This is a genomic window from Parendozoicomonas callyspongiae, from assembly GCF_023502345.1.
In the GTDB taxonomy this organism is placed as follows: domain Bacteria; phylum Pseudomonadota; class Gammaproteobacteria; order Pseudomonadales; family Endozoicomonadaceae; genus Sansalvadorimonas; species Sansalvadorimonas callyspongiae.
The window spans coordinates 1-57,671 of sequence record NZ_JAMFLX010000016.1; the positions used below are offsets into that span (position 1 = coordinate 1).

Consider the following 57,671-nt stretch of genomic DNA (forward strand, 5'->3'; position numbering starts at 1 on the left):
AGCGCCAACAGATAGCCGCAAAGCTGTAGATTACGCCTCTGCACGAACTATGCGTGAAGCGTACAAAGCCAAGATGGCCAAGCTGGATTATGAGGAAAGGGAAAAGCAGCTGGTTGATGCACGAAAAGTCAGAGAGGAAGCTTTTCAGGCAGGTCGCCTGGTGCGAGATGCTCTTCTCGGCATCCCTGATCGTATGGCCGATATTCTGGCTGCAGAATGCGATCCTGGTAAGGTAAGAACTCAGCTTTACAATGAAATCGAATCAGCTTTGCAATCTTTAAGTGAGTCTGAAAGCACTTGACTATCGTGACCGGCTTTCCAAACTGAAAGAAGGCAGGGATGGCCGGGAGAATGTGTATGGATAGCGATAGAGAAGAAGAAGCCAAAAAGCAGCGCAAATATGATGAGACTATCTGCTGCGAAATTAACTTCAATGTGCTCAGTATTCATGGATCGATCAATCCCAAGGTCGACTCTCTGCCTTCACGCCTCACCGTTAAGTTGGTTCCCGCTTCTTTTAAGCGGCTGCTAAAAGCCAGAAGAGCTATTGATTCAGGTGTCAGCATTGCAGGTTGCCATCTGCGTAATAATGATTTCATAACAGATATTCCTGATATGAAACTGCACTGGGGCAAGCTGCTGGTTTCAGAAGGAAGCTCTGGCCGCTACCAGCTTGATGCGGAATGTTTCTGCCGAATGACTCACTGTTTCCTTCAGGCTGATAGAGAAGTCGATGAAAGCTGGTTTGATGAGATCCTGATATAACCGGTATTTATGTAACACCATCTCTCCGTGACAGATCTGGCACGGGTTAACCATGAAGCAACATTACCTCGAGGGGCTGCTATCTGGGCTCCGGCCTGATACGCGTTTGACTGTGTCGGAATGGGCCGATCAGCATCGCATCCTGCCCATGAAAGCTGCCAAAGAAGCAGGGCGCTGGCGTACAGCACGAACGCCTTACCTCAAAGAGATTATGGATTGTTTGTCTCCCTCATCTCCGGTGGAACGTGTCGTGTTTATGAAGGGTGCACAGGTCGGTGGCACAGAGTGCGGTAATAACTGGCTGGGCTATGTGATTCATCATACTCCGGGGCCAATGATGTATGTGCTGCCCACTCTGGATATGGCCAAGCGAACCTCCAAGCAGCGCATTGCTCCCATGATTGAGGAGATGTCCATTCTGCAGGAGCGGGTAAAAGATGCCCGATCAAGAGATTCCGGCAATACCCAGCTGGTGAAGGAGTTTCCCAACGGTGTTTTGATTATTGCCGGAGCCAACTCAGCCACTGGACTTCGCTCCATGCCTGCCCGGTTTCTGTTTCTGGATGAAGTCGATGCCTATGACGATGATGTGGATGGGGAAGGCAGCCCGATAAACCTTGCAATCAAACGGACGGCAACCTTCTCCCGCAATCGCAAAATCCTGATGGTCTCAACACCCAATATTGCCGGGGCCAGCAAGATCGAAACCGGTTATGAAAGCTCAGACCAGCGTCAGTACCAGGTGCCCTGCATCAGCTGTGGTCACTACCAGCCTATTGAATGGCAGCAGATTCGCTTTAAAGACAACGATCCGGATACAACCTGTTTTGAATGTATCGCCTGCCAATTCCAAATGAAGGAACACGACAAACCCAAACTTCTGGAAAGTGGCAAATGGGTTTCAATGAATCCCGAAGCTGACGGCAAAGTAGCAGGCTTTCATTTGAGCTCACTCTACAGCCCGAATGGCTGGTACAGCTGGCGGGATGCGGTGGCTGATTTTCTGGCCGCCAAAAATGATTCGGTTCTGCTGAAAGACTGGACCAACACAGTCCTTGGCCAGACCTGGCAGGAACAGGGGGAAACGGTTGACCATGAACTCTTGTATCAGCGTCGTGAACATTATCCTGCTGAAGTACCCTGGTCGGCAGAGGTCTTAACCTGCGGTGTTGATGTTCAGGATGACCGGATTGAGTTTGAAGTTGTGGGCTGGGGCGCAGGCGAAGAGAGCTGGTCGATTGAGTATTACCGGCTCTATGGTGACCTCTCCCGGCCAGAAATCTGGAATGTGATTGCTGAGAAGCTTCGTCAGTCCTACAGACGCGAAGATGGTGTGATGATGAATATCGCCCAGGTCTGTATGGACTCAGGCGGTCATTACACCGATGAGGTTTATGCCTTCAGCCGCCGGATGGGCATTGACTGGTTGATTCCGATCAAGGGGGCCAGCCAGGCAGGAAAACCCATCGCTAATTTCCCCAAAACCCGCAATAAGAAAGGTGTCTATCTCACTCTGGTGGGCACCGATACTGCCAAGGAGCTGATCTACCAGCGTTATCGGATTCTTGAGCCGGGGTTTGGTTATTGCCACTGGCCTATCAAAGACTGTTTTGATGAAGATTATTTCAAACAGGCCACGGCTGAGGAGAAAGTGCGCAAGTATCGCAAAGGTGTCGCTTACTTTGAATGGGATGCCCGCAAGAAACGCAATGAGGCTCTGGACTGTCGGGTTTATGCCCTGACGGCTGTCAGGATTCTGCAGCAGCATCGAGGACTGAATCTGGAGCGACTGGCAGAGCAGCGCCCTGAACCTGATGTGATGGCCGAAACAACCGCACTTGTTGAACAAAAGCCCCGCCCGAGGCGCTCGTCCCGTAGTTCCTATCTCGGATAGCAAGGAACAGCATGATTACAGAACAGGAATATATCGCCCTAAAGCGAGCAATACTGCTGCGTGACACTCGCACCGTAGAGTTTGACGGCCAGAAAGTGGAGTACAACAGCTTTTCAGAGATGGAGAAACGTCTGGCAGCTATTGAGCAGGAGCTGGTTAAGCAAAACAGGCGTCCACGGCAGTATGGCATCGTCAGTAGTAAGGGTATTTGATGGGGGTTCGGCAAAAGGTCACCGGCTTTCTATTAAGAAAGCTGATCAACTATGCCTATACCTCGGCAGGTCATGGTCGGCGGGCGGTTAGCTGGATGGCACCATCGACTGGACCAACCAGTGGCCTGACTGGTGACCTGGGCACACTGATCAACCGCAGTCGGGCCGCCCTTCGCAATGATCCCTGGGCACAGGCCGGGATTACCAAGCTGGTAGCCAATATTGTAGGCACGGGCATCAAACCCAAAAGCGAAGCGGTCGATGATCAGTTCCGCAAAGAGCTGCAGCAGTTGTTTCTGGACTGGACCGATGAATCCGATGCTGATGGCATGCTGGATTTCTATGGCCAACAGTCGCTGGCAGCAAGAGCCATGCTGGAAGCCGGTGAATGTTTTGTCAGGCTTCGTCCAAGAAAGCCGGAAGATCATCTTTCTGTTCCTCTGCAACTTCAAGTTTTAGAAGCGGAATTTGTTCCCTGGGGTTACAACGACCAGCTGGCCAATGGTCATACCATTCGGGCCGGGATTGAGTTTAACAAGATTGGTCAGCGGGTTGCCTACTGGATGCACCGCTCTCATCCAGTGGAGCAGTTTTCAATAGAAACGGCTGACCTGCATCGGGTTCCAGCCTCAGAAGTTCTTCATCTTTATGAACCTCTGCGTCCAGGGCAGCTCCGGGGGCAGCCACTTTTAGCCAGTGTACTGCTGCGGATGTTCCATCTGGACAAGTTTGATGACGCCACCCTACTGCGGCAGGAGATTGCTAATCTCTTTACCGGCTTTATTACCAAGCCCCACCCAGAACAGGAAAGAGTTGATCCCCTCACTGGGAAAACCATTCAAACTAACTTTGAAAATATCCCCATGGTTACCATGGAGCCCGGCACCATTCAGGAGCTGGCTCCAGGTGAAGAAGTGGACTTCAACACACCACCAGGTTCTGCCACGGGTTACCCGGATTTTATGCGCCAGCAGCTCATGGCCTCAGCAGCCGGAATGGGACTGCCTTTTGAACTATTGTCCGGGGATATGAAAGGCGTCAGTGATCGGGCACTTCGCGTAGTACTGAATGAATTTCGCCGCCGTATTCAACAGATCCAGCATAACCAGATTGTGTTCCAGCTCTGCCGTCCGGTTTGGAACCGTTGGCTGGATCTGGCCGTACTATCTGGCGCAATCTCTGCGCCTGATTACGCTAACCAAAAGAACAAATACCACCGGGTGAAATGGATTCCCCATGGCTGGGCTTACATTCATCCGGTGCAGGATATGCAGGCCCAGAAACTGGCCGTACGAAATGGTTTTAAATCCCGCTCAGAGGTGGTGTCTGAGCAGGGTTATGACAGCGAACAGATTGATGACGAGATCGCTGCCGATAACCGGCGCGCTGATGAGCTGCACCTGCAATACGATAGTGATCCCCGCCAGATTACAAAAGAACCCAAGCAAGGAAAGCAAACCCATGAGCGCAAAGCGTAATAAGCCCTGGTTCACTCTCAAAAATATGGCTGATAAACCAGCGGAGCTTCTGATTTATGATGTGATCGGTGACTGGCAGGGGCTTTCTGCCAAAGAGCTGGTCAATGAGTTGAAAGCCATTGATGCTGATGAACTGGTGGTTCGGATTAACAGCCCTGGCGGATCAGTGTTTGACGGTATCGCCATCTATAACGCCTTGCGCTATCACCCGGCAGATGTTCATGTCCGCATTGAAGGGCTGGCTGCAAGCATTGCCAGCGTGATTGCCATGGCCGGGGATATCATCACTATGGCTGACAACTCCCTGATGATGATTCATAACCCTTTAGGCTGGGTTGGCGGTGAAGCAGAAGATATGCGGCGTACGGCGGATATGCTGGACAAGGCCACGGAAGCCATTGCCCTGGCTTACTCTGGAAAATCTGGTCGTCCCCTTGAAGACATTACTCCATTAATGGCTGACGAAACTTGGTTTACCGCTAAAGAAGCCCATGAGCATGGTCTGGTCGATTTTGTTGACCAACCGGTTCAGTTGGCAGCCAGTCTGGATCTTTCCATTTTTCAGAATGTGCCGGATGAGTTAAAGGCGGCACCCCAAGCCAGTCAATCGCTGTCGCTCAACAGATCACAGGTGACAACTTCAGCTCCGGACGCTCTGGCTATCGTGCAGCTTTGCAATCAGGCTGGGTATCCGGAACTGGCTGAATCCTTTTTGAGAACTCAGGCATCTGTTGAGAATGTCCGCCAGCGGCTGACCGACTGCGAAACCATCAAAACCCTCTGTGCAGCGGCCCATTCTGACCAGGCCGCCACTTTTATTCAGGCCGGGAAATCTGTCGAGCAGGTAAGAACGGATCTGTTTGAGACGCTGGTTGCCAACCAAACCACTATTGATAACAGCCTGACACCCCAGCAACAGCACAATGAGCAGGAACCCAATAACAGTCCGAGTCTGAATATCGACAGTGAAGCGCTCTACCAAAAACGCAATAAAAACTGTTACGCCTGATCGCTCATCTCATCAGCAGTCCCCTTCATAGATAAAGGACCAAACCATGCCAACCCTGACGGAATCCGTGCACACCGGAGAATTTCTGGTGTCCGAAGGAAATAACACAATCAGCCGGGAGCAGATCGAACTGGCTCCCAGTTTAACCCTGTACTCCGGCACCGTATTGGGCAAAAACACAGCCACCGATGTGTATCGCCCTCTGGATGTTGATGCCTCGGATGGCAGCCAGATGGCGGCAGGCATTCTCTATAACAACACGACCACGGATGCGACTGGCGGTGAGGCTGTGTTGATTGCACGCCAGGCAGAAGTGGATCAAAGCCTTCTGATCTGGCCTGAAGCTATCACCGATGAGCAGAAGGCCACCGCCATCGGGGAGCTGGCGACCATGGATATCATTCTCCGCTAACGTCAGCAAACACGCCAATTTCTTCGAACAACCGGGAGATTTCACGGATGAACTTGATTGATATCTTTAGCAATGATGCGTTCAGCATGACCAGCCTGACCGCCACCATTAATGATGCACCCCATAAACCGGGCCGAATTGGGCAGATGGGACTGTTTGTTGACAGCGGTATCAATACCACCACAGCGACAGTGGAATCCAAGCAGGGAACACTGCAGCTGCTGCCCACCAAGGAACGTGGTGCACCAGCCACCCAGGGTAAAGCAGATAAACGTAAAGTGCGTGCCTTTGCTGTCCCCCATATTCCCCACGACAGCACCATTCTCGCGGATGAAGTCCAGAATGTGCGGGCCTTCGGCTCCAACAGTGCCCTGCAAGGTATCCGCACTGTGGTGAATCAACGACTGGGAAACCTGCGGGCCAACCACGAAGTGACTCTCGAACATCTGCGCTTAGGGGCGATCAAAGGCCAGATTCTGGATGCCGATGGCAGTTCGGTGATTTACGACCTGTTTCATGAGTTTGGCGTGGAACAGCAAACCCACGAGTTTGAGTTTTCCGATGAAGCGCTGGATGTGCGGGTCAACTGTATGCAGATGCGTCGTAAAGTGGATGAAGCTCTGGGGGTCACTATGTACGACCATCTCCATGCATTCTGTGGGGCCAATTTCTACGATGAGCTGGTCGGCCACGACTATGTGAAGGAGTCCTACAAGCGTTATCAGGCTGGAGCCATGCTGCGCAATGATATGCGTGATGGCTTCCACTACTGCAACACCATGTGGGAAGAGTATCTGGGGCAGATCGAGGGCGTTCCTTTTATCGATCCGGATGAGGCCTATGTATTCCCGGTTGGCTCCGATATTTTCCAGACTTGGTTTGCTCCGGCAGATTTCTTTGAAGTGGCTAACCAGATCGGTCTGCCGCTCTACGCCAAACAGAAGCCACTGGACTTTAACAAAGGCGTTCAGCTCCATACCCAGTCTAACCCGCTGCCTATCTGCCTGAAGCCCAGGGCGGTGATCAAATGCACAATGAGTTAAGCCAGACAGTGCTGGCCACTTTCGGCCAGCCGCTCATTTTGAATCGAAGCAACGGCAGCTCACAACCCATCACCGGAATCATAAAAAGGGATGTGCAGCCTACTGGCAGTTTTGATGCTGTGATGCAGAGGATCACAACCCTCACCATTGATCGCAACCTTTCCCTGCAAAGGGATGATCAGGTTGTTTCAGAAACCGGCAGTTGGGTTATCGACCGCCGGATTTATGATAACGGTTATCTGGCGACCTGGAGCCTGCATGCAGATTGATCTGGATCTCGATAGTACTCTGCAAAAACTGGTTCGGGAATTTCAGGAAGCACCAGCCAAAACAGACAAAGCTATCCAGCGGGCTCTCAGAAAACTATCAAGCTTTGCAGAGCGACAGGTGCTCAGAGCCTTAAGCCGTGCCACTCAGGTTTCCCAGAAACAGATCAAAGAGCTGGGACGAGTGCGACTGACACTTCATAAACCCGGTGAACGATCAGAAGATTATGAGTTGGTCATCTGGATCGGGCTGAATGATATTCCGGCTCATTACCTGGGAAGGCCAGTTCAAAACAGCCGTGGCGTCAGAACCGGCAGACACTTCTGGGAAAGTGCTTTTACCGTTCAACCTGCCAGCAGTTCCCGGGATATGGTGTTCCAGCGAGCACCTGACTGGAAGCACAAAAAGCAGCTCTCCCTGAAAAGTGGTCGAACAATCTGGATGGGGCTTCCCATTGAGAAAGTCAGCCTACCGATTGCGGAAGCGTCCCGCAAAGCTATTGATTCCCTTCAGCCCCAGCTGGTTGAGCGTTTCAGCACGCTGGTACAACAGGAGCTGAACTATGCCTTCCGAATCGAATGAACAGGCGATTGTGGATGCCATCGTTGAAAGGTTGAAGACAGTAGCAGACACGAGGCTCGGGTACTCTGCCATAGGACTGGAAGATTCCCTTTCAACACCGGCCATTCTGGTTCAACTGGAAAATTTGGTAGAAACAGCACGACAGGGTTCCCGGGAAAAGCTTCAGCTGCAGTTCAATATCAGCGCAGTAGTAAAAACATCCAAAGAAACCACCAGCGAATTGTTATCTCTGACCCGGCAGGTTCGTGAAGCTTTAAACCCTGTTGATCGTCTGAATCCTGCTTCCCGCAGCCACACATTAAGCGATACCCGTTTCGATATCGCGCCTTCTCGCGGACAGCTGTCGTTTGCTGACAGCACCCTGACCGTAGAAGCCATTTTGTAACAGCAACAACTCAAGGACGAACGCTATGTCATTCGTTGACCACAGTTTTATTGGAGCCGGTTCAGTTCATATTCAGCCTTATGATAAATCTGCCCCACTTCTGCCCATGGGCAATATCAGTGAGTTTGCCTTCAGCTTTGAAGAAGAGAAGAAGGAGCAGAAAAACTATCTGGGCGGTGGAGGTGTGCGCAATGTAGTATCCCGTATCTCCAGTATTACCGGTTCGATTAAGGCCCATGACTTTACTCCGGACAATATTGCCCTGGCGCTCCGAGCTTCATTAACAGAGATTGGAGCGACAGCTATTACCGATGAAGCACTGACAGCCCATGGTATTGATGGCGAGCTGATTCCTTTTGCTTACCTGCCCAACCTGAATCAAACCATTACAGTCACCAACAGCAGTGCCCAAGAAATGGTGAAAGGTACTGACTATGAGCTGACCAAGTCTGGCATTCAGGTGATTGGTGGTGCAGGTATTTCCAGCGAACAGTTGACCGTGGATTACACACCACTACCGGGCAATATGATCCAGGCCCTGGTGGAATCCGGTAAAGAGTTCACTCTGTTTATGGAAGGACTGAACGATGCCCAGGAAGGCAAGCCGTTCACTATCAAAGTCCACCGGGTGAAATTCTCGCCGGTTCAGAACCTTGGTTTTATCTCCGAGGACTTTGCCGAGATCTCGCTGGCTATGGATATCCTGGCTGATGTCACCATTACAGGAGCAGGGTTAAGTACCTTTATGCGACTGGATCTTGCCGAGTAAGTCTTTCCTTCCCTATTCCCGTAATGGAGTCACTCCATGGCTCTTCGTGATTCTGCCATTCGCCTTACACTCAAAGCCCGAGACCTGCTCTCTCGTATTGTTAGTAAATCCAGCGAATCACTGGAGCAATTAGAGAGCCAGGCCAAGGGCTTAAAGACTCGCCTGAAAACTCTCGAACAGCAATCCCGCCTTCTGTCATCCTTTAAAGCTCAGGCCAGTTCGGTTCAGTCAGTTAGTCGTGCTTACCGCGAAGCTCGCTTAAAAGTAGAACGGCTGGCCAGGGAGCAGGCCCAGGCTATTTCGCCTTCCAAAAAGCTGAATAACCAGCTGGTGTCTGCCCGCAAAACTGTGACAGGGCTCTCCAGCCAATACCAGAAGCAAAAACAAAAGCTGGCAGAGCTTCGGGATGAGCTGGCTCGTAATGGCTTATCAAACAGAAACCTGGCCCGGCAACAGAACCGTTTGCAGGCAGAGTTCAAGCAAACTGCAGAGTCCCTGGATAAGGTTCAAAAGGAAGCCAGGCAATCACGAACAGCACTGAAGAAAACCGGCTTTAAACAAGCGGCCCGTGATGCAGACAAGGCTGATTTCAGCGTAAGACGACTGGGGCAGTCTTTCCGTAATCTGGTGCTGGCGGGAACCGGGTTCTACCTGTTGAAACGCTCCATCCAGGGTGTTCTGGAAACCGGCGATAAGTTCGAGCGGTTGGCTATCCAGATGGAAGCTTTGATGGGATCGGTAGAAGCTGGTCAGCAGGCCACCGAATGGATCAAGGACTTCACCCGCAGTACCCCACTGCAACTGGATCAGGTCTCCGAGGCCTTTATCCGGCTGAAGAACTTCGGCATTGATCCGATGGACGGCACCTTGCAGGCATTGGTGGATCAGAATGCCAAGCTGGGTGGTGAGTTTGACCGGCTCCAGCGTATCTCGCTGGCGGTAGGACAGGCCTTCGGTAAAACAAAACTGCAGGGCGAAGAACTCCGGCAACTGATCGAGGCCGGTGTTCCGGTTTGGCAACTGCTGGAAAAGGCTACCGGCAAGAACGTCACCGAGCTCCGCAAATTCTCTGAGGCCGGTGCTCTTGGGCAGGATGTGATCAAGAGCCTGATTGCCGAGATGGGCAACAGCAGTCTCGGGGCCGCAGCCAAGAATATGAAAACCATGTCCGGTCTTGTTTCCAATATGAAAGACCGATGGCTGCTGTTTCAGAAAGCAGTCAGCGACTCAGGCTGGACGGACTATATCAAGGCCCAGCTCACCTCTCTCGGCAACCGTCTTGATGAGTTGGCGAACGATGGCAAGTTGCAAACACTGGCGAAAAATATCTCCGGCACATTTATCGCCATAGCCGAAAGTATCAAGCAGTTTTTCTCCAACCTGACCATTGATGAAGTGGTGAACAGCACCACGGCGGGTTTCCAAAAAATCGTTGATGCAGCTGGTGGAGTGATCACTACCTTTCAGATTTTGGGAAATGGTATCGGGGCACTGTTTAACAGTCTGAAGCTGGTAGTTAAAGGTGCGGCGACTTTTATTACCGGGGCCATTGCCCAGATATCCAAAGCTGCAGCAAACATTGTCGGAGCACTGGGCTTTGAAGAGCTGCAACGAAAGATTGAATTCTTTAGCGATGGCTCTCAGGCTGTGATGTCAGCCTTTGCTGATTCAGTAGTAAAAGATGCCGAGAAAATCCGCAGTAACTACGAAACAATCGGTGAAGCTTTAACCCGAGAGACACCCAAGGTAGCCGATGCTCTAGCGCAGGCCAAAGCCAGCATTGAGGCCACAGGTGCAGGAATTGAGGAAAGTAATAAAAAGGTTGAAGCCAGCCAGAACAGTCTGAAGAAAAATACCGAACAAGCCACCGATGAGGCAAAGAAGAAATACGCTGCCCTGAAAGAAGAAGCATCGGGTGTTGCGGATGCATTGTCTGGCATAGAGGACGCTGGTGAGGCGGGAAGTGAAGGCTTGTCACGCGCTTCCGATATTTCTCAGGCCATGGCTAACCATATGGGAGCTTTGAAAAGCGAGCTGGCAGGCATGTCAGCGTCTGCCCTGGCTGCCTTTGAAAACCTCAATCAAGTTACTGAAGCCGACACCCGCACACTGGAATCCGATATTGAATCCCTGCGCCATACCCTTGAGCAAACTGTGGCCCAAATTCAGGAAATGGGACAGGGTTTCCGAGGACTGGATACGTCCGGCCTCGGTGAGTGGATGTACAACACCAAAAAGACCTCGCTTGAGGTGAAGGAATCCTTTCTCGAACAGAAGCTGGCTTTTGAAGAGCTAATGCAGGCATGGGAAAACGGTGAGCTGACTGCTGAATCCTTTTCCCGACAGGCCGCCGATGCTGCTGATATTCTCGACTTCCTCGACCAGCAGGATATGGACACTCTTAACCGCGCCCTGGCTCAGGCTGAGCGGCAGATGCGCAGCCTGCAGGACAGTAGTCGCTCGACTTTAGAAAGCCTGCAGGATGAACTGGACAGACTCGAGGGCAATACAACTGCAATTGAAAAACGTCGTTATGAAAGCCGGAAACGAGATCTCGAGCAACAGCTGGCAGAGGCACAAAGCAGCGGCAATTCAAAAGCCATGGTCAATCTGCAGCAAGCTTTGTCACTGAACAGTGAAGTGTTCCAGAAAACCAGCAAACAGAGAAAAGCAGAAGAGCGCCTGCAAAGGCAGCTGAATTTAGAAAAGCAGAAAGCCGAACTTCCACAGCAAAAACAAACGCCTGTTACACCTTCGAAAGTGATTCGGCTTGAGTATCCAGATGGCTCAGTGAATGTCGGTGTTAATCAGGGTGACGATACCAAACTGCTTCGTGCCCTGAAACAGGCCGGTATGAGGGCAACATAAATGCAACTGGATACCCTGACGCTGCCGGATAATTTTCTCTGGGTAAATGAATTTGACTGGTCACCAGTCGCGCAAAGTGTAGAGCGCAGCCTAACCGGTGCTTTTGTAGTTTCGGAAAGTCAGAAAACTTATGGGCGCAGCATTGTTCTGGGTGATGGAGAAAACAGCTGGCTCACGCTTGCCGAGCTGGAAGCCTTGTTTGCCCTGGCAGAAACACCTGCTCACAAGATGACTCTCACCTTGCCTGACTCCAGAACTTTCACCGTAATTTTTGACCGGACAGAAGGCTCCCCGTTTGAAGCCCAACAGGTTTTACCTCTAGTTACACCTGAAAGCGAACATTACTACACCGTGGTTATTCGGCTGCTGACGGTTGAGGCAGATTAACAAGGACAGTTTATGGCTATCAACAAGGAAGATATCAAGCTGTACGAGTCCCAGAGGCTCACCGATGACGAAGACGGCGGCGGCAGGGCTACCGGGACGGAGGTTGTGGACGGACAGGTGAATAACCTGTTCCGGGATATCTCCCGGATAGACCGCACAGTGGGTGATGTTTCTATGCGTAAGGTGTTTGCCGGGGTTAGTACCGATAATGTTGATCCCTACCTTGGAGCTCATGTCATTCTTACCTCTGCTCCAGAGGATGAGAAAGTCGGTGTGGTACTGTTTGATACAGGGAGCCAGACCGATGAACGCTCTGATGCCCGCAACCGTATCGAAAGCTATGTGGTGCCTTCGGTAGACACCAGCTGGGATCTATTGGGTAACCAGCTGCAGGGCCAGCGTACCCTGCTGGCGGTACAACGGGAGCAAAGCCGCCTGCCGGAGATCGGGGAGGTCTACCGGCTGCTGAATGAAACCAGCTCCGAGGAGCAGTATGTCCGCATCACCTCTGTGGACAGCCGCGTGGAAACCTTCACCTATTCCACCGGCCAGAGTTCCTACGTGGACTTTGAACGGCGCAGGCTGGAGCTGGGGGTTTCAGCACCACTGGAGTTTACCTTTCCAGGAGGCATTCCTAATCCAGCAGGTATGGATAAACAGAACGGTGTGGATAATACCCGGGTACAGGATACCCAGGTTGCTGATGCCGCCCGCTACTATGGCATTCAACATCTGGAGGAGAATGCCAACAGTGGCAAACTGACGTTTAAGGTGAAAAGTGTTTATGGAGAGGTGGTGCCCAGTGCACAGAGTGAAACACCACTGATTAACCAGGATGGTGTTTACACTGCCCGGGTGATGCATGCCACCAGCGGGGCCAGTCGTAGTGTGTCACTTTCCTTTGGTTTGATTGGTGGTAACCAGTCACGGGCCTTTTTACAGTCAGGCGCTGTCCCCAGAACTATCACATTGAGCATTGCTGGTGGCACATACAAAGATAATGGTGACGGCACATTTGGTCATACCAGTGGCTCCAACCCTTTCGACAAACTGACTGTTGATTATGAAAGTGGTCAGATCGATGTTTGGAAATCTTCTGGTAGTTTTGCAAGCGGTGCGTCAGCGTCCTATCGCCCTGGTGCTGTGATGGTTGGAGATATGGTCTCCGCAGAAATGGAGATTACCAGCCAGAACCGAGGTTTCAGTTATACCTTTGACTTGGGAGCGGGGGGTGGCCTTCCGGAACCGGGCACATTGATTATCAGCTATCTGGCCTTGGGGAAATGGTATGACCTGACTGATGCAGGCAACGGTGTGTTGGAAGGTTTTGGCACTGGCACAGTGGACTATGCCTCCGGGGCTGCATCGGCAACCCTGCAGGCCATGCCCGATCCTGACTCGGCCATCGTTATCGCCTACAAACTGCAGAACAATGATGAGGTCACCATTCATGCAGGCTCGGTGACACCTGGTCAGTTTGAAGTACGCCATATCACTGAGAAACCCGGCATCAAGCCGGGCAGTGTTTCCATTACTTACCAAGGTGACGGGAACGAAAAGACCATCACTGATAATGGCTTCGGTATTTTGCAGGGCGATGGAACCGGAACGGTTTACTATGCCGATGGCATTCTCAGTATTGTGCCAGAAACCATTCCAGATGCTGGCACTGATCTGTCTTTATCCTATGAAGAAGGTACGGTCACCACCATCAATATTCCCGGTACTCCAGATGGGGCGGGAAACTTCACCGGTACAATTCCTGATGCGCCATTACTTCCTGGAAGTATCAGCCTGGAATGGCTGGTGGAGCGTGAAGCCAGCCGGGGCAGCATTATTGAAGGCGCAGCTAATCTTGATTTTACTGAAACCCAGACCCGTACTGCCCATGATGATGGTCAGGGTGGCTGGCAGGATTTCACCGGCACTATTGATTATGCCTCCGGAGCATTTACCGTCAAAGTGGCTGGTGATTATCAGTACAGCCAGCCTCGTGCTGTGCGTCAGGGTGGTGGCCTTGGCGGTGGCAGTTACCAAATGGTGTATGACAGCTTTACCAAAGCTGAAGTATTCCCAGGTGATGGTGTTATTTCCAAAGCGCAGAGCAATAGCCTCAGTCATGTGCCCAATACAGAAACCATTACATCTCCGGAGATAACCGTTGACCTGTTACCTCTGGTCAGTGATGCCATTCTACCAGGCAGCATTATTTTCACCTGGGCCGGTGAAACCTATTTTGATCGGGCTGGTACGCTCTACAAGAACATCAGCAGCCAGACAAATGCAGGCACCGCTGTCGGCTCCGTCGATTACACCGGAGGACTCGCCACCTTCACAGATTATCCCGATGGCCTGAATGGAGGGTTGTCCATCAAAGCCATGACCACTTCCCGGGCAGGTTTTCAAACCAGCCATATTGCTTTCAGGACACCGGGCGCTCCGCTGCGGGCAGGCAGTTTGCAGGTTTGGGCCAACCGTGCCGATACCGGGGAACGCATATCAGCATCATCTAACTTCAATGGCAATATTGTCAGCTCGGAAATGGATGGCTTTGTTGATAGCGAAACCGGTTGGTGCAAAATCCATTTCACGGACGGGACGAATGATATTGATGTGCTTCCGCAAACAGTCTCTTTCAATACCGTTGTTCTCACCAGTATTCCCTTTGACTCCTCTCTGATTGGCCTTGATCCGGTGCGCCTGCCTGCCGATGGTCGTGTACCGATTTACCGTGCCGGTGATGTTGTGGTGCTTGCCCATACCCAAAGCACGGATGTGGGCACACCTTCGGATGGGCAGGTAATTAACATCAACAGAAATCATCAGGTTTCTATCGCTGTTGTTGATAGTGCGGGGAAGGCTCTTGATCCATCACAGTACACCGCCAATCTAGAAACTGGGCAGGTAACATTCTCCAGCCCGCTCATTCTGCAAGATGTAGGCGGTAATGCTTTAACCGGGCCTTTCTCGGTTCAGGATCGCATCGAGCAGATGAGCATCGTCTCTGATGTTCAGATCAACGGTGATATCTCCATCATTGCACCACTGGCATGGGATTTCCCCCAAGGCTCCACTGTCAGCTCTGCTGTGGTTTATGGCGATCTGCAGGCCCGGGTAAAAAACGAGTTTTCCCAGCGCACCTGGAACAGTGGTGCTCCTAATTGGATGAACTCACGTGCAGGTGATGAAACCACAGCGCAGTACAACCTGATTAACTACCCCATTCAGATCGACAACAAAGGAGCCATTGAAGGTAAGTGGGCTTTGGTGTTTACCGGGACATCGTCGTTTCAAATTATTGAAGAAAAGTTGGGGATTATTGGTGCCGGATCAACATCTGCAAATGCAGCACCTGTTAACCCAGAAACCGCTACACCTTACTGGACGGTTGAAGCTGATGGCTGGGGGAGTGGCTGGGTATCAGGCAATGTTCTGCGCTTTGATACCGAAGGTGCATTAGCTCCACTTTGGCTCGTACGAACAGTGCTGGCCGGACAAGGGACTCGACAGGATGACCAGTTCACCTTACAAGTCAGGGGGGATGCAGACTGATGGCAAGTTATAACGGCGATGGAACCCAGGCAAATCCTTATCTGATCGAAACGCCTGAGCAGATGCGGGATGCATTTCAGGGTGGCGGTGGCCACTATGAAGTCATCAAAAATATTGATATGGGTGGCATGGATATGGGTGGGTATTTTTCCGCCACTTCCTGGATAGATGGCAAAGGCCATGTCGTAAGCAATGCCGGACAAAGCGGTTCATCACTTTATAACGATTTTAATGGCAGGCTTTACAACCTGCATGTCCAGTTTATCAAGACCGGGCCTTATGAGATCTCAAGAATAGTCGGGGATGATTACGGTTTTTTCGAAAATGTCCGTTTTGAGTTTATGGATGGGCAGATTCAGAGCTGGGCGCAGTTCAGAATCTATGGTGACCGCATCGGCAGCTGTACCGGAGTAATCATCAATGAGTACCACGGCAGTGACCGGACAACCTATTGGTGCAACAGCGGCAATACGAAAATAGATGTTTCGGCGACGGATACAGACCCTGCCAGCTACCCCGGTATTGATAGCAATGTTTGGGATATCACTGGCGGCTCGGTTCCTGTGCTGATTCCGCAAAGTGGAGATTATTCCGCCTATACCCATGTGATGGGAACAACGCTGGTGGATGGTAATCCGGTCTCACGAATTGTTCGGGCCGTCGGGGCTGGCAGGCATGAACTGATCTCAGAAACAACGTCCGGGGCTGATGGCAGTTATGATCTGCAAACCTCTCCCTATACCCATGGTGTGCTGGTTTATACTTTTGATGATTACGGCACCACTCTCCTGCCGGGAACAGTTTACGAGCTGGACGATATCACCCACCCCAAAGGCCCAAATGGTTACCGGTATATCTGTGTCCAGGCTGGTACAACCGGCGACCCTCTTCCTGATGCTCCCTGGCCCACTGATCAGTTGATAACCGGCACAGCCATTTTTAATGCCGAAAAGATTGTGCAGCCCTTTATGCACGGGCCTGTTACTCCTGTACCTATTTACAGCTGACAGGAGGCGATATGGCAATCTATGCACCGGATGGTTCGGCCCTCAATCTCTCCTCCGTCATCAACTACCAGGTACCTGTCGGAGATAATCTTGTTATCGATGTATCTTCCGGGACAGAAATCAGCAGCTATGTTGCCGGAACTCTGCAGGTTGAAGGGGAACCTGCCCGACGAGACGTGTTTGCTCTGAGCTTTCACCAGCAGGATATTCCTGGTGTTGGCTATCAGCGCAAAGTGCTTGGAACAACAACCAGTGAGGCTGATGGAACATTTCACTTGGAAGTTGGAGCTTTCAACGATCCCGTTTTGGTGATTGCCGTCGATCACTACGGCACGACATGGCAGCCAAACACCTCTTATGCCGTGGGGGATATTGTTCATCCCACATCCTCAGATCAGTACCTTGGTTTTGTTTACCACTGCACTGAAGCGGGAATATCTGGAGCGGATGAACCTGCCTGGTGGGTCGATACTGGCAGCAATGATACCGGTACCAGTGGAACAGCCACATTCCAGGCAAAACAATATTTCCAGCCAATTTGCCATGGGCCAGTTATACCGGTAGCTCAAGCGAGTAACAGTTAGTGACTTACCCGCTGCAGGCTGGTGATGCAGTTCGGTTCTCTTTCTTTGGTTCTGTTTACACTCCACCACCTGACGGCAATCTGCTGCAACTGAACCTGGCTACCAGCGGAGTGGTGATTGCTTTTCCAGAACCGCCTTCACTGGTAGTTAGGGTTGCCTCTGCCTGGGGAGAAGGAACAAATCAGTCCGCAACATCTCCTACTGGGTGGAACGATGCTGCAGAAAAAAGCACTTATGTAACTAGTTGCCACCAACAGGCCGCAGAGCTGCCAGCAGAAGACCGCTCCTTGGGCTGGGATACAGTTCCCTCACAGGAAAAAGTAACAGGGGTAGGTTGGAGCAAAGCAAAGGAACAAGAGGCTGAAACAGAAACCCGGTGGTCGGCCACCAAACCAACAGACCCGTCCCCAACACTGGGTTGTTGGGGTAAAGCCCAATCCACCGACAGCCTCGCCACCAAGGCTCTGTGGGGGCAACCCGCCATCAAAAATCTGGCTTATGCCACACGGTGGTTCAGGGTCGATACCACAAGCCCAGAGTGGCGGTTAAATGATAATCGGAAACCACCACTCTGGAATGACCCTCCCGGCGCACTGGCCTTTCGTTTTCAGGGTGTTGTTTACCACCCACAATCAATGCCACCAATCTGGTTTCAATTTGGTGGCAGTATTTCCGAACACCCCATCCAGCCGAAAGATTCCCCGCTGGGCATCCGTTGGCTGCAGGTTACACAACATAACCTGTCTGCCAGAGTTCCATGGGGTGAGGGCCGATATGAACGAATCAGGGACAAAATCAAGCAGATTCCCTACAGCGGGGAGAAAGGTCCGGAAACCCCACCAGAGCCAGCTGAAAACAAGGATTGCTATCTGCTTATGAATACAGTCAATGTGGTGCGCTTAAATTATGGAGAGGGCGATGACACTCCAATAGAGCTTCTTGATATCAGCATCGAGCTGGATATCGACTCCTTCACATGGCAGCTGCAGGCTACTGTAGCTAATCGTGCAACTCTGGCCATGATTGAACCTGATGCCGCTGGAACAAAGGATATCAGGGTAACGATCAATGGCTGGGAGTGGGTATTTATGGTGGAGAGTTATTCTGCTCAGCGCAGCTTTAACCGGGAGAGATACTCTATCCGTGGCCAGAGTCGCACCCGGTTACTATCGGAGCCTTATGCTCCACTACGCACGAAAACTGAAGCTTCCCCTATCAATGCCAAGCAAGCTGCACAGGTCGAACTCACCGATACCGGATTCACTCTGACATGGGACACTTCCAGCACTGGAACCACACCGGATTGGACATTCCCAGCAGGTGTTTTCAGCTATGTGGATCAAAGCCCGATGCAAGTGATAGCAAAAGTCGCTACCACGGCAGGAGCTGTTGTTATTCCAGCAACAGACACAGACAGCTTTCTCGTGCAGCCACGGTACAAGTTCAGTCCTTGGGCGTGGGGAGAGATAAGTACACCCATTGATCATTCAGTACCTGAAAGCATGGTGCTGAATATGAGTGTGGAGTGGTCACCGGAGCCTGCCCATAATGTCGTATATGTATCGGGTACCTATGAAGGTGTTGCTGTGGAGGTGACGCGCAGTAGCACTGCCGGGGATAAACCGGCACCGGATATTATCGAGGATTGGTTGGTGGATGTGGCCGTAAATACCGAGCGTGGCAGAAACTTCTTATCAGGGGGAGGGCCGCAGGCCGTTGTGAATATGGATATTCCATTGACCAACTCTGAACAGGAACCTGGGCTTGTTCTGCCAGGAGAATTGGTGGAAGTTATGGAAACGCCATCGTGGGTGGGGTTGTGTCTATCTACTCACATAAAAACAGGCAGTAGCGGTTCCGGCCGTGTTGTTCAAACCCTTGGTTTGGAAAAACACTACTGATGGCGACTGCAAACCCTTGGAAGCGATTTTCAGAACTTCTCCCTAAACCCACTCGAATAGTGGCAACTGTGTACAGTCATAACAAAAATGGTACCAGCACGTTGGTTCTCCGCAATGGAGAGCACCTGACAGTGAAGGGAGAATCAGTTCCTATAGGGGAGTTAGCCTTGGTGGAAGATGGAATCATCCAGCGCCAACTACCGACTCTGCCCTTTCTGAGCGTCACAATTTAACCTTGATACAACTTGGCATACATTTATACAGTTCGATACACGACCTATATCAATGTATTGCAATTCATAATCCTTCATCCTACCCCGCAAAATAACTGCTGATAGGTTTTTATTCGGAATATCGTTCCATACAAATCAGCGATGCCAGCATTTTTGTCTAAATGAACAGTTTTGGCTTCACAATTCAACTTTCGTCGAAGGTAGTAGCAATGGACTGCGAATCTGTTGCAGGCGCAATAACATTCTTACATAGGAATGTTAGGAATACCCGGGCGGTAGCGTGAATAATTACCATCAACTCTATTGAATTTTCGGTTTTATCAAGAGCGCATAAGTATTATGCGTGCCATTCCAGATTTTCCGTGCCAGATCTGCTTATAAGCCGGTCAGACAAGGTTGTTATGAGATTATTGTCAATTTTGCGCTTTCAAAATTCATCCCGAATATGCACTTCCCTCTTAAATTGGCCGGTTATTCCCATACTGTTATTGGTGGCTTCTTTATTATTTGGGGTAAACCCTGTTCAAGCTAAAGAACAACCGAAAGAAAATGCCCTGGAAGCCCGTATCAATATTAAAAACGGGGATCTATTAACGTTTGTACGCTGGGTTGCGAAAGAAACGGGTAAAACATTTATTATTGATCCTCGCGTTAAAGGAAAAATCACGGTTGTTTCACAAAAGTCATTGGAAACTGAGCAGATCTATCAGTTGTTTCTGTCGGTTTTGCAGGTACATGGCTATGCCCTGATTGACGAAGGGGGGATTGGTAAGGTTGTACCAACTGTTATAGCACGAGAAGGCGGTGTCTCTCTGGCCAATCCTGAGGAGTTACAAGGGGACAAGCTGGCCGTTGTTGTTCGGGACCTTGCAAATATCAATGCCCAGCAGGTGATACCAGCACTTCGACCTCTTTTGCCGCAATCCGGCCATTTAAGTGCCATGCCAGGAGGTCGTGCACTGATTATGGTCGGTACAGCCCAGGTGTTGGCTCAGGTTAATGATATTGTTGACCGCCTGGATAAAACACCTGAGCTGGCTCTGGATGTGATCCCGCTGAAATATGCCCGGGTCAAAGATGTTTTGAACACTGTGAAAGAGATCGCGCAGAGTTTAACCACCAACACAGGCTCACAGGTACAGTATAAAATCACGGTCAGTGCTGATGAGCGCACTAATTCCCTGATACTGGCTGGGGATAGCCAGTTCCGGGAAAAATTAAAGCAACTGATTCACACGCTTGATAGCAGCAAGTCGGGAACAGATAACACCAGGGTTCTCTACCTTCATTATCAAACTGCCTCTCAATTGGTTCCTATCTTGCAATCATTAAGTGGAAGCCTGAAAGGCACGGAGGAAGGGGCCGTTCAGCAGAATGTGGAAGTCAGTATACAGGCCAACGACACCAGTAATGCTCTGATTGTAACCGCTCCTCCCGGATTAATGCATACCATGGAGCGGGTGGTACGTCAGCTGGATTTGAGAAGAGTGCAGGTTCTGGTGGAAGCCGTCATTGTCGAAGTCAGTGATCGGGATATTAGTACTCTTGGGGTCCAGTGGAATACAGCGGGGACGGCATTGAATGGCGAAGGCTGGTATGGCGGAACAAGAAACGGCGTAGCCAATCTGGGCAGCCTGGACTCGTTTCCGGGCAATCCAGTGGCTCTGGCAACAGGGCTTTCACTGGGTTTTTATCATAATGGTTCTCTGCGTGCGCTGATTCGTGCCCTGAAAACATCAGACAATGCCAATATACTTTCGACACCCAGTCTGGTGACTCTGGACAATGAAGAGGCCGAGATCGTCGTTGGCCAGAACATACCCTTTGTAACCGGCAGCTCGACAAGTTCATCCACTGACACCAATAACCCTTATCAGACTTATGAGCGTAAAGACGTTGGTATCAAGCTCTCTGTTAAGCCAAGAGTAAATAGGGGAGATGCCGTCAGTCTGGAGATCTATCAGGAGATATCCAGTGTCGGGAATGCCAATGGAGCCCGGGATATTGTGACCAATCAGCGTTCCATCAAAACACGGGTGCTGGTCGATGATGGCAAGACGCTGGTGCTGGGAGGTCTGATTTCTGAAGAAGAAAAAATCGCCCATGATGGTGTACCACTCCTGTCAGATATCCCGTTGCTGGGCGGTCTGTTTCGTAGCAAAAAGGTAGAAAAAGAAAAGAGAAACCTGATTGTCTTTTTGAAGCCCACCATTCTGCGGGATGAATTATCCGCCGAACAGGCCAGTGCCGACCGATATGAACGCATTCGTATCAACTCCAACCTGCCAGCCCCGACCCTGGACGATGTCTGGACTTTGGTCACCCCTGAGGAGGATGCATCTGATGGACGAAACTCGCAGTCATCAACTCAATAAACAAGCAGCTAATTGTACGGCTTTTGTTTTGGTCTTGTTGTTATGCTGGCAGGTAAAAGGGTTGGGTGAATCGCTTTGGGACCATTGGTATGGAGAGCCATCAGCTGGCTGGAAACCTATCAAAATAGCCAGTGAACAAAAGCAGAAACGAGTAGACCCGTACCAGGCACTTAATGGGTTTGAAATGTTTGGCACCTTTCAGCCGGAACTGAATACGGTGGCAGAGAGCCTGCCGGACACCAAGTTACCTCTGGCATTACAGGCCATTTTTTATAGTGCAGACAGTCAACGTTCCACTGCAATGGTAGACACTGGCAGTAAGGCCGTTATGGTGCAGGCCGGTGAAGAAATACAACCGGGAGTCACTCTTTACGAAGTGCGCAAAAATGGCATTACGCTATATCGGAAAGGCCAATACGAGCGGCTTGAATTAGACCAAATTGTGATGGAAGGAATTGAGGTTGAGAAGCGAGCCAAGAAAACTTCGGATTTTATGAGTGCGGATATGCTTGCTATTAAGCAGCGGTTGGAAGAAAAAAGGATGAGTTTTGTTTCGACAAAGCAATAGCAAGACATCCAGGGCTCAAAGCAAATTAATATCCTTAATCTATGGGCATGATTATTACGTGAAGATGAAGAAATATGTGTTTTTGCCAGTTGGACTGGCTGCATTAATCGCCATAAGCACCGGTGTTAGAGCCGACTCGTTTACTACTCCATGGGGTGAGCCTCAAAAGATAAAGAGTATTATGGCCTTCTCAGAGGGGAGCACAGACTCAGTTGCGATTGAATTTAAATACAATGAATCCATGCTAAACCCTGCAAAATGTACGCTCATAGATATGTACATTCTGCATGTGACAGACTCGGCTGGTAATAACGTCGGTAGAAATATCATGTCAATTGCGTTAGCGGCAGGAACATCAGGATCTTCTGTACAGTTTAAAGTGCACAGGACTGGCTGCAATAAAAATCGACCGGTCGTCTCTGACCTGCGTATAATTTTTGATTGATTAATGGTGATTGTAGGCATTGCATCATAGAAAGAATGCGAGATAGTTAGCAACAGAATCGTTTAAATCAGTATCAACAAAATTTCTGAACAGAGCCCTGTGGATATCTGCCAGGTACGTTTTTATGAAGAAATATTTTTTCCCTTTAATTCTACTTTTGAGTGGCCCTCTGTTGGCTGATTCAGATACTGGCATTATTACAATGATTGAGTCAGAGGTCGTTTCAAATCATCAAGCTTTACAAATCAGTTTTGGCGAAGGTGTAGGAAATAGATTTTGTAATCATGTCGATGCTCGATATCCTGATAGTGCTTACCTAGCAAAAAACGCGCCGAATTTTGATGCTATTCTGGCAATTTCACTTTCAGCATATATGGCTGGTAAAACTGTTACTATAACAACTGAATATAGTGCACATCAAGATAAGCGATGTGTGATTAAAAAAGTGAGATTGAAATAGTAAGAGCTTGTTTCATAAGTGCTTAAATTGAGGTTTTGAGCATTTTGAGTGGAAATGTTTTTATTTGAAGCTGTAGCAAGTAATGTTCTGGTAGCGCTATACCTCAAATAAGTTTTGGAATTTAAATACGATGAAATATTTATCATGTATATTTATTATCATGATTTCTCTGTCTGCACATGTAAATGCCAACAGTCAATGGTGTACTGGAAATATAAAAGGATTATACTTGCATAAGAGTGGGAGTCGGCTATGTTGCCTTTAAAGGTTGAAAGCCAAGGCATCCAATAATTTTATTGCTAAGGCGCTCTAACGTTAGCTCATATTTGCCTGTCAGAGCCCTGCGCCAGCCCAGGTAATGCGGCAGGTACTTCGTTGCAACACCATGAAAAATCCCTGAAGTCCATCCCTTCAAGTGGCTGTGGTACGCATTGACGTGCTGCAGGTGAAAAACACCATCTTTAACTCTCTCTCCAGCGGAAGTGACCAGTTCTTTGAAGGTGAACCCTAATGTCGCAGCAAGCTTCTCATGTGCAAGCGTTGCGTCTGCACACACAACGGTTTCCACATCAATCCGACCATTGAGATGGCGACAGAGCTCTTTAGCTGACTCATTATTCAAAATGCCATCAACTGTATGACATGAGCGGTCTCTGGCAACCATGACTGGAATCTTGCGACAATCTGATTTCTTATCATTCCCCCGTTTGCGGGCCGGCCTTGGAAGATTCTTTCTCTGTCCTTTGAAGGATTCTCGAAAGAAAGTTTCGTCAAGTTCCGCTATTCCTATGAGCTCCGATGCCTGATCGTTAGTTATGGCCTCAAGAATGCGGTGCCGCCAGCGAAAAGATGTTGTCAGTGTAACCCCACACTCCCTTGCTGCGGGGCGCAATGTCAAAGAGTGAGTCATGCCTTCGAGATACTGACTCCACTTTTCAGGGTGCCGTAAACGAGCCAGTGGAGTGTTGGAAAACGAGTTCAATGTTTTGTTACAACACTTGCAACGGTAACGCTGCCGCTGATTGCGAATACCCCAACGATACAGCTCTTCTGATCCGCAATGAGGGCATTTGGGAGCCTTCACAAAGCTACTCTCAACAGCTGTTGCAATATCAGAAGAGCAAGTTTGCTCATTCAAAGAGTTGTACAGAGTATTTTTCTGTTGCTTGGTTAATAACGGGATTGAATTAAGAATGTCTTGGAACTGTTGAGACTGCATAACTGAGCCTCTATCTGGGGGAGGTCAAACAAAAGTAGCTCTCTCAACCCTTATGGGCAACATAGCCGTGGGAGTCTATATATAACCGGTAGTTGGCGAAATGAGTGGACTCAAGTTTGCAATATAAAACAAGAGTGGAAAGGAGTCACAGAGGATGTTTGTAATTGGTGGGCTTCCATTTCTCAAACGGCAAAGACAAAAAATAGTAAAGTAGTTGTTGCTTATTCGGATGTTCCTTCGTGCGGTTCAATTTCATCTTATCATTTAGCTCCCTCTCCTGAGTACATAATGTTGGCACCATAATAATTTAACAGATTTTACAGATACAGTTATGTCGCCAGAGAATGGAAAGAATCGATAATGCACTATCGATTCAGAATTATGGCGATGGTCTTTACCAGTTTGCAAAAAATTCAGTTTCAGCCAATGTAGTTTCGAATAAATTATAAATTTGAACTGGGTTTTAGGTTGGTTTGCTGTATCACAAATTGCTGCCTGCACTATAAAAATAAACAATAGTTTTATTGCTATTTGATTCAGCACTTCTTTGGTGATGCATTTTGAAAAAGTTGATTATTTTATTTGTTTTTGGTTCGGTAATGGTTTCATCTTACCTATTTGCCGAGTCTTACAGTGGTAAAGTTTCTTACATCAGATCCCCAGATGGGAGACCATGTCTATTTGTCACTTTAAGTGGTATTAACAATGTAGATGGAACCGGTAGTTCATGGTTCGTTATTAGCCAGAAACACTTGGGTTATAGCGAGATATATGGAATGATCGTGGCATCAAAAATGTCTAATAAAACAGTCAAAGTTCATACAGCAGAAAAGAGAAATCAAGAATGCAGTAATCATGCAGAAGTTAATGTTGTTGAAGTTATGTAGTCTTTCCACTATGCCTGTTTTTGAATGAATCTAACTTCAAAATATTATGTGAAGCTGAATGCAGACTAAATATTATTACACATAAGAAAATAAATGAATGAATAGATTAATGTTATTGCTACTTTTGGTTCTGCCCATGTATGGGTATTCTATTACTGAAGAAACATTAGACATCAGTCCTGATGATATAGTATCAATTCGAGCTCACGCCTCTAATCATTCACTTCAAAGAGCCAGGAATATGCAGATGCTTTGGGTGGATGGTTTGGGTCATGGGTGTGAAAGTGTGTATTTGTATTCGATTCCAGATGCAACTGTATATTCGACAGTTCTAACGGCCTTATCCTTAAATAAAAATATGTTGATATATTACGAAGTTGATGGAAGTAGTCGTGGTCCTTGGGGAGACATGAGATCATGCAGACTAACATCTGTAACCATAAAAAATTAAATCTATTTGTATACGGAAGAAAATTTATTCACATTATTGATCATCCTAAGTATGGTATTAACATATTATGTTTAAAAAAAGTAAAATATTTTCAGTAATTATACTAGTAAGTGCATTTACACAGCATGGCATAGCATCTGAATTCTCCTTCAAAACATCTATTGAAAAGGTTAGTGGTTACGCGCGGAATTCAGCCTATTCAGAGCAGCATTGTATAGTTAATTTTACTGATATCTCTCCATCAAGGTGTTCAAGTAATAAGCGTGGGATAATTTATTTAAATAAAAACGTTGGACAGTCTATGTGCTCTTTAGCCATGTCAGCTTTAGTAGCAGATATGAAGGTTATTGTGCATAGTCACGATGATTGCAATAGCATTCATGCTGCACCAGTGATTCGCTGGATTGAGGTGACCAAATAGTACGAGGCCTATCCGTGATATGAAAATTAATATGAAAAAAATATTTATTACCTTCCTGCTTGCTTTTTGCAATAGTGCATTTGCCGGGTATTCCTGGGTCTATGATTTCCAAATCGTAGAAGCAGGCTTTGATCATCAACCCAATATGCAGGCTGTGGTTTTACCAACAACCCCTGTCGATTGGGGAAGTCGTTGTAGTGGTGCAAGAGCAAGCGGCGAGGCTATCAGAATTTATTTTAATTCTGATGGTAGTTCTGAAAGCCGGTTTTTAAGTGTACTGCTTTCTGCTCAATCCTCAGATAAAAAAGTAGCCCTTCGCCTTGATACAGGAAGATTATCCTGCAGCTCTTATGAAGGCATAAGAGTATACGGTATTAAGGTAGTAAATGATTAAGGGATGAAAATTTCTAGTTACTTAAATAAGTTGATATAACAATGTCAAAAGTCAAGCTGATATCAGTGTTAATCATTGTAGCTGCAGGTGCCGCTACTTATTACTGGCAAACAGGGTCAACAGATAAAGCAGAAGTATCTGTGAGCGAAGCCGTACAAACCTCAGTGGCTGAAACTTCTCCTCAGCCATCTTCATTAGCTTCTTCTGATGATGATCTTGCAAAGGCAGAACCTGTCATCGCAGAGGTAACAGAGCAGCCGGTGAAACAGGAAATCACCGTATCCCCCGAGCAGGCCTTTTACCAGGAACAGTTGGAATCCCTGAAAAAACAACTGGCCGAATTGGAACAGTCCAAAAGTACAGACCAGTTGATTCAGGAAGGCGATGCTTTACTGCGCCAGCTGGAACAGTTGAATGACTCTGTTTCTCAGGAGGAGCCAGCAGAAAACACCCCTGCCCAGCAGGAACTGCACAACCAGATTCAAAGTCTTGAGCAAAGAATCCAGTCTCTGAATTAACAGAACGACTGGTTTCCATTTTCAATTGCTCTTTTGCTTTTCAAAACACCCCTCTCAAAACTCTCATTAGACCAATACACGAATGTTTAAGAAAAAACACCTGTTGGCAGGCGTGAGCATGTTGTTTGCGGCCACAGCCCAAGCAGGTTCGACCCAGTACCAAGTGGGGCAGCTAGGCGATGATTATTATCTCCGTCTGCCCGATAAAGTGGTAATGATCCACGGGGATGTTGCTATCCCACTTTTAATCCAGTCCAAGTATCACTACAAGCTGACCCAGAATGGTGAAGACTGGGATCTTACCCAGATATCCAAGGCCGATTACAAAACCATTCAAGGTTCTATTCAGCCTGCCAGCTATAACCTGCACTATGGCGATTTTGACGGCGATGGCCAGAAAGATATTCTGCTTCAGGGGCAAAACACGTGGCAGGATAGCTTTGTTGTAACACAAACCAAAGGGGCAGGTTCTCTTTCTGTTCTTAATGCTTCCAACAATAATATCTCCGGTAATTCCTCTCTGGTACAGGTGCGGGATATCAACGGCGATGGCAAATCCGATATTCTCTTTAACGGCTTTGCCATGTCGTTCAATGAACAGCAACAGATAGCCAACGTTTCCGCTAACGTAAACAGCAACCTGGTTGGCTCCCTACCCGGTGATTTCAGTGTGGAACAGGGCCGTGCCACTTACTCTATTCCCCTGGATCTCCCTCCCGGTGTTAACGGTCTGAAACCAGATCTGGCTCTCTCTTATCGTGGCCAGATGGGCAGCGGTATTTTAGGTGCAGGCTGGCGCTTGCAGGGCTTGTCCAGCATTTCTCGCTGCAGTGTCACCCTGGAGCAAGATGGCAAGAAGGGCGGCATCAAATATGACAGTAATGATCGTTTCTGTCTTGATGGCAAGCGCCTGAATGCTGTCAGTGGTAACTACGGTGCCAACAACACCGAGTACCGCACTGAGATTGATAACTTCACCAAGGTGGTTTCCTACGGTACTGCCGGTAACGCCCCCCAGTCGTTTAAAGCCTGGACCAAGGGCGGCCATATTATTGAATTTGGTAAAACCGGTGATTCCCGTATAGAAGGTGTGGGCCGCAGTGATGTGCGCACCTGGGTGGTCAATAAGATCAGTGACCGGTCCGGTAATGCCATCACCTTTCAGTATGATGAAAACACCACGACCGGTGAATACAGTCTGAACAATATTGCTTATGCCAATAGCCGGGTAGAGCTGTATTACGACACTCGTCCAGACACCGGAATCAGCTTCTTGGAAGGTGGCGTAATTCAGCGCACCAAACGCCTTTCACAGATGGCAGTGTTTACCAACAACACCAAATCCCGCCGTTATGTTTTGGGTTATCAGCAAAGTGGTTTAACCAAAGCCTCATTGCTCACCTCTGTTCAGCAGTGTGATGGAGGTAGCAACTGCCTGCCTGCTACACAGCTGGGTTGGAGTGCACCGAAAACAACGCTTACAAATCAGCATCAGCAGCTAACTGGTTCCGATAGCTGGAAAACCGGAGATTTCAATGCCGATGGTATTGCTGATCTGATTATGGCGGATGCAAATAATGATTATTATGTTGCTCTGGGTAACAAGACTGGTTTCGAAACCTCCAAAAGGTGGAAAGACCATAGCGGTTATTTGAGAGACCATGAATGGAAAATGGGGGACTTTAACGGAGATGGTAAAACCGACCTGATCGTGGGCAATAATTCCGGCGATTATTATGTATCCCTGTCTACCGGCAGCGGCTTTACTGATAATTCACGTTGGGTCGACCATAGTGAAAACCTCAGTCAGAGTGATTGGAAGCTGGGAGATTTTAATGGTGATGGCAAAACTGACTTTATTTTAGCCGATTCGGGAAATGATTACTGGGTCAGTTTGTCAACAGGATCAGGATTTGCTACTTCGCGTTGGCTTGATCGTAATGGCTCTCAGAGAGGAAATGACTGGGAACTCGGTGATATGAACGGAGACGGCATGACAGATGTTGTCGTATCCAATCAAAATCAAGAATTCTATGTTTCTCTCTCAACCGGCTCTGCTTTTAACGGTTACAATAACTGGCTTTCATTCAATCCACAGCAGTGGTGCCGAACTGGAAGAGTAAGGATTCGTGAGCGAGTCTGTGAACACAGTCATCGGCCTGGCGAAGGTTCAGATTGTTACTGGGATTATGTCTCACGATACCAGACCAGCTGCTCGACAAAGACAGACTGGAAACTCAGTGACTTTAATGGTGATGGAAAAACAGACGTTATCATTGCCGATGTCAATAATGACTACTGGGTAGGTATTTCTTCCGGTGATCGTTTTACAGCTACGGAATGGTTGAACCTGGGCGGCACTCTGTTTGAGCATATCTGGCAATTGGGGGATCTAAATGGGGATAATTTGCCCGACCTGGTTGTTCAGAATGAGAACAATCTCTATCGATCAGCTTTTTCTACCGGAACAGGTTTTGACAATAAGGGAGAATGGCTGAACCTGAATCGCAGTGCGTCTGGGGAGCAGTGGCAGTTAACAGATCTGGATAATGACGGTAAGTCAGATCTGATGGTTATCAACAGCAGCAACGACTATGCCCTCTACCGTACTAACGAAAAAGCCAGCGGCTTCCAGCATTTTCAGACCATCAACCATGGTGGTTACTTGCGGGATCATCGATGGAACATGGCCGACACCAACGGCGATGGCCGTTCCGACCTAATTGTCGCCGACAAGAGCGGCAACTACTGGACAGCCAAGAGCGACACCACTGTCGTCGATCGCCTGATCACTATAACCGATGGTTTAGGCTTAACAACTAATCTGGAGTACAAGCCTCTTACCGACAGTAGCGTTTACACCAAAGGCACTGGTGCCAGTTGGCCGATCAGGGATATCCAGGCACCCATCTATGTGGTGAGTAAAGTCACCCAGGATGATGGCGTTGGTGGCACCCGCGATTTCAGCTACCTCTATGGCGATGCCCGCAGCTCTTTGCGTGGTCGTGGCTTCCAGGGTTTTGGCTGGATTGAAAGCAAAGACCATCTGACTAATATCACCACCCGCCGGGAGTATGAACAGAGTTTCCCTCTGACGGGACGGGTGAAGCGTACGGTTAGCAAACTGGGTAATGCCCAACTGGCTGAAACCACTACCGATTGGGTCAACCGGGTACTGTTCGGCCAGAACAACACCTATAACAAAACCTACTTTGTCTACCAAAATCGTTCGGTGGCCAAAGAGTGGGATATTACCGGCCAGACTCTGGTCAAAACCACCACCAGTGAAAACAAAGCCTGGGACCATAACAACGGTTACAGCAACCTGAAGCAGCAGAAGGTCACCACCCAGCAGCCTGGTGCAGCCGCCTTTACCCAGACTACTGATTACGCTTACTCACAGGAGAACACCGACCAGTGGCTGATCGGCCGACCAACCCAGGTCACCGTCAGCAACACCGCGCCTGATACTCCGAATCAGAGTCGTACAACACAGTTCACTTATGATGCCAATACTGGCCTGGTGACTAACCAGGTGACTGACCCCGGTGACGCCCTGGCTCTGACCACCGCGACCCAGTATGACAGCCGTGGTAATCCCACAACCGTTACCGCCACCGGTGCTGGGGGTGAGTACAACACTAACGGTAATCTGGCCAACCAGAACAGCATCAGCCGAAACTCAACGACTGCCTGGGACAGCCAGGGGCTTTACCCCACACGGGTCACCAACGCCCTGAACCAGGCGACAGCGGTCCAGTACAATCAGCAGTGTGGCGTGGTTAGCCAGTCCACTGACAGCAACGGTCTGACGACGCACTGGGAGTATGATGCCCTTTGCCGTTTGAGCGAAGAGCGTCGCGCTGATGGCAGCCGAACCCAGTACAGCTATGCCTGGGCCTCTGGTGATGAACATGCACCTCTGAGTGCCAAGTATAAGGTGACCGAACAGGTCGATGGCCAGGGTCCGGTGACCACTTACTTTGACCGTAAGCACCGCCCGGTCAGAACCAAGCATCTCGGCTTTGATGGCACCCCGGTTTACACCGATACCCGTTATAACGCCCGTGGTCTGGAGCAAGCGACCAGCCGTCCTTACTTTGTCGGTGATCGCCATTACTGGACCGAGAGGAAATATGACCAGCTGGGCCGTCAGACCCGGGTGATCCGTCCGGCCACCCATGGTCTGGGCGAGAGCGTAACCCAGTTCGGCTACAGCGGACTGACCACCACCAAGACCGATCCTCTGGGCCGTATCACCACCACCCGGCGCGATGCCCTGGAACGTGTGATCCAGGTACAGCAGCCCCTGAGCGCTTTTGTTAATCACAAGTACGATGCCCTCGGCAACCTGGTAGAAACCAATGCCAGTGGTGTGATCACCACCATCGGCTACAACAAGCAAGGCATGCGTACCGCTCTTAATGATCCCAGCAAGGGCACCTGGCAGTACCGCTACAACGCCTTTGGTGAACAGCGCTGGCAGAAAGATGCCAAGGGCCAGATCATCACCGAGCAGTACGACTCTCTGGGCCGACTGGCTTCCCGCAAAGAGAAAGAAGGTAACAGTACCTGGAACTGGGACAGCGCTGCCAACGGTATCGGCCAGCTGGCCAGTGTTTCCGGACCTGATGGTTACAGCCGTAACTACCAGTACGACAATCTGTCCCGCCTGGTAAATACTACCCAGACTGTAGATAACTTGGCGCTTTCCCTGGGTGTAGAGTACGACCAGTACAGCCGTCCGGCGGTAGAGATTCGCCCTGGTAACTTCCGGGTGCAGAATATCTACAACCAATACGGGTATCTGAAAGCAGTGCGCAGCCCGGGCAACCAGGTGAGTGACTATGATCGCAGTCATCTCAACGGTCTGATCGAACAGAGCAAGACCGCCGCCCAGCAGGCGCTGACCAAAGCCACGGAGCTGGTGACCAAGGCCAACCAGTACCAGACGGCACTGGCCAGGTATCAAGCCAATAGCAACAGCAACGACCCACAGTTGCAGCAGATTCTCAGTGATCTGGACAGCGTGGTGCAGCAGATCAACCTGCAGCTGGAGCAGGCTCTGGATATCGCCGACAAGCTGCTGCTGGTTTCCGAAACCCTGTACCGCCAGGCCCAGCTGACCGAAGCCTGGGGCAGCGATGCCAACGCCACAGCTCTACAGATAGCGGACAATGACAGCACCGTCACCTGGTGGGAAGCCAAGTACCGGGATGCGGAAGGCCGACTCAGCGCCTCCCTGATCGGTAACGGTCTGACCAATATTCGTAACTACGACCCGGCCAGTGGCCAGCTGCTCTCCATTGAAAGCGGCCTGTTCTATGGGGATCGCATCCGTCAGCTGGAGTACCAGTATGACAAGATGAACAACATCACCCACCGCTACGACCGCAAACAGGGCCTGACCGAAAGCTTCAGCTTCGACAGCCTGGACCGGCTTACAAGTGCCACCGTCAGCGGCCAGTTCGGCGACCAGCCTTATAGCTCAACCACGGGCTACAGCTACGATGCCAAGGGCAACCTGCTCAATCGCAGTGATAAGGGAGATTACCGTTACGGCAACGTCGGCAGAAGTGAAAACAATGCCGGGCCTTATGCTGTGCTGAGTGTTGGCAGTGAAGATGATTATACCTACGACAAGAACGGTAATATCGTTACCGGCGGTGGCCGGGTTGTCGAGTGGGCCTCTTTCGATCTGCCGACCCGCTTCGAGAAGAATGGCAAGACCGTTGACTTTGCTTATGCACCAAGCCGGGACCGTTACCGCAAGATCACTGGTAGCACCACTACATGGTACCTGGACAAGATATTTGAGCAGGAACAGGCGAGAGAGAACGGCAAGGATATCGTAAGGCAGAAGCACTTTATCTACGCCGATGGTGAGATTCAGGCGATTCAGGTGAAGGAGACCCAGGATGGTGTTGCCAAGGCAGACCAGACTCGTTATCTGCATCGGGATAACCTAGGATCGATTGATACCATCACCAATGCCGTAGGCACCGTTGTTGAACGGATGAGTTATGGACCGTTTGGTAGTCGCCGAGCTGGAGACTGGCGCAGCGAAAGTGTGATAGGTTCACCGATACTGCCAGCGTTTACCAACCGGGGGTATACCGGTCATGAGATGATTGATGAAGTGGGCCTGGTTCATATGAATGGGCGGGTTTATGATCAGGGGATTGGTAGGTTTTTGTCGGCTGATCCTGTGGTACAGGATATCTATGATTCTCAGGCGTTTAACCGGTATGCTTATGTGCGGAATAATCCTTTGAGGTACACTGACCCTAGTGGATTTGCTTGGTATAACGACTGGGAGGATTTCAAGGAAACAGCTAGTAATGCCTGGGATGGTGCTAAAGACTTTTTTAGAGGGAGTAATGTTCACCTGAATAATGATGACCCAGAAGATGTTCAAAAAGATAGAGTTAGAACAGCATTAAGAAATGGTCACGGTATCTATGACTCTACTGGAAGACAGCTCACCCCTCAGGATGCAAGAATTGCTGTTGGCATAGACGGGAGTGGGATTGACACTGTGGCAGCTAATATGCGTTATTTAGATAAATATTCAAAGAAGCGCAGCCACTCTCGACCTGCAAGAAGATATGTTGCTAGGTCATTAAATCAAATGCTAAATAATGGACGGTTTAAAACAACATATACTTCAGAATTAAAAAATAGTCAGAATAATGCTTTGTCAATGACGGGTTCTCAAAACGAGTCAGATATTTCATTTGTTTATGGAATACGAGCTAGTTATAAATCTTACATCAATGGAGTGGGTTTAGAAATTGAAGTTGATTTAGGCTCAAGGAAGATAAACTATTTGAGCGATACTGAGAGTGTTACACAAGGAGGATCTTTCAAGCTATCCACTTCAACATGGAGCTATTCTTTCGGAGTAGCACGAGAAAGAGAGATTGATTCATTTATAGTTGGTGAAGATTCCATTCTTAACAGAATTTCTGGAGCCGAATGGAAATTTGAGGACGGATATTCAGAAGGGGCTGTGACTGTATCAAGAGATGGGCAAACTAAAATAAATTATGGGGTATCCGTATTTGTTGGTTCTGAGGTGAATTTGGACTTTAGTGATGAATAGGTTTGGTATGATTAGAAAAAAATTTGCGTTAGTCTCTTTATTGATGCTTGTGTTGGTTATTTTATTTCAATATTTTGGGATTGAGTATAATATTCCTTTAATTAATTTGTTTATATTAAAAGATGTCATGATGCCTCTTGGTGTAATTGGGGGGATATTGTTTTGGCTGTTGATGCTTGTTGATTTATTTAAACATAGCACCTTGAAAAATAAGGCGTTATGGGGAATATGTTTGTTGATTTTTACATGGCCTGCAGCAATGGTTTACTATTTCGCAGTATATTTAAAAAAGGAATGAAGAACGGTTGTGGGTTGTGTCGCAAAACTTTCAAGAAATGAAAAGTCGCGATTCTCCAGATACAATTATGCCGCCAGGGAGTAGAAATACTCCCACGGCATTATCGATTCAGAATCTGGATATTGGCCTTTTCTCAACATATGAGAAAGTTCAATTCCAGCCAGTGTAGCTTTTGCGGAATTGAAGTTTTTGAACTGCATCATGGGACGGGTTAACCGTTTCACAAACCGGTGATCCTGCTCCACGATATTGTTCAGATATTTGCTCTTGTAGATGATGATCTTCGGGTCATTATCTTTGAGCCTTGAATTGATGGAAACGAGAGCGCAATTGTTGGCTCCGCTCTTATCAATAGCTACTTTCTCCGGCTGGCCATTTTGGCGGATAGCCTTACGGAAGAAGGCTTAAGCCGCTTTTGCATTGCGTTTTTTGGTGAGAAGAAAATCGACAGTATTGCCTTCTTTATCAACAGCGCGGTACAAGTAGTGGTTTTGGCCTTTGACCTTGATATAGGTCTCGTCCATCCTCCACGAGTTCCCTACAGATGGTTTGTTTCTGCGGTGACGAACTTCCAGCTTTGGAGCATATTCCACAAGCCTGTGGTTGATGGTTGAATGATCCGCAGGAACGCCACACTCAGTTTGCAACAGAACCCATTAAACTTGCTGTAAGATCATAGGCGCTTAATATGAATTTTAAATTAAAAAGTATACTCACCATACTGGCAATTTTGATTCCAATGTGGTCACATGCTTCGCAAAGCTGGCATGGCCCTTTCACAATCAAAAAAGTTCAACGGTATTGGGATGGTGGGAATAGAACAACTGTAACTGTAAATGAAAAAATGAAGGTAGGATGCAAGAAAACAGATTCTGATTCAATCGTCACCGTTCCTAGTTCATTTAATTCAAGCGCGTATCATACCACTATATACTCTGGGGCATTGGCAGCTCAGGCACAAGGAATACAAGTGAGGTTGTTTCTTGATTCATATTGTGACCCTAAGTATGGACGCAGTCTTTGGGGTATTGAGATTATTTCAGAGTGACTTCGGATGGCTGTTGGAAAATGGCGGCCGGAAAGCGTCTTCCTTGAAATCTCGAAGAATGAAAAGTTGCAAATTTTGGATCGGATGATGTGAGTTTACAACAAAACCATTTTATTAATAGCGAGTAATATGAAAAATATTTGTTTATGTAAGATTTACTTGGTTCTTCTAGTAATATTTTCTCCCAGTGTTTTTGCTGGTTGGCAGTCAGGAAAAATAACTGGTTATATTCCATACTCTGTAGATAATAAAGAAGTATTGATTTTCAGGATCGTTAACAATGTTGGAGGCGGTTGTAATAATACTACCAGGTTTGCTATTAGTGATGACAATATCAGGTATCAGTCTACTTTTGCCGCAATATTGACGGCCTTCTCATCAAATAAAATGATAAGGGTCAATTATACAGAGAGCTGTAATGCTTGGGGTAATTCATGGGATGCTAACTTTATTTGTGTTGGAGATATTCCTTGCTGACAGCCAAAATATCCAATGAAAAAGTTAGAGTTGATCTTTTAGATAGTAGCAATTGCAACTCGGCCTACAAGGTCTACATAGGCGCTGTTTCAACAAATAGTGGAAAACACTCAAATCACGAAGAAGCTAATTGACTGAGCACTCAAGCACAAAATCTGTACCCCAAAAGATGGCAAAAACTGAGCCTTCCATTTTTACTGCAAACAGCGCCGTCTACATACATTGAAGTACTGTGAAAAAAACTATGAAAATATTTTTAACATCACTTCTGCTTTTGCTTATTTCAACGGCTCACGCTGAGTATATTGTAACTGAAGGCGAAATTATTTCCGTTGCCAATACGAGCAGTAATCAACAAGTATTTACGATTTGGGTCAAAAATGGGCAAGGTGTATGCGGTAATCAATCGATTCACTTTCCTAGAAATGCTGCCGCTTCTTTAGAGATATACCAGCGTGCATATACAACTGCACTTGCTGCTCTATCCGCAGGGTGGAAAATCAGTGTTTACGATTATAATGGAAGTAGTTGTAGAAATGCCTCTTATATTAAAGTTGTTAAATGAATTCATTATGATGTGAATGCTGCACTGGTCCTTATCGCTAATCTTATACAGTTGATCATTTCTTAAAAATATTAAAGGAGTGTTAGTTTGAAAATCCTTATTCTTGTGTTTTTAGGACTGTTCGCATCTATTACGCGTGCAGAATATATAACAGATCAAGCGAAAATTAGTAATATCTTTATCAATAAAGATGATGTTGTGCTTGTTGTATTAGGTGGTGAGGGTTTTAAAAATTCTCAGGCAAGATTTAAATGTGCTGATAAAGCGAAAACATGGGGTCGTTTAGCTAATTCAAAAGGAAACATGCTATCTGCCATATATTTTGCTTCTGCATTAGAAAAAGAAATCCTCTTCCATGTTGATGGTTGTATCGGAAATCGATTCAGAATAAATGAGATTTACATACCGGTAAATTAATTTGGTGCTTTAGATGAAAATGTTCAGTTCTTCCACGGCTAAAATAATCAGTTTTCTGATTAATATAACTTTTCTATTTGCTAGTAGTTCGTCATTCGCGGCAGAGGAATATGTTTCTGGAAATATTTCAAATTTAACTGCAATTGAATCTGGAATCATGATTATGATGGATAAAGGCATGCCTGATAATTGTAAAGGATCTCCTTATGGTTGGATGTTGATAGAAAATGAAAATTCATTTTTAGGAGCCACTGTTTTATCAATATGGCTGAAGGGAAAACGAAGCGGCACAATATACACATCAGGAAGACCGGGTGGAAAAGGTTTTTGCATTGTTAACCAGTTCGATCCAGCCGGTTAATCACTCATTTATCTTTTAATGTAATGAGTATATAAATGAAAAAGTATTTGCTCTTTCTGCTTTTATTTTCCCCATTAGCATTTTCAGGAGACTGGAGCCAGCCTTTGGTTGTCCGTGATGTCTATCAATTAGCAAGCCACTCTCCTTTTGGCGGTGGTGGATACAGTCAGCTATGGGCAACATTCGACAGTGACGTGGTCAGTACTACATGCCCAATTCGAAAATCCCGTGCCGTGTATTACACGAATACGGCAAACACCTGGACTCAAGTTTGGCTTTCTGAACTTTTGGCTGCTCAGGCCCAAGGCAAGAAAGTACAAATCTGGATTGATCGTTGTGGAGGGGGAGAAATTGTGCTGCACGGAGTCAAGGTGATTCGTGACTAAGTTGACTATTAGGAACTCATCCCCGTTGCTAATAATAAGGAACAATAATGAATCGACTTAAATTTTGGCTGCCGGTTATTTTGGTATTTTGTGGGGCTATAGTCTTGTACTGGTATGGCAGTAGAACCCCAAAGCCTGATACTGTGCCTCCTGCTGTTGAACATACGGCTCTATCTTTTGATGATTCTGGCATGGCTCAGTCTCAGGATTCCGTGCAGGCTTCTACGATTCCAGCATCTTCAGTGGTGGCATCTGCAACTCCGGATTCAAATTCTGAGTATGCAGAAATCACCGAATCCCCCGAACAGGCTTTTTATCAGAAGCAGTTGGAATCCCTAAAGGAACAGTTAGCCGCCTTGGAGCGCACAGAAGAGTCAAGTCAATTAATTAAACAAGGTGATGCACTGTTAGCCCAACTGGAGCAAATGGCTGGGGCTGATCTGCAAGTTGGGCCTTCAGAAATCAGTGAGGTAGAAAAATCTCTCCAGAACCAAATTCTGAAACTAGAACAAAGAATTCAATCCATCAATTAACCCTCAAACACTTTTCATATACAGGTTGATTTTCATTTCTCTCTAATCAAGACCAATTCCTTAAACCCATTCAGGCCAATCAATAATGTTGAAGAATAAATTCCTATTGGCAGGAGCAGGCTTGCTATTTGCGGCTACGGCCCAGGCAGGTTCTACCCAGTACCAACTGGGGCAGCTTGGCGAAGATTACTATCTCCGGCTCCCTGATAAAGTTGTTATGATTCACGGGGATGTTGCTATTCCCTTGCTGATTCAATCGAAGCACCACTACAAGTTAAACAAAGCTGGTAACAGCTGGTCCCTTAGTAAAATCACCAAGGCTGATTACAAAGGTATTCAGGGCTCTCTGGCGGCGGCCAACTTTAACCTGCACTTGGGGGATTTTGATGGTGATGGCCAGAAAGATGTCCTGCTTCAGGGCAAGGAAACCTGGCTCGACAGCTTTGTTGTCACCCAGACCAAAGGGGCAGGTTCTCTCTCTGTTCTTAATGGCCCCAATAATAATATCTCCGGTGATTCCTCTCTGGTCCAGGTGCGGGATATCAACGGCGATGGCAAATCCGATATTCTCTTTAACGGCTTTGCCATGTCGTTCAATGAACAGCAACAGATAGCCAACGTTTCCGCTAACGTAAACAGCAACCTGGTTGGTTCCCTACCCGGTGATTTCAGTGTGGAACAGGGCCGTGCCACTTACTCTATTCCCCTGGATCTCCCTCCCGGTGTTAACGGTCTGAAACCAGATCTGGCGCTCTCTTATCGTGGCCAGATGGGCAGCGGTATTTTAGGTGCAGGTTGGCGCTTGCAGGGCTTGTCCAGCATTTCTCGCTGCAGTGTCACCCTGGAGCAAGATGGCAAGAAGGGCGGCATCAAATACAACAGTGATGATCGCTTCTGTCTGGATGGTCAGCGCCTGAATGCTGTGAGCGGTAACTACGGTGCCAACAACACCGAGTACCGCACTGAGATTGATAACTTCACTAAGGTGGTTTCCTACGGCACTGCCGGTAAAGGCCCTCAGTCATTTAAAGCCTGGACCAAGGGCGGCCATGTTATTGAATTTGGTAAAACCGGTGATTCCCGTATAGAAGGTGTGGGCCGCAGTGATGTACGCACCTGGGTGGTGAATAAGATCAGTGATCGCTCCGGTAATGCCATCAACTTTCAGTATGATGAAAACACCACGACCGGTGAATACAGCCTGAACAATATCGCCTATGCCAACAGCAGGGTGGAGCTATATTACGATACCCGTCCGGATACTGGCACCAGTTATATAGACGGTGGGGTGATCCAGCGGACCAAACGTCTGTCACAAATGGCGGTGTTTACCAATAACACGAAATCACGCCGTTATGTTTTGGGTTATCAGCAAAGTGGTTTAACAAAATCCTCCCTGCTGACCTCTGTTCAACAGTGTGATGGTGGTAGCAACTGCTTGCCTGCTACGCAGCTGGGCTGGAGCACACCCAAAACAACACTGACCAATCAACACCAGAAACTCACAGGCTCCGATAGTTGGAAAACCGGTGACTTTAACGCTGATGGTGTTTCTGATTTGATCATGGCGAATGCCACCAATGATTACTACGTTGCCCTGGGTAGTAAAACAGGTTTTGCAAAGCCTATTTTGTGGAAAAATTATGGCGGTAATCTGCGGGATCATGAATGGAAGCTGGGTGATTTTAACGGAGATGGCAAAACAGACCTTATCATTGGCAACAGTGCAGGTGATTATTACGTCTCACTGTCAACAGGTTCTGGCTTTACCAACAACCAACGCTGGTTGGATCACAGTGAAAATCTGAGTCAAAGTGATTGGGGCCTTGGTGACTTTAACGGCGACGGAAAGACTGATTTTATCCTGGCCAGCTACAACAATAATTATCATGTGGCGCTGTCAACAGGTTCAGGCTTTACCAGTAAGAAATGGGTTGACTATGGTGGTCACCAAAAGGATCACGAATGGAAGCTAGGTGATATTAATGGTGATGGCAAGACTGACCTTGTAGTCGCCAATAGTGCCAATGATTACTACGTATCACTCTCAAATGGTTCCGGTTTTACCAGCAATACTCGGTGGGTGGATCATAGTGATAATTTGAGCAAAACTGACTGGACTCTTGCCGATTTCAATGGCGATGGTAAGTCCGACTTGATGATGGTCAGTTACTATAACGACTACTACGTCAATCTTTCCCAGGGCGCTTCGTTTGCCAGTGCTGCAAAATGGAAGGACTACGGTGGCTATAGGCACGATCATAAATGGCAACTCGGCGATTTTAACGGCGATAACTTACCAGACCTTATCGTAGGCGATACTTCCAACCGTTATAGAGTGGCATTTTCAACTGGAAAGGGATTCTCTGACAAAGGCTACTGGACAGACCTTGGTGGCAGCGTTAAAGATCACCAGTTCCTGTTGACCGATTTGGACAATGACAGCAAATCTGATCTGATTGTTGTTAATGGCTCCAATGATTACTACCTCTACCGCACCAACGAAAAAGCCAGTGGCTTCCAGCACCTGCAAACCATCAATCATGGTGGATATCTGCGGGATCATCGTTGGAGCATGGCTGACACCAATGGTGATGGCCGTTCCGACCTGATCGTTGCGGACAAGAGTGGCAACTACAATATCGCTAGAAGCGATACCACTGTCGTTGATCGCCTGATCACCATCACCGATGGCCTGGGATTGAAAACCAGCCTTGAATACAAGCCTCTTACCGACAGCAGCGTTTACACCAAAGGTACTGGAGCCAATTGGCCGATCCGTGATATCCAGGCTCCTATCTATGTTGTGAGTAGAGTCACCCAGGATAATGCTGTGGGTGGCACTCGTGATTTCAGCTATCTCTATGGCAATGCCCGTAGCTCTTTGCGTGGCCGTGGCTTCCAGGGTTTTGGCTGGGTCGAAAGTAAAGATCACCTGACTAGTATCACCACCCGCCGTGAATATGCCCAGAGCTTCCCGCTGACAGGCCGGATGAAGAAGAGTGTCAGCAAGCTGGGTAATATTACCCTGAGTGAAACGGTAACCAACTGGCAAAGCCGTAACCTCTATGGAGGCAAGAGCCGGTTTGTATACCAGACCTCTTCTACTGCCAAAGAGTGGGATATTGGCAACCGCATGCTGGTGAAAACTACAACCAGCGAAAATATGGCCTGGGATAACCACACAGGCTACAGCAATCTGAAAAAACAGAAGGTGACCACCAAAGCGGGCAGCGAGACATTCACCCAAACCACCGATTACACCTACGCTCAGGAAAACACCGGGCAATGGCTGATCGGGCGGCCAACCCGGGTGACTGTGACTAATACTGCGCCTGACACACCTAACCAGAGCCGTACAACCACCTTTACCTATGATGCCAACACTGGCCTGGTGACTAACCAAACAGCTGACCCTGGCGATACACTGGCTGTGAGTACGACCACTCAGCGGGATGGCCGTGGTAACCCCACCCGAGTCACTGCAACGGGAGCCGATGGAAACTATGATGGCAACGGACATCTCACTAACCCGAGCACTCTGAGCCGTAGCAGCGCCACAAGCTGGGATAGTAGAGGTCTTTATCCCACCAAGGTTACCAATGCCCTGAATCAGGCGACCACGGTTCAGTACAACCAGATGTGTGGTGTGGTCAGTCAGTCCACCGACAGCAACGGTCTGACGACTCACTGGCAGTATGATGCTCTCTGTCGTCTGACCGAAGAGCGCCGTGCCGATGGCAGCCGTACCCGGTACAGCTATGCCTGGGCCTCCGGTGATGAACATGCACCTCTGAGCGCTAAGTACAAAGTGACCGAGCAGGCCGATGGCCAGGGTCCGGTCACTACCTACTTTGATCGCAAGCACCGCCCGGTCAGAACCAAACACCTCGGTTTTGATGGCACCCCGGTATATACCGATACCCGCTACAACGCCCGTGGTTTGGAGCAGGCAACCAGTCGTCCTTACTTTGTGGGTGACCGCCACTACTGGATTGAGCGGGAGTATGACCAGCTGGGACGCACCAGCCGGGTGATTCGCCCATCAACCCATGGTCTGGGAGAAAGCATTACTCAGTTCAGCTATGAAGGACTGAACACCTATAAAACCGATCCCATGGGCCGCCGCACCAGTACTGTGCGCGATGCCATGGAACGCATCGTACAGGTACACCAGCCCCTGGGGGCTTTTGTGAATCATAAATACGATGCCCTCGGCAACCTGGTGGAAACCAACGCCAGTGGTGTCATCACCACCATCGGTTACAACAAGCAGGGCATGCGCACGGCTCTGAATGACCCGAGCAAAGGCACCTGGCAGTACCGCTACAATGCCTTCGGTGAACAGCGCTGGCAGAAAGATGCCAAGGGGCAGATTATCACCGAGCAGTACGACCCACTGGGCCGACTAGCTTCCCGTCAGGAACAGGAAGGCAACAGCACCTGGACCTGGGACAGCGCTGCCAACGGTATCGGCCAGCTGGCCAGTGTCTCTGGCCCCGATGGCTACAGCCGTAACTACCAGTACGACAATCTGTCCCGCCTGGTCAATACCACCCAGACTGTAGATAACCTGGCGCTCTCCCTGGGTGTGGAGTACGACCAGTACAGCCGTCCGGCGGTCGAGATTCGCCCTGGTAACTTCCGGGTGCAGAATGTCTACAACCAGTATGGTTACCTGCAGGCAGTGCGTAGCCCTGGGAATCAGATTAGCGACTATGACCGTAGTCATCTCAACAGCTTGATCGCACAGAGCAAGACCGCAGCCCGCCAGGCGCTGACCAAGGCGACAGAACTGGCAGACAAAGCCAACCAGTACCAGACGGCTCTGGCCAAGTACCAACGAGGCAGCTATGCCGATGATCCCCAGCTACAGCAGGTGCTCAATGAACTAAACACTGTCATGGCGCAGCTGAACCTGCAAAGTCAGCAATACCTGATGATTGCAGAAAAGCTGACTCTGGTCTCTGAAACCCTGTACCGTCAGGCTCAGTTGGTTGAAAGTTGGGGTTCTGATCCCAATGCTACGGCCCTGCAAACAGCGGCCAATAACAGCAGCGTAACCTGGTGGGAAGCCAAGTACCGGGATGCGGAAGGACGACTCAGTGCCTCCCTGATTGGTAACGGCCTGACCAATATCCGTAACTACGACCCGGCCAGTGGCCAGCTGCTCTCCATTGAAAGCGGCCTGTTCTATGGGGATCGCATCCGTCAGCTGGAATATCAGTATGACAAGATGAACAACGTCACCCACAGATACGATCGTAAGCAGGGACTGGAAGAACGCTTCAGCTTCGACAGCCTGGACCGGCTCACCAGCGCCACCGTCAGTGGTCAGTTCGGTGACCAGCCCTATAGCTCAACAACGGGCTACAGCTACGATGCCAAGGGCAACCTGCTCAATCGCAGTGACAAGGGTAACTACCGTTACGGCAACACCACCCGCAGCGAAAACAACGCCGGGCCTTACGCGGTTCTGGGAGTGGGTGATGAAGATGATTACACCTACGATGAAAATGGCAATATCGTCACGGGCGGAGGCCGAGTCGTTACCTGGTCATCCTACGACCTGCCGACACGTTTCGAGAAGAACGGCAAGACTGTTGACTTTGCCTATGCGCCGAGTCGGGATCGCTACCGCAAGATCAGTGGTGACACCACCACCTGGTACCTGGATAAAATCTTTGAGCAGGAACAGGCGAGAGAGAACGGCAAGGATGTTGTAAGACAGAAACACTTTATCTATGCAGATGGGAAAATCCAAGCGATTCAAGTTAAGACATCAGAAAATGGAGTGCCAAAATCAGGAGATGAAACCCGCTACCTTCATAGGGATAATCTGGGCTCGATTGATACAATCACCAGTACAACTGGTGAAATCGTAAAACAGACAAGCTATGGACCTTTTGGTGCGCGTCGTGCGGGAGACTGGCGGGCAACAAGTCCAATAGGATTGCCGACTCTGTCAGCGTTAACCAACCGGGGATATACCGGCCATGAGATGATCGACGAAGTTGGTCTGATTCATATGAATGGGCGGGTTTATGATTCGGATATTGGTAGATTCCTTTCTGCTGATCCAATAGTTCAAGATCCGTATGATTCGCAGACTTACAACCGGTATGCTTATGCTCGAAATAATCCGCTGAAATATACAGATCCGAGTGGTTTTTCCTTCTGGGATCGAGCCAGAGATACAGTAAGAAGTATTGGGCGGTCGATTTCTCGCGGAGTGAGGAGTATTGGACGAGCAATTTCTCGTGGTGCAAGGAGTATTGGGCGAGCAATATCTAGAGGAACTCGGTTTGTAGGCGACACAGTAAGGGAGGTAGGCCGTACAATCGCTAACGGTGTTAAAGCAATAGTTGATTTTGCAGGTGATGCCTATGATTCATTTATGGGTACAAATGATATCGCCGATATGTCTGGAAGTACGATTCCTGATCCAACACTATTCCAGCTCATGGAGGCTGTATATGATCCAATGGTTACAGTGGTAGCCGGTTGGAGGAGGATATATACTCCTGAAGAATTAAAACTGTACGGTATATCTCCCAACATGCTCAATGATCCAAATACAGGATTTAAAGCAGGGGTGTTTGTAAAGAATGGTCGGGTGACCGTTGCGTATGCTGGAACAGATTTTAATTTCAGTGACATTAAAGGCCTTTTGAAAGATTTTAAAGCCAACCTTAAGCAAGCTCTCGGAATAAAATCCGATCAATATACACAGGGTGTAGAGCTTGCTGTGAAACTAGAGCGTTTTAATCCAACCTTAGTTGGCCATTCATTAGGAGGTGGAATTGCTAGTGCAGCAGGAGCTGTAACAGGACTTGAAACAGTAACAGTGAATGCAGCTGGTGTTAATAGATATACCCTGGATAGATTTGCTAATGAACGTAAAATCAAAATAGGGAACACATTTAATAATATCCGAGCATATTCCAATAGTGGGGATGTTTTAACAAACCTACAAGAGTTTTCATTGGCCCCTGTTCCTTCATCTATCGGTATAAAGGGTAGTATAGGCTCTGGAGGGCATAGTATAGTGCAGGGTTGTTCAAATGTAGGGGAAGATTGTTCATGGTGATTAGGAAATTAAATATCAAACTTCTTATTGTGTTTTTGTTTTCAACAGCACAATTAGGCTTGGCTATGCCCATCGAAGAAAAGCCTACATATATTCTATCGCCATCAGAGATATTTAAAGAAAAGAAAGTTCGACAGCTTTGTATTGCAGGTGCAAATGGCGATGTGAAACAGGTTAAAAAGCTAATTAGTAATGGGGTTGATGTCAATGCGAGAGGTTATAGAGGTTTGTTTCCTTTATACTGTGCAGCCAAAAGTAAGGAGAAACAAACATTTAAACTCCTATTGGAAAGTGGGGCGAACCCAAACTTAAATTGGAATAGTGGAACTGTAATCCACCTTCTGGCAGAGCAAGGTTCAATAGATCTTATGAAAATTGCAGTTGCTCATGGAGGCAATATTAATTTAGAAGAACCCATAGGGAAAAATACACCAATAGTTTCTGCAAATAGATATTTCCATAGGGAGCTTATAGATTATTTGATAGAAGTTGGGGCTGATCTAAATAAAAAAAATGTTGCAGGTACGCCTCCTCTGTTTTTTTTGGCAATGAATAATCAATGGCCTTCAATATATTTGGCAATTTCCAAGGGTGTTGATCTGCTTGTAATAGAAGATGGCATAAAACCTGTTGGGTTGGATTATTATATTAGACGAAGTGAAAATAGAATGATTAAAGAATCGGACTATTTTAAATATCTTTTGTTAGTTAAAAAAATATATAATGAAAAGGTGAAGGAGCAAAGTATAGAAAAGTAAGATTGCGTGGCATAACTTTTAAGAAAAGAAAAGTCGCAATTTTCCAGATATAACTATATAGCCAGGGAGTAGAAATACTCCCATGGCGTAATTGATTCAGAATCTGGATGTTGGCCTTTTCTCAGCATATGGGAAAGTTCAATTCCAGCCAGTGTAGATTTTGCGGTTTTGTAGTTTTTGAACTGCAACATGGTATGTAAGCTGTTTCCTAAATCTGTGATCCAATTGTATAGTAACCTTCGTTTTTGAAAAATTGACACGATCAAGCTTTATCCGTGAAAGATAAAATATTGAAGAGCGGCATATTCAGGATGAAATGACCTGAGCTTGCAACAGAAGTATTTCCAACAGTAGTCCAAACCTAAAATGATCTATTTTAAAAAGTACATATTATTGCTTCTTTTTGTCCCATCGCTAGTTTTTGCTGGAAGATGGAGTGAGCCATTAAACGTTGTAAATGTTGAGCACTTTGCTAGTCAAGAATATAGAAGTGCTGGTGGATATAGTTTATTGAAAGCCGTATTTAACAAAGATATAGCTGATACAGAGAATTGCAAAGCAAGTAATTCAGCAGTGTATCCAGGTGACAATAACCGTCCTGACGTATGGACGCAGCCTTGGCTGGCCATTTTGTTATCATCTCAAGCACAGAGCAAGCAAGTTCAAATCTATATTGTAGGTTGCTTTGCGGATGCTGTTCTCTTTAATGGAGTACGTGTGCTTGGTAATTAATGAATTTTGCAATAATCGTTATATTTGAGTCAGGATAAAAAATGAAAATCAATCCCCTTAAATGTAGGTTTATAATAACCCTAACGATCATCTTGCTTTCAACTGTCAATGTTTATGCAGGAACCTATACTGGAAAAGTCCGTCCATATTTCTGGAATGACTCACTTTATTTGGAACCACTTTCATCAGGCGTGGATAAGCCATCGTGTGTAAAGAGAAGGCTATTAAGATTGAAGAGCAACAATATTGAAAGTGTTGCATTTACTCTGAAGTACTCAATGCTTCTTTCTGCGTGGATGAATAATAAGGAAGTTAAACTTCATGGAACAAATGAGTGTACATCAGAAGGTGATGAAATAATCTATGCGATTGTTCCGATGTAGTATATTGAGTGAAGTGGGTTGAACATGGAAATTTCTTACACAAATTTTATAGCATCTATATCTACAAGTAATGATTTCTATTGTTGATTTATATTTCTTTTCGATTCAGTACTTTTCTCTCAAAAGGGCATGTAAAATGACTACAAGGATTTTTTCTTTAGTATGTCTGTTCAGTTTGTCCATGAACTCAGCTGCAAACTACACGTGCTCGGGGCCTGTGTCGGGTGTTTCAATTGAACCTTCTAATGGTAATGTGATTGTCGAAAATATGGGAGGTCTTGCTTGGCCAAGACTTTGTAGCGTTGATCCTGATAATGAGATAAATGGAATTAGTGCATCAACTTGTATGGTAATTTATTCTACCTTAATAACAGCCCAGAAGGATAAGAGAGGAGTTGTTCTTTGGTTTAATGATGGGAAAGATTGTTCATCATCCAGTCACGCACCTTGGAGGCTTCTGACAGGTTGGTATTTTGGACCAAAGCTTCAGTGATTATTCAGGTGTAAGACAAAGGAGTATCACGCTTAATGAATGGAAGCTTTTAAGCCAGCAAAGGGACTATTTAAGGTTGTGTCGCAAAACTTTCAAGATATGAAAAGTCGCGATTCTCCAGATAAAATTATGCCGCCAAGGAATAGAAATACTCCTACGGCGTAATCGATTCAGAGTCCGGATATTGGCCTTTCCTCAACATATGAGAAAGTTCAATTCCTGCCAGTGTAGCTTTTGCGGTTTTGAAGTTTTTGAACTGCATCATGGGACGGGTAAGCCGTTTCACAAACCGGTGATCCTGCTCCACGATATTGTTCAGATAGTTGCTCTGATAGATAATGATCTTCGGGTCATTATCTTTGAGCTTGGTATTGATAGAAACGAGAGCGTAATTATTGGCTCCACTCTTATCAATAGCCACCTTCCCCGGCGGGCCATTTTGACGGATAGCCTTACGGAAGAAGGCTTTGGCAGCTTTTGTATCACGCTTTTTGGTGAGAAGAAAGTCAATAGTGTTTCCTTCTTTATCAACAGCGCGGTACAGATAATGGTCTTGGCCTTTGACCTTTATATAGGTCTCATCCATTCTCCACGAGTTCCCTACAGAGGGTTTGCTCTTCCGGTGACGGGCTTCCAATTTTGTGCATATTCCACAACCCAACGGTTGATGGTTGAGTGATCCACTGGGACGCCACGTTCAGTCAGCAACTCCTCAATCATGCGATAGCTGAGAGGGTAGCTGACGTACCAGCGAACAGTTTGAAGAATGATTTCAGTTGGAAATGGCGGCCGGAAAACTTTATCCGTTGAAGCTCGAAAAATGAAAAGTTGCGGATTTTGGATGGGATGATCTTAGTTTGCAAAAGACCCCCATTTTCTTTGTGGATATCTATATGAAAAAATTATTAAACGGTTTTGTTATTCGTCTTCTTATTCTTTTAGCGTTTTCCCCAGTTGTTAGTGCTGAACAAGCCAAAGGCGTCATTGAAGAAATTCAAATCTGTGCAACAGGAAGAACAGACTGGATAAGACTATTGCAGTTTAGAATTGGTGATAAATGGTTTTCAACTCTGGCAGACTATTACGGCCATTCAACGGGTGATGTAGATAATGAAGTTTCATCATCAATGCTATTTATGGCATTTTCTCAGAACCTGACTCTGGATGTCAGGTTTTCAGGAGGCTGGGGTGATTATGAGAATGCTTGCGGAATACCCCGGGGTAATTCATTTCATGCTGTGCGTGGGGATTATTTGCGTATCACAAAGTAAATTTTTTCTTAGGTTGAATAACTCATTAAGATATTAATCTGAGTTCTATATGAAACGATATATTCAATTTGCAGCGTTTTTCTTGGTTGAGGCTGGAAATAGGCCTGAAATTAAACAGTAATGAAATAATATTATTAATAAGGTTTTCTTGGATATGAAGAAAGTAATAACTGTTTGCTTGCTTCTACTTGCCTGTAGCACCCAGGCAGCTCAGAAATGGGTTGGGCCATTTACAATTAAAACAGTAGCTGAGTATTACTATGAACAAGGTAGAGTTTCAATTATCCGAATCACGGTGAGTGAAAGTACAGCCAATATTTGGCCAGGTATTCAGTGTTTGCCAACATCTCAAGATCATTCTTTTGGTGATTGGTCTGCATCGCATAGTGAAGGTTGGATGGCTCGTAGGTTTTCATTCGTAAATTTAGCTAAAGCCTTGGACAGCAAGGTCATGCTAAATGTTTCCTCTACTTGTGGATCAATCGTTGGCTTTCAATTGTGGGGTGAACTTTTATGCGGTGATTTATCGGATGAAGAATGTGTAGCTGCCACAAACCGTTTGGGAGGATAGATGGTGGTAACTGTGAAGAACTTTATTAAATTATCAATCATTTTTTTCTCTGTTTCCAGTAATGCTTATTCAGCTTCCTGGGAAAACGTAGGGTTAGTAACGCGGGTACATAGTGGTCACGGTATCGGCTACTTTCTATTCTCAACGGAAAAGCAAATTAATGTGAATGGTTGTGATAATCGATTTGGTTATGATGTAAATGAAAATTTGAAAAGCTCTGATCGAATCTATTCTCTTTTATTGACTGCTTATACTACTGGAAAACCAGTTGCTATATACATTACTGGGAACTGTCTTGGAGGACGACCTGAAGTCAATGCCGTTCAATTCACTGATACAGGATATTTTTAATTTTCTTTGAAGGTTCTTGGTTGGCCGCAAAACTTTAAAAAAATGAATAATCGCGATTCTGCAGATACAATTATGGGTTGTGTCCGTGCAACACACCATTCCTTAGTACCAGATTAGCCTCGATAGTGTAGAAGGTCTGTAATTTTGAGAAACTAACCTCCCCATGTGGCCCAGCCACCGCCAACTTCAAGAATCCTGCTACAGACCTCTGTAGCGGGATTTTTTCGTTGTGAAGTGCACAAAATCCCCTGTTTTTCAGGCTCTAAATGGTTTGGGAAACGTACCCTGCCTGTTCCGTAATATCCTCTGTTTTCCCCTTCAAATAACTGTTTTTGGCCCTGTCCTCTGTTTCTTCCGTTGAAAGAGAGTAACTCGCTACGCTTCCTGAAAACTTCTATAAAATCAGCAGGCTATAAAGGCCGTCTTTGCGCTTTCGCCTTTTCGTGTTCGTGAAATAAAGATGGTGGGCAGGTACGGGGCGAAAAGGTCGATTTCTCTATTTTTTACATAGAAAGCAGTGTCGTCTGGTTTCTGGAAAATGTTATTTTATGCATTGTTTCTGAATAGGTGAGAATAGAAAATGATTGAAGACGAAGAGCTGGTCATGTCTCCATTGTGCCAGACACTGGAGAAAAATCATTGTGCTGTTGAAATTCTCATATACAAAGGTATCAGTGATGAAAACTGGGTTCTTGAGCTGGAAGACGAGTTTGGCAACTCAAGTGTCTGGGATGATCTTTTTGCTACCGATAAAGCAGCGTTGAATGCGGCTCTGGAAGCAATTGATGATGAAGGTATTGAGGCTTTCATCGGTGAGCCATCACCAGAATCCAAACCCCTGACGGAAGAGGAGTATGCGATTGATCTTGCTGAAAGGGTGACAGCCTCTCTGCCTATGGCGGTAACGCCGACTAAGGCATTGATTCACAATGTGCGAAATCATGAAACACAGCCTGTTAAGCTGAAACCCCGGCAAAGATTACATGTCGACAAATGTGTGTATTTAGGCGATGAGGCGGGTATTGCTTGTTGCTGTATAGCGGCAGGTGAGCCTATTGTGTCTTCAATCACTCATTTGAAGCTTGATCCCAAACACCCCCTTTATAAAGAACTGAAAGATTACCAGCTGAAGCGCAAAGCACGGCTCGCATACGAAGGGCTGAGAAATGATGGATGCTTCCGGGTGGATTGAAGCTGATTGCACCTGTGTATCTACTCCCACTGCAGTAGCTTTAACTGATCCTTCCAGAGCGCCTGCACCCCATCCATAAAATCCGCCAGGGTTCGTCCGCCAATGCTCTCACCTTCCAGAATTTTCTCCTGCAGAATCGGAGAGAGCATGGTCAGGCGGAGGATGCGGGAGACGTAACTCTCATTTTGCTGGTAGTGGGTGGCCAGGGCCTTAACATTTTTAAACTCTCCATCTTCCAGCTTCTGCAGCCAAAGGTGAGCCTGTGCCAGCGCCCGCATCAGGGCTGTGTCTTCAATTGGTTCCAGAGCCAGTGGTTCCCCATCCGGGGTCTGGATATGTGTCCGGCCACCTCGCCGAATAAGGCGGATGGGAATAAATATTTCAAGAATCTTTTCTTTTGGGTGATAGGTTCTCTTTCTCTCACCTGTGACCTCTATTGTCATGCTGCATCTCCTGTCATATCGTTCGTGATCTCGGGTAATCCCTCGCTATGAAAGCGAAGGGTCAGCCCGGTGTCCCTAACGTCTATCCGCTCAATCAGCAGCTGGGCGATTCTCTGCTGTTCATTGGGAAACAATTCCTGCCAGATGGTTCTGAGCGTCTGCAGGGCTTGAACGGTCTGGTCGTAGCTGAGCGTACTTTCACTTTTCAGGCCATGCTGGTGGATCTGCAACAGGAGCTCAGGCTGATTGATCAGTTCTGCCACTTCCTGAATAACCAAGCGCTCAAGAGGCTCTGCAGGCAGAGGAAGCAGAATCTTCTTCCGGTAACCGGCCTTCAATGCAGTGCTGGTGGTGTAGTAGCGGTAGCGCTTGCCCCGACGTCGGCCACTGGTGGGCGTAAGAGCCTTACCGTCGGGGCCATAAAGTAACCCGCGCAGAAAGGCCGGGCTGTGCCGCCAGCGGGACTCTGTGCGCCGAAGAGACCGGTTGGTTTTGAATACAGCTTCGGTTCTGTCCCACAAGGATTGATCCAGAATGGCACTATGCTGGCCGGGATACCATTCCCCTTTGTGGTGGATCAGTCCCAAATAGATTTTATTCGTCAGCAGTTTGCGCAGGGTGCTTTTAACAAAGGGCTTCCCTCCCCAGGTGCTGCCATTCCTGCGCCGGTAAAGTTTGGTTCGAAATCCCATATCGTTAACCTGGTAACAGGTCTCCGTGAGGGACTTAGTTTCGATAAAGGTTTCAAAAATAATCTGGACAATTTTTTTCTCACTGCGATTGACCACCAGCTTACGGTCATGAACCTCATAACCCAGAGGAACAGCTCCCCCCATCCAGATGCCTTTCTTTTTGGACTCGGCAAACTTGTCCCGAATCCGTTCACTGGTAATCTCCCTTTCAAACTGAGCGAAGGAGAGCAACATATGGAGGGTCAGTCGGCCCATGCTGTCGGTGGTGTTCAGAGGCTGGGTGACGGATATGAAGGAGACATTGTGTTCATCCAGTACGCCCACCAGCCGGGCGAAATCAGAAATTGAGCGGGTAAAACGGTCGACCTTGTAGACGATAATGATATCAATCTCGTTACGCTCTACAGCAGCCATTAACCGCTTCAAACCGGGCCGTTCAATATTTCCTCCAGAGAAACCGCCATCCTCAAATTTTTCATCCACCAGCTGCCAGCCCTGATGCTTCTGGGATGAGACATAAGCCGCTCCAGCTTCCCATTGGGCATCCAGAGAGTTGAACTCCTGTTCCAGTCCTTCCTCTGAGGATTTTCGGGTGTATATGGCACAGCGTTTTATGGGTTCCGTTTTCACGAGCCGCTCCTTCCCTGATGTTTCTTATTCTTTCTCAACCCAAAAAATGCCGGGCCATTCCATTGGCTGCCGGTGATGAGCTTGGCAATACGGGTCAAACAGGATCAAGGGGTCAGGTCTTGCATCTTGCACTCTGAATGAGTGAGGCTATGTTTGCCCTACTTCTCATTGAGGTAGGGCATTATGAGTCGACCTTTACGTTTAGAGTATGAGGGTGCGCTGTATCATGTAACTTCACGAGGTAATGAGCGGAAGGCGACTTTTCTGGAAGATTCCGATTTTTCGCTGTTCCTTGAGGTGCTTGGTGAAGTCTGTGAACAGTGCAACTGGGTGATTCACTCCTGGTGCCTGATGACCAATCATTACCATCTGGTGGTGGAGACTCCTGATGCAAACCTCTCTGCGGGTATGCGGCAGTTGAATGGTATCTACACCATTCGTTTTAATCACCAGTATGGCCGGGTTGGGCATCTTTTTCAGGGGCGCTACAAGGGCATTCTGGTTGATAAGTCAGCCTACCTGCTGGAGCTAAGTCGTTATGTTGTACTGAACCCGGTGCGTGCCAGAATGGTGAGCCACCCCGGTCTGTGGCCCTGGAGCAGTTACAACTCAACCCTTGGCCTGAAGCCTTCCCCATCCTGGCTGGCGACTGATGCCATGCTTCTGCAGTTTTCCCATGAGCGTGAACAAGCCTGCCTGCGCTTTCAGCAGTTTGTTGCTGAAGGTGTGGGGAAACCTCTTTGGAATCACTTGCGTCAACAGGTGTTTCTGGGGGATGAACGGTTTGTGGAGCAGCAGCTAACTCTTGCAGAGAAGACCGGTGCAAAGCTTTCACAAGTGCCTCACCGGCAGAAACGGAATCCTGCCCGCCCTTTATCCTGCTATCAGGATGAAGCTGCCAGCCGTAATGATGCTATCTGTAATGCCTGGCAGTCTGGTGGTTATACCATGCAGGCGATTGCTGATTATTTTGGGGTGCACTCATCTACGGTGAGCCGGGTAGTTGCACGACATAAAATTTGATCCGGTTTTTATGAATCCTGTTGCGGGCAACTGCAGCAGGATTTTTTTATTGGACAACGCTTTATCAAAAATAATGGTGAGGTATCAATGGAGATAATTAAATTCGGTGAATGAAATAAATTTTCTTTTTTCTGAATGAGTAAAAATTCTAATACTTTTGTTCAAATGATGAAAATTTTCAATTCAAGTTTTCAGTGTTGCTAAAGGCGAATATTCAGCAGCACCATGGGGCACTAGCACAGCAGAGGTGGCCACCTTCTAACAGCAGGCTGGTTTTTTTGTAGCAGCGCCACCACTGAAAGGTGTTGTTGGTTTTAACGAATCTGAGCATGATGCTATCTATGGTGTTTACAGACGTTGTAATGATGTAATTGAAGGCCATGACCCCTCTTCTGATCGCGGAGTCTCATTACCTTCTCCAACAAACTTCGATAGTGAACTCAAAACTTTGAAGAAAGTAGTTATTGATATAAAAAAACGACGTCAAAAAGATAATGTATAGTGCCCGCACGCCCGTTAACAATTAGGTGGATGAACTGAGAGCTATCCAAAATCTCCCCGTTCTGGCAGTTCACTCACCTTTTAGGTATGAGGTAGTTGGTCTTCCAGATTAGAAACTCTCATCAGCAGCTGTATGATTTCTGCCTCAGCTTCCAGTAATCGTGCAGCTGCTTTATCACGCTGTATGGTTAGTACTTGGATGCGTTCACGAAGCTGGCGTGTCGCGGCTCGCTTAGCCAGAGTAGCTTGATGGACACTGGTTGGGCCTACTTTTGGGTGTGCCCGAACCCACTGCTTAATTTCTGCACTGAGATCTGGATACCTAACACTTCGGAGTGCTGAAGGGTCAACCCCAGCCTCTTTCGCTACATTGTTTTGTGACACGAAGGTGCCTTTGGGAAGCCGGTTCGGGGTATTTTTCTTTAATCGCTCAAATGCTTCGCGAAACATGGCCTCAGCTCGACCAGTCGTTTTCTTGGCTGGCATCAATAACCTCCAATGCTCTAGTCGCAGACTCAACCTGAGCTTTGACAGATTGATGAAATATACTGCCCTCATCCTCAGGCCTCAGTTGACGGTTGAGTAAATTAAAGGACATCCAAAAATTTGACAGTGAAATCCACTGATCTATTTTCCCTCTGGCCGTTATTTTTTCTGCTGGAGGAAAAGTATGACTAGTGCTCGCAGTGCTCTGATTGATCTGGACAGTACACCCTACTATCACTGTATGGCTCGTTGCGTGCGGCGGGCTTTTCTTTGTGGTGAGGATTATCTGACTGGGAAAAGCTACGAGCATCGCAAGCCCTGGGTGGTGGATCGGCTAAAGGAGCTGGCTTCGGTTTTTGCGATTGAAGTCTGTGCCTATGCTGTGATGTCAAACCACTATCATGCGGTTCTATATGTGGATCGTGAGAGCTGTCAAAAATGGAGCGACAAGGAAGTTTTGCACCGCTGGACCCGTTTGTTTTCAGGGCCTTTGTTAGTGCAACGCTTTTTGGCTGGTGCAGAACTGGGAAAGGCGGAGCTGACGAAGGTTTCTGAGTTTGCTGGGGAGTATCGGCAGCGCTTGCAAAGCATCAGCTGGTTTATGCGCTGTCTAAATGAGCACCTGGCCCGGAAAGCCAACGAAGAAGATGGCTGCAAAGGTCGTTTCTGGGAAGGCCGCTACAAAAGCCAGGCGTTACTGGATGAAGCTGCCGTACTTTGTTGTATGGCATATGTGGATCTGAATCCGGTACGAGCAGGACGAGCGACAACTCCGGAGAGGTCTGAGTTTACCTCGATCCAAGAACGGATTGAGCAGTGGCATGGCAGTGAAGGGAGAAAACAACCTTCATTATTAAGGTCAATGAAAACACCAACCCACAGTAGGAATCCCATCCCCTTTGCTTTAGTGGATTATTTTGAGCTGGTTGACTGGACAGGAAGAGCCGTTCGTGATGATAAGCGCGGTGCAATTCCAGAGCATTTACCACCAATACTTGCTCGAATGGGAATTGACCCTGTTGAGTGGTTAAAAACAATGCAACCTGAGGGGAATCGATTCACCAGAGTTATTGGTAAAGAAGCTTCACTGCGTGTTTTTGCAACACGATGCGAGATTAACTGGGTGCATGGCGTGAGTGCAAGCTCTCAGTTATTTGTTTAGGCCACTTACAAAAACACGATCTTACTAAGATTTTTCCTCTTGTGGTTAATGATTCTTTGATTGCCATTACTTCTCTTGGTAATAAAAGGGGGCACAGATTTGTTGCTCCCATTTTCTTTATGGATATCTATGTGAAAAAATTATTAAATCGTTTTGTTATTCGTCTTTTTATTCTTTTAGCGTTTTCCCCAGTTGTTAGTGCTGAACAAGCCAAAGGCGTTATTGAAGAAATTCAAATCTGCGGTACAGGTAGTGGGTTGATGCCTGGACAAGGGTGGATTCGAACCATTCAATTTAAAATAGATGGGAAGTGGTTTGGTTTAGCCGCTGATTATTATGGACATCCCACTGGGGATGTTGATAATGAAATATCTGTGTCACTCATTTATATGGCATATGCACAGAATCTTGTTGTTGATATCAAGGCGACAGATCCTTGGTGGGACTTTCATAAAGCCTGTGGAGTGTCACAGGGAGCTCAGTTTCATGGAAGTGCAGGGGACTATATTCGTATTGCAAGATAAAAAGCTAAAAACATGCGGCACTATGGGTGTTTAGAAAGGTTGTTTCGCAAAACTTTCAAGAAATGAAAAGTCGTGATTCTCCCTTTATAAAAGTACCGGTAGCTCTTGTTACCGGTACTGAAGTTATTCCTGTTGCAGTGAGGGCTTACTGACTTTGTCTCCCTGAACCTTGGCTTACACAAACGGCTTCCCGTTATTGCAACTCCAGCAGCTATTGGTATTCTTGTTCTAAATTCAGAGCTGCCTTTTCGTCCCTAAAAAAATGGAGTCATCCGTTGCCCACTCATCTCCCTGACGATTACCGAACTTGGCTTCAAGACATCAAAGGGCGTATCCAGAAGGCCCAGCAGGGAGCCACATTTTCTGTCAACCGACATATGATCATGTTGTACTGGCAAATTGGGCGTGAAATCCTTGAACGTCAAAGTCGAGAAGGGTGGGGAAGTCAGGTTGTCAAGCAGCTGGCGAAGGACTTGAAAGCCAGCTTCCCTGGCATGAAGGGCTTTTCCCGAGCCAACTTAATGTATATGAGGGCTTTCGCAGAGTCTTGGCCAGATTTTCATACTGAAGAAAATGTCCAACAGGCTGTTGGACAAATTCCCTGGAGCCATAATCTGCTGCTTCTCAGTAAGCTGAAAGAGCGTTCTCAGCGACTTTTTTATGCAGCCAAAACTCTTGAAAATGGGTGGTCACGTAATGTTTTGCTTCATCAAATCGAGAGTCGGTTAGTGGAGCGACAGGGCAAGGCTGTGAGTAATTTCCCCAAAACTCTACCCAGCCCACAGTCAGACCTTGTCCAGCAAACGTTGAAAGACCCTTACTTGTTTGATTTCCTTTCTCTCGGAGAGTCCGTTCGGGAACGAGATTTGGAAAAGGCATTGACTCGCCATATTAGCCAATTTCTGCTTGAGCTTGGTGCCGGATTTGCCTATGTGGGGCAACAGGTTCATTTGAATGTTGGAGGTGATGATTTCTATGTGGATCTTCTTTTTTACCACCTGAAACTTCGTTGCTATATCGTGGTTGAACTAAAAACTGGGGATTTCAAGCCAGAGCACGTTGGGCAGTTAAACTTCTATCTATCAGCTGTAGA

At 47.5% G+C, this 57,671-nt stretch carries 52 protein-coding genes and 1 pseudogene (1 of these 53 running past the window's edge); 46 read left to right on the forward strand and 7 right to left on the reverse strand.

Annotation, left to right across the window (positions count from 1 at the left end; all coding sequences use genetic code 11):
- The 22 genes from M3P05_RS12335 to M3P05_RS12440 form a co-directional block, all read left to right on the forward strand.
- Positions 1-301: hypothetical protein (locus M3P05_RS12335; RefSeq protein WP_249699985.1), on the forward strand; the 301-nt coding region annotated here is incomplete at its 5' end.
- Between the two features lie 56 nt (positions 302-357).
- Positions 358-765, forward strand: coding sequence for a hypothetical protein (locus tag M3P05_RS12340; protein ID WP_249699987.1), 408 nt, complete (start codon positions 358-360; stop codon positions 763-765).
- A gap of 148 nt (positions 766-913) precedes the next feature.
- The gene (locus M3P05_RS12345; protein WP_249699988.1) at positions 914-2,659 is read left to right on the forward strand and encodes a phage terminase large subunit family protein; all 1,746 of its coding nucleotides are present in this window, start codon (positions 914-916) and stop codon (positions 2,657-2,659) included.
- A gap of 11 nt (positions 2,660-2,670) precedes the next feature.
- On the forward strand, positions 2,671-2,871 hold the full coding sequence (locus M3P05_RS12350; RefSeq protein ID WP_249699989.1) for a phage head-tail joining protein: 201 nt from the start codon (positions 2,671-2,673) through the stop codon (positions 2,869-2,871).
- A complete protein-coding gene (locus M3P05_RS12355; protein ID WP_249699990.1) occupies positions 2,871-4,349 on the forward strand; it encodes a phage portal protein in 1,479 nt (492 codons plus the stop codon). The genes M3P05_RS12350 and M3P05_RS12355 overlap by 1 nt, the downstream gene beginning before the upstream one ends.
- On the forward strand, positions 4,333-5,358 hold the full coding sequence (locus tag M3P05_RS12360; protein ID WP_249699991.1) for a head maturation protease, ClpP-related: 1,026 nt from the start codon (positions 4,333-4,335) through the stop codon (positions 5,356-5,358). Before M3P05_RS12355 ends, M3P05_RS12360 begins: the two co-directional genes overlap by 17 nt.
- Before the next feature lie 46 nt (positions 5,359-5,404).
- Positions 5,405-5,770 carry a head decoration protein gene (locus M3P05_RS12365; RefSeq protein WP_249699992.1) on the forward strand — a complete coding sequence of 122 codons (366 nt, stop codon included), beginning with the start codon at positions 5,405-5,407 and terminating at the stop codon, positions 5,768-5,770.
- Between the two features lie 47 nt (positions 5,771-5,817).
- Positions 5,818-6,813, forward strand: a complete 996-nt coding sequence (locus M3P05_RS12370; protein WP_249699993.1) for a major capsid protein — start codon at positions 5,818-5,820, stop codon at positions 6,811-6,813.
- Positions 6,798-7,082, forward strand: a complete 285-nt coding sequence (locus M3P05_RS12375; RefSeq protein ID WP_249699994.1) for a hypothetical protein — start codon at positions 6,798-6,800, stop codon at positions 7,080-7,082. The genes M3P05_RS12370 and M3P05_RS12375 overlap by 16 nt, the downstream gene beginning before the upstream one ends.
- Complete coding sequence (locus M3P05_RS12380; RefSeq protein ID WP_249699995.1) at positions 7,072-7,662, forward strand: phage tail protein; 591 nt, start codon at positions 7,072-7,074, stop codon at positions 7,660-7,662. The genes M3P05_RS12375 and M3P05_RS12380 overlap by 11 nt, the downstream gene beginning before the upstream one ends.
- On the forward strand, positions 7,643-8,047 hold the full coding sequence (locus M3P05_RS12385; protein ID WP_249699997.1) for a DUF6838 family protein: 405 nt from the start codon (positions 7,643-7,645) through the stop codon (positions 8,045-8,047). Before M3P05_RS12380 ends, M3P05_RS12385 begins: the two co-directional genes overlap by 20 nt.
- 25 nt (positions 8,048-8,072) lie before the next feature.
- Positions 8,073-8,816: a phage tail tube protein gene (locus tag M3P05_RS12390; RefSeq protein WP_249699998.1), complete on the forward strand. Its 744-nt coding sequence runs from the start codon at positions 8,073-8,075 to the stop codon at positions 8,814-8,816.
- Positions 8,817-8,852: 36 nt separating this feature from the next.
- Complete coding sequence (locus M3P05_RS12395; protein ID WP_249700000.1) at positions 8,853-11,684, forward strand: tape measure protein; 2,832 nt, start codon at positions 8,853-8,855, stop codon at positions 11,682-11,684.
- On the forward strand, positions 11,685-12,071 hold the full coding sequence (locus tag M3P05_RS12400; RefSeq protein WP_249700001.1) for a hypothetical protein: 387 nt from the start codon (positions 11,685-11,687) through the stop codon (positions 12,069-12,071).
- Positions 12,072-12,083: 12 nt separating this feature from the next.
- Positions 12,084-15,623 (forward strand): hypothetical protein, encoded by a 3,540-nt coding sequence (locus tag M3P05_RS12405; protein ID WP_249700003.1) that lies wholly within the window; start codon positions 12,084-12,086, stop codon positions 15,621-15,623.
- Complete coding sequence (locus M3P05_RS12410; RefSeq protein WP_249700004.1) at positions 15,623-16,630, forward strand: hypothetical protein; 1,008 nt, start codon at positions 15,623-15,625, stop codon at positions 16,628-16,630. The genes M3P05_RS12405 and M3P05_RS12410 overlap by 1 nt, the downstream gene beginning before the upstream one ends.
- An 11-nt stretch (positions 16,631-16,641) precedes the next feature.
- Entirely contained in the window at positions 16,642-17,214 is a 573-nt protein-coding gene (locus M3P05_RS12415) for a hypothetical protein (protein WP_249700006.1), read from the forward strand.
- Positions 17,214-19,115 carry a hypothetical protein gene (locus M3P05_RS12420; protein ID WP_249700007.1) on the forward strand — a complete coding sequence of 634 codons (1,902 nt, stop codon included), beginning with the start codon at positions 17,214-17,216 and terminating at the stop codon, positions 19,113-19,115. Before M3P05_RS12415 ends, M3P05_RS12420 begins: the two co-directional genes overlap by 1 nt.
- Positions 19,116-19,839: 724 nt before the next feature.
- A complete protein-coding gene (gene gspD, locus M3P05_RS12425; protein WP_249700009.1) occupies positions 19,840-21,723 on the forward strand; it encodes a type II secretion system secretin GspD in 1,884 nt (627 codons plus the stop codon).
- The gene (locus tag M3P05_RS12430; RefSeq protein ID WP_249700010.1) at positions 21,692-22,291 is read left to right on the forward strand and encodes a type II secretion system protein N; all 600 of its coding nucleotides are present in this window, start codon (positions 21,692-21,694) and stop codon (positions 22,289-22,291) included. Before gspD ends, M3P05_RS12430 begins: the two co-directional genes overlap by 32 nt.
- 58 nt (positions 22,292-22,349) lie before the next feature.
- Complete coding sequence (locus tag M3P05_RS12435) at positions 22,350-22,736, forward strand: hypothetical protein (protein ID WP_249700011.1); 387 nt, start codon at positions 22,350-22,352, stop codon at positions 22,734-22,736.
- A gap of 124 nt (positions 22,737-22,860) precedes the next feature.
- A complete protein-coding gene (locus M3P05_RS12440; RefSeq protein ID WP_249700012.1) occupies positions 22,861-23,196 on the forward strand; it encodes a hypothetical protein in 336 nt (111 codons plus the stop codon).
- A 250-nt stretch (positions 23,197-23,446) separates the two neighbouring features.
- On the opposite strand, the gene M3P05_RS12445 is transcribed toward M3P05_RS12440, so the two are convergent.
- Positions 23,447-24,415, reverse strand: coding sequence for an IS1595 family transposase (locus M3P05_RS12445; protein ID WP_249700013.1), 969 nt, complete (start codon positions 24,413-24,415; stop codon positions 23,447-23,449).
- A 560-nt stretch (positions 24,416-24,975) separates the two neighbouring features.
- Here M3P05_RS12445 and M3P05_RS12450 point away from each other — a divergent pair.
- The 5 genes from M3P05_RS12450 to M3P05_RS12470 all read left to right on the forward strand — a co-directional run bounded on the left by M3P05_RS12450 (position 24,976) and on the right by M3P05_RS12470 (position 34,489).
- Positions 24,976-25,302 (forward strand): hypothetical protein, encoded by a 327-nt coding sequence (locus M3P05_RS12450; protein ID WP_249700014.1) that lies wholly within the window; start codon positions 24,976-24,978, stop codon positions 25,300-25,302.
- Between the two features lie 891 nt (positions 25,303-26,193).
- Positions 26,194-26,568 carry a hypothetical protein gene (locus M3P05_RS12455; RefSeq protein WP_249700015.1) on the forward strand — a complete coding sequence of 125 codons (375 nt, stop codon included), beginning with the start codon at positions 26,194-26,196 and terminating at the stop codon, positions 26,566-26,568.
- A 140-nt stretch (positions 26,569-26,708) separates the two neighbouring features.
- A complete protein-coding gene (locus tag M3P05_RS12460; RefSeq protein ID WP_249700016.1) occupies positions 26,709-27,086 on the forward strand; it encodes a hypothetical protein in 378 nt (125 codons plus the stop codon).
- Between the two features lie 118 nt (positions 27,087-27,204).
- Positions 27,205-34,191: an FG-GAP-like repeat-containing protein gene (locus tag M3P05_RS12465; RefSeq protein WP_249700017.1), complete on the forward strand. Its 6,987-nt coding sequence runs from the start codon at positions 27,205-27,207 to the stop codon at positions 34,189-34,191.
- Complete coding sequence (locus tag M3P05_RS12470; RefSeq protein WP_249700019.1) at positions 34,184-34,489, forward strand: hypothetical protein; 306 nt, start codon at positions 34,184-34,186, stop codon at positions 34,487-34,489. The genes M3P05_RS12465 and M3P05_RS12470 overlap by 8 nt, the downstream gene beginning before the upstream one ends.
- Before the next feature lie 65 nt (positions 34,490-34,554).
- On the opposite strand, the pseudogene M3P05_RS12475 reads toward M3P05_RS12470, so the two are convergent.
- Positions 34,555-35,013 (reverse strand): annotated as a pseudogene (locus M3P05_RS12475) (IS6 family transposase).
- A gap of 164 nt (positions 35,014-35,177) precedes the next feature.
- On the opposite strand from M3P05_RS12475, the gene M3P05_RS12480 reads away from it, so the two are divergent.
- From M3P05_RS12480 to M3P05_RS12530, 11 genes are all read left to right on the forward strand, one after another.
- On the forward strand, positions 35,178-35,537 hold the full coding sequence (locus tag M3P05_RS12480) for a hypothetical protein (RefSeq protein ID WP_249700021.1): 360 nt from the start codon (positions 35,178-35,180) through the stop codon (positions 35,535-35,537).
- Positions 35,538-35,666: 129 nt separating this feature from the next.
- Positions 35,667-36,014: a hypothetical protein gene (locus M3P05_RS12485; RefSeq protein ID WP_249700022.1), complete on the forward strand. Its 348-nt coding sequence runs from the start codon at positions 35,667-35,669 to the stop codon at positions 36,012-36,014.
- A gap of 244 nt (positions 36,015-36,258) precedes the next feature.
- Positions 36,259-36,579: a DUF5992 family protein gene (locus M3P05_RS12490; protein WP_249700024.1), complete on the forward strand. Its 321-nt coding sequence runs from the start codon at positions 36,259-36,261 to the stop codon at positions 36,577-36,579.
- A gap of 87 nt (positions 36,580-36,666) precedes the next feature.
- Complete coding sequence (locus M3P05_RS12495) at positions 36,667-36,996, forward strand: hypothetical protein (protein WP_249700026.1); 330 nt, start codon at positions 36,667-36,669, stop codon at positions 36,994-36,996.
- A gap of 13 nt (positions 36,997-37,009) precedes the next feature.
- Positions 37,010-37,357, forward strand: coding sequence for a hypothetical protein (locus M3P05_RS12500; protein WP_249700028.1), 348 nt, complete (start codon positions 37,010-37,012; stop codon positions 37,355-37,357).
- Positions 37,358-37,392: 35 nt separating this feature from the next.
- Complete coding sequence (locus M3P05_RS12505; protein ID WP_249700029.1) at positions 37,393-37,743, forward strand: hypothetical protein; 351 nt, start codon at positions 37,393-37,395, stop codon at positions 37,741-37,743.
- 47 nt (positions 37,744-37,790) lie between these two features.
- A complete protein-coding gene (locus tag M3P05_RS12510) occupies positions 37,791-38,276 on the forward strand; it encodes a hypothetical protein (RefSeq protein ID WP_249700030.1) in 486 nt (161 codons plus the stop codon).
- A 121-nt stretch (positions 38,277-38,397) separates the two neighbouring features.
- Positions 38,398-45,366: an FG-GAP-like repeat-containing protein gene (locus tag M3P05_RS12515; RefSeq protein WP_249700031.1), complete on the forward strand. Its 6,969-nt coding sequence runs from the start codon at positions 38,398-38,400 to the stop codon at positions 45,364-45,366.
- Positions 45,360-46,124: an ankyrin repeat domain-containing protein gene (locus M3P05_RS12520; protein WP_249700032.1), complete on the forward strand. Its 765-nt coding sequence runs from the start codon at positions 45,360-45,362 to the stop codon at positions 46,122-46,124. The genes M3P05_RS12515 and M3P05_RS12520 overlap by 7 nt, the downstream gene beginning before the upstream one ends.
- Before the next feature lie 366 nt (positions 46,125-46,490).
- Positions 46,491-46,856, forward strand: a complete 366-nt coding sequence (locus M3P05_RS12525) for a hypothetical protein (RefSeq protein WP_249700033.1) — start codon at positions 46,491-46,493, stop codon at positions 46,854-46,856.
- A 41-nt stretch (positions 46,857-46,897) separates the two neighbouring features.
- Positions 46,898-47,239, forward strand: coding sequence for a hypothetical protein (locus tag M3P05_RS12530; protein WP_249700034.1), 342 nt, complete (start codon positions 46,898-46,900; stop codon positions 47,237-47,239).
- A 647-nt stretch (positions 47,240-47,886) separates the two neighbouring features.
- Here M3P05_RS12530 and M3P05_RS12535 read toward each other — a convergent pair.
- Positions 47,887-48,554, reverse strand: a protein-coding gene (locus M3P05_RS12535) for an IS6 family transposase (protein WP_249700098.1) whose coding sequence is annotated in 2 segments (ribosomal slippage) — positions 47,887-48,383 and positions 48,383-48,554 — 669 coding nt in all. Because the reading frame shifts where the segments join, the coding sequence is not laid out codon by codon here.
- Between the two features lie 71 nt (positions 48,555-48,625).
- On the opposite strand from M3P05_RS12535, the gene M3P05_RS12540 reads away from it, so the two are divergent.
- The 4 genes from M3P05_RS12540 (at position 48,626) to M3P05_RS12555 (ending at position 51,117) form a co-directional block, all read left to right on the forward strand.
- The gene (locus M3P05_RS12540; protein ID WP_249700035.1) at positions 48,626-49,003 is read left to right on the forward strand and encodes a hypothetical protein; all 378 of its coding nucleotides are present in this window, start codon (positions 48,626-48,628) and stop codon (positions 49,001-49,003) included.
- A 154-nt stretch (positions 49,004-49,157) separates the two neighbouring features.
- Positions 49,158-49,574, forward strand: a complete 417-nt coding sequence (locus tag M3P05_RS12545) for a hypothetical protein (protein WP_249700036.1) — start codon at positions 49,158-49,160, stop codon at positions 49,572-49,574.
- Entirely contained in the window at positions 49,575-49,925 is a 351-nt protein-coding gene (locus M3P05_RS12550) for a hypothetical protein (protein WP_249700038.1), read from the forward strand.
- 580 nt (positions 49,926-50,505) lie between these two features.
- Positions 50,506-51,117, forward strand: coding sequence for a hypothetical protein (locus M3P05_RS12555; RefSeq protein WP_249700039.1), 612 nt, complete (start codon positions 50,506-50,508; stop codon positions 51,115-51,117).
- 20 nt (positions 51,118-51,137) lie between these two features.
- Here M3P05_RS12555 and M3P05_RS12560 read toward each other — a convergent pair whose 3' ends face one another.
- From M3P05_RS12560 to M3P05_RS21235, 3 genes are read right to left on the reverse strand one after another with little or no spacing between them, the layout of a single operon-like run.
- Positions 51,138-51,560, reverse strand: a complete 423-nt coding sequence (locus tag M3P05_RS12560; protein ID WP_249700041.1) for a hypothetical protein — start codon at positions 51,558-51,560, stop codon at positions 51,138-51,140.
- Positions 51,557-52,882, reverse strand: a complete 1,326-nt coding sequence (locus M3P05_RS21135; protein ID WP_249700042.1) for a recombinase family protein — start codon at positions 52,880-52,882, stop codon at positions 51,557-51,559. The genes M3P05_RS12560 and M3P05_RS21135 overlap by 4 nt, the downstream gene beginning before the upstream one ends.
- The gene (locus tag M3P05_RS21235; RefSeq protein ID WP_408635910.1) at positions 52,879-52,980 is read right to left on the reverse strand and encodes a hypothetical protein; all 102 of its coding nucleotides are present in this window, start codon (positions 52,978-52,980) and stop codon (positions 52,879-52,881) included. The genes M3P05_RS21135 and M3P05_RS21235 overlap by 4 nt, the downstream gene beginning before the upstream one ends.
- An 85-nt stretch (positions 52,981-53,065) precedes the next feature.
- On the opposite strand from M3P05_RS21235, the gene M3P05_RS12570 reads away from it, so the two are divergent.
- The gene (locus tag M3P05_RS12570; RefSeq protein WP_249700043.1) at positions 53,066-53,905 is read left to right on the forward strand and encodes a transposase; all 840 of its coding nucleotides are present in this window, start codon (positions 53,066-53,068) and stop codon (positions 53,903-53,905) included.
- A gap of 582 nt (positions 53,906-54,487) precedes the next feature.
- Here the strand turns inward: M3P05_RS12570 and M3P05_RS12575 are convergent.
- Positions 54,488-54,892, reverse strand: a complete 405-nt coding sequence (locus tag M3P05_RS12575) for a hypothetical protein (RefSeq protein WP_249700044.1) — start codon at positions 54,890-54,892, stop codon at positions 54,488-54,490.
- Between the two features lie 184 nt (positions 54,893-55,076).
- On the opposite strand from M3P05_RS12575, the gene M3P05_RS12580 reads away from it, so the two are divergent.
- From M3P05_RS12580 to M3P05_RS12590, 3 genes are all read left to right on the forward strand, one after another.
- A complete protein-coding gene (locus M3P05_RS12580; protein WP_249700045.1) occupies positions 55,077-56,054 on the forward strand; it encodes a transposase in 978 nt (325 codons plus the stop codon).
- A gap of 41 nt (positions 56,055-56,095) precedes the next feature.
- Positions 56,096-56,578: a hypothetical protein gene (locus tag M3P05_RS12585; RefSeq protein ID WP_249700046.1), complete on the forward strand. Its 483-nt coding sequence runs from the start codon at positions 56,096-56,098 to the stop codon at positions 56,576-56,578.
- Between the two features lie 275 nt (positions 56,579-56,853).
- On the forward strand, positions 56,854-57,671 hold the 5' portion of the coding sequence (locus M3P05_RS12590) for a PDDEXK nuclease domain-containing protein (RefSeq protein ID WP_249700047.1). It continues 226 nt past the right edge of the window; the window shows 818 of its 1,044 coding nt (coding positions 1-818); the start codon lies at positions 56,854-56,856; its stop codon lies off the right edge, out of view.

Coding starts and splice junctions, on each gene's coding strand:
- M3P05_RS12550 (WP_249700038.1), top strand. CDS start 49,575: ATGGTGGTAACTGTGAAGAACTTTATTAAATTATCAATCATTTTTTTC.
- M3P05_RS12350 (WP_249699989.1), top strand. CDS start 2,671: ATGATTACAGAACAGGAATATATCGCCCTAAAGCGAGCAATACTGCTG.
- M3P05_RS12445 (WP_249700013.1), bottom strand. CDS start 24,415: ATGCAGTCTCAACAGTTCCAAGACATTCTTAATTCAATCCCGTTATTA.
- M3P05_RS12400 (WP_249700001.1), top strand. CDS start 11,685: ATGCAACTGGATACCCTGACGCTGCCGGATAATTTTCTCTGGGTAAAT.
- M3P05_RS12560 (WP_249700041.1), bottom strand. CDS start 51,560: ATGACAATAGAGGTCACAGGTGAGAGAAAGAGAACCTATCACCCAAAA.
- M3P05_RS12505 (WP_249700029.1), top strand. CDS start 37,393: ATGAAAAAGTATTTGCTCTTTCTGCTTTTATTTTCCCCATTAGCATTT.
- M3P05_RS12385 (WP_249699997.1), top strand. CDS start 7,643: ATGCCTTCCGAATCGAATGAACAGGCGATTGTGGATGCCATCGTTGAA.
- M3P05_RS12520 (WP_249700032.1), top strand. CDS start 45,360: ATGGTGATTAGGAAATTAAATATCAAACTTCTTATTGTGTTTTTGTTT.
- M3P05_RS12580 (WP_249700045.1), top strand. CDS start 55,077: ATGACTAGTGCTCGCAGTGCTCTGATTGATCTGGACAGTACACCCTAC.
- M3P05_RS12470 (WP_249700019.1), top strand. CDS start 34,184: ATGAATAGGTTTGGTATGATTAGAAAAAAATTTGCGTTAGTCTCTTTA.
- M3P05_RS12530 (WP_249700034.1), top strand. CDS start 46,898: ATGAAAATCAATCCCCTTAAATGTAGGTTTATAATAACCCTAACGATC.
- M3P05_RS12575 (WP_249700044.1), bottom strand. CDS start 54,892: ATGCCAGCCAAGAAAACGACTGGTCGAGCTGAGGCCATGTTTCGCGAA.
- M3P05_RS12490 (WP_249700024.1), top strand. CDS start 36,259: ATGAAAATATTTTTAACATCACTTCTGCTTTTGCTTATTTCAACGGCT.
- M3P05_RS12570 (WP_249700043.1), top strand. CDS start 53,066: ATGAGTCGACCTTTACGTTTAGAGTATGAGGGTGCGCTGTATCATGTA.
- M3P05_RS12465 (WP_249700017.1), top strand. CDS start 27,205: ATGTTGTTTGCGGCCACAGCCCAAGCAGGTTCGACCCAGTACCAAGTG.
- M3P05_RS12340 (WP_249699987.1), top strand. CDS start 358: ATGGATAGCGATAGAGAAGAAGAAGCCAAAAAGCAGCGCAAATATGAT.
- M3P05_RS12480 (WP_249700021.1), top strand. CDS start 35,178: ATGAATTTTAAATTAAAAAGTATACTCACCATACTGGCAATTTTGATT.
- M3P05_RS12410 (WP_249700004.1), top strand. CDS start 15,623: ATGGCAAGTTATAACGGCGATGGAACCCAGGCAAATCCTTATCTGATC.
- M3P05_RS12500 (WP_249700028.1), top strand. CDS start 37,010: ATGAAAATGTTCAGTTCTTCCACGGCTAAAATAATCAGTTTTCTGATT.
- M3P05_RS12370 (WP_249699993.1), top strand. CDS start 5,818: ATGAACTTGATTGATATCTTTAGCAATGATGCGTTCAGCATGACCAGC.
- M3P05_RS12380 (WP_249699995.1), top strand. CDS start 7,072: ATGCAGATTGATCTGGATCTCGATAGTACTCTGCAAAAACTGGTTCGG.
- M3P05_RS12430 (WP_249700010.1), top strand. CDS start 21,692: ATGGACGAAACTCGCAGTCATCAACTCAATAAACAAGCAGCTAATTGT.
- M3P05_RS12440 (WP_249700012.1), top strand. CDS start 22,861: ATGAAGAAATATTTTTTCCCTTTAATTCTACTTTTGAGTGGCCCTCTG.
- M3P05_RS12395 (WP_249700000.1), top strand. CDS start 8,853: ATGGCTCTTCGTGATTCTGCCATTCGCCTTACACTCAAAGCCCGAGAC.
- M3P05_RS12510 (WP_249700030.1), top strand. CDS start 37,791: ATGAATCGACTTAAATTTTGGCTGCCGGTTATTTTGGTATTTTGTGGG.
- M3P05_RS12555 (WP_249700039.1), top strand. CDS start 50,506: ATGATTGAAGACGAAGAGCTGGTCATGTCTCCATTGTGCCAGACACTG.
- M3P05_RS12455 (WP_249700015.1), top strand. CDS start 26,194: ATGAAAATTAATATGAAAAAAATATTTATTACCTTCCTGCTTGCTTTT.
- M3P05_RS12390 (WP_249699998.1), top strand. CDS start 8,073: ATGTCATTCGTTGACCACAGTTTTATTGGAGCCGGTTCAGTTCATATT.
- M3P05_RS12365 (WP_249699992.1), top strand. CDS start 5,405: ATGCCAACCCTGACGGAATCCGTGCACACCGGAGAATTTCTGGTGTCC.
- M3P05_RS12525 (WP_249700033.1), top strand. CDS start 46,491: ATGATCTATTTTAAAAAGTACATATTATTGCTTCTTTTTGTCCCATCG.
- M3P05_RS12545 (WP_249700036.1), top strand. CDS start 49,158: ATGAAGAAAGTAATAACTGTTTGCTTGCTTCTACTTGCCTGTAGCACC.
- M3P05_RS12345 (WP_249699988.1), top strand. CDS start 914: ATGAAAGCTGCCAAAGAAGCAGGGCGCTGGCGTACAGCACGAACGCCT.
- M3P05_RS12360 (WP_249699991.1), top strand. CDS start 4,333: ATGAGCGCAAAGCGTAATAAGCCCTGGTTCACTCTCAAAAATATGGCT.
- M3P05_RS12375 (WP_249699994.1), top strand. CDS start 6,798: ATGCACAATGAGTTAAGCCAGACAGTGCTGGCCACTTTCGGCCAGCCG.
- M3P05_RS12415 (WP_249700006.1), top strand. CDS start 16,642: ATGGCAATCTATGCACCGGATGGTTCGGCCCTCAATCTCTCCTCCGTC.
- M3P05_RS12540 (WP_249700035.1), top strand. CDS start 48,626: ATGAAAAAATTATTAAACGGTTTTGTTATTCGTCTTCTTATTCTTTTA.
- M3P05_RS12355 (WP_249699990.1), top strand. CDS start 2,871: ATGGGGGTTCGGCAAAAGGTCACCGGCTTTCTATTAAGAAAGCTGATC.
- M3P05_RS12485 (WP_249700022.1), top strand. CDS start 35,667: ATGAAAAATATTTGTTTATGTAAGATTTACTTGGTTCTTCTAGTAATA.
- M3P05_RS12405 (WP_249700003.1), top strand. CDS start 12,084: ATGGCTATCAACAAGGAAGATATCAAGCTGTACGAGTCCCAGAGGCTC.